Raw genomic sequence first — 57,671 nt, forward strand, 5'->3', positions numbered from 1 at the left:
GCTTCTGTTTTGTAGTCTTTTCCTACTTGATCCGTTGTACTTGTTCCTGGAACTAACTCGTTTCCTTCTTTATCCACGTACTTCGTTACGACATTTCCCTCTTTCTTTGGTTCAACTTCAATGGATACTTTTGCTTTATGTGGATTCTCCAAATCTGTTGAATCAGTTACAATTGCCATATTTTCAATTTTTCCCGCATCTTCTTTCAATACTTTTGCTGTAAAGGTTACTTTTGCTTCTCCTACACCCCTAATTTTTGGCACTGCTACCTTTAAGCTGTTTCCATTTACTTCAGCTTCTACTTTCTTTCCATTCAACTGAATACTTGATGCATCTAATTCTAAACCTGCTGGTAATGTATCTTCAATCACAACATCTTTAACAGTTGTTTTATCTAATACATTCTTTGCAATAATTGTATATGTTATTTTATCTCCTGCTCGTACTAGATTCTTATCTACTAACTTTTCAGCTTCCATTTTTCCTGGCACACATTGTATTGCATCTGGATTAGGTGCTACTTTTATAGTAGGAATTTCAAACTTTTTATCACTAGAAATAAGAAATCCTCCAGTAACATCTGATCCATTGACATTAGGTTTCGTTTCCTTACTCTTATAAATAAGAGTATATTCACCTTCTGGTTGACCCTCTAAGTCCCAAATTAATTGATTATTTTTTACAATCGGTTTTGTGCTAATACCATGCGGTCCTTCGACACGAATATCCATAACATCTAAATCACCATTAAAATTTAAAACCATTTTATCTTTTTCAATTTTAGTAACCGAACTTACTGTTTGAATTAAACTTTTAGAAAATTCATCAATGTTATTTGATAGAACAAACCAATCTGGCTTCGTAGCCATACTTTGAAGTGCTTGTCGCGATACTGGTCCGACTTCACTTTCATACTTATCATAATAATTATTTGGTGCTGATAATGCTTCTTTATTTTCCCAAAACGCTGTTACTAGTTTATAACCCTTGCCTTTTATGTCATTAGCTATACTCGTAACCTCATTCATTGCTCCCTTATAATCCTGATGATACTCTCCTGAATAAGCTTTTCCTGTCCAATCACTTACCCTATTAGATGTCTTATAAATGTATCCATCTAATTGAACGTTAGCTACCCCATCCGTTACAAGCAAGAAAATTGTTTCTCTATCAGGGTCGTTTGCTCCTTTTTGCTGTTCATATTGTTGAAGTGCAAACTGAAGACCACTTGCAGTTGGCGTACCACTAAAAGGCTTAATATTATCAATTCCTTGCTTTGCTGATTCTAAACCACTATTCAAACCAGAGTGTAAATTTGTTTTCACACCAGGACCGTTATTATTTAAGATACTACCATTCATTGCTTTATATCCTTTATAATCTTGGTAGCTAGTAACCAATACCCGGTCATATTTGGGATTTAACTGTTCCACAGTTTGTTTTAATGCATTTTTCACACTACCTATCGAATCTTTAAAACTTCCACTCGCATCCTGCACAATTACGAAATCTATTTTCTTTTTATGTAATGGCCATTGAAACTTTAATTGTCCTTCATGCTCCCTATAACACATGTTCCCTGTTTCATTTGTTTTTAATGTATGATCTATTCTCTCTACAGGTTCAGCAAAAACTTTAAATCCTGGAAACGCTAACTGAACGAACAAACACAATGTCATAAATATTGATAGATATTTTTTCATACTTTACTCCCTTTCCTAAGATACATTCTAATATTCACATTAATCACTGTTAATACCATTAGAGTATCGAATTATAAACATCTTCTTTTATTAACAAAGTTTACTCCTTTCTAATTTTACAGAATAGAACCGGTCGGTCTGGTCCAATATTATCATACAATAACTCTCTCTATTTCTAAATACTTTTTAATAAAATTATAAAAATGATATAATTTTATTAAAAATGCTTAACATTAAAATTGTGTATTAATACTGAATGAACAACGAATATACTAACAATTTCAGCACTTGCTTTTAACAAGCACGTATATAATAATATGTAAGTGTCATTCAATTTTTGTAGCATGAGAACAACAATAAACTCATGATTTACTATGTATTTATCGTTTTAAAATAAATATATTTAGTAACAAATGATAAAAAAACTTCTATTAGAAAATATAATAAAAATTCCAGAGATTAAAACTTTACAATTCTGAATTTTCAATTCGAGAGGGATATAAATTATGACTAAAGTTGATAAGGTAAAAGAAAAAATAATTGAAACATCTTTATATTTATTTAATACACAAGGGATTTCCCGCACATCAATACAGGATATCATGGATGCCGCTTCTCTGCCTAAAGGCGCTATCTATCGTCGATTTAAAAGTAAAGAAGAAATTGCATTAGCTGCCTTTCGTAAAGGCGGGGAAATCATATGGAAACATTTTTATGAAGCTATAGAAAATAAAGAGAAAGTTATTGATAAAATCATCGCTATTTTTCTTGTATACCAAGATGCGGCCAACAACCCTCCAATAGCTGGTGGATGTCCTTTACTTAATGTTGCAATTGAAAGTACAAATGTCTTCCCTGAATTACATGCTGCAGCTGCAAAAGGATATGATAATACAGTAGTACTGATGGAGTCTCTTATTAGAGAAGGTATTGAAAAAAGAGAGTTTAAGGATGATATAGATATTATGTCACTTGCATCTTTTCTTGCTTCTTCTATGGAGGGAGCTATTATGGCCAGTCGAGTAGCTAATAACAATATACACCATCATTATTTTATAGAACAAATAAGACATCATCTTAATTCATATTCTGAATAATAATTTGAGTTAAAATCATTTAATCTCAAAAAAGAATGGTAAAGATCACAAAATAGAAACAAACCAAATTTTTTGAGTTTCAACAAATAACTAAGTGATGGTAGAAAAGGTCGGCTCTAAATATAGTGCTGACCTTTTCTATTGTTTTTTCGTTAATGATTACATCAGATATATTATTCATGATAAATGAGTAATTGTATGTGGAGACACCGGTGAAGAAATAATGTTGGGCACATATAAAGAAGCTGAGAAAATAACTTTTAGGTTATCGATTTTTTCTAATTCATTAATAAAAACATAGATCTGATTCAATAAGATTACGCCTTCTTTGAATCTAAATTATTAATAGATTTCTTTATTTATCAATGAAAACACGCCATCTCTCTTATATAATAGAATTTTAGATATTTATTTAACTCCCCCTCAGATTCTCTATATTAACTTTAGAAAACCACCTTTAACTTTTCTTTTAAAAGAGATATAATATTTTATTGATATAACTTTTTTGCGAGGTGAATGTAATGAATGGAAATAAGCTCTTATCTGCTTTTAGTTATTGGAGTGTTTTATTTGCACCAATCTTATTCCCTGTCATCGTTTGGTTATTAGGAGATGATGACACTAAGAAACATGCAAAGCGTGCTTTATGGACACATATTATACCTACAATCGCAGCTGTTATTGGTACAGGAATATTATTCCTTATAAATATGGGGTCTGTAGAACCAGATGGAACATTTTATATCGCAGCAATTATCGTAGCTATAATATGTTTCATCATTGATATTTATTACTTTATTTGGAATATAATAAAAGGAGTAAAAGTAATAAAATCATAGTAAGGTAACAAAATTTTAACATGTCGAAAGCCAACTTTCTGTTAAGAAGATTGGCTTTTTGATAAAATAGGGTTCACCATACCCATTAAAAAAAGAATAGAACGATTACTATCTAATGCTATTATTCTTTCTAGTTTTATTTAGAAGTACTTTACACATGACTTTCACTTTATCTTTTTAATTAGATAATTGCAAAAAGACGAGAATCACTAAGATCCTCGTCTTGACCACATTCTTTTCGTTTAATGAATACTTTACAAAATATAAAATTAAATTAGCCCAATTAAAAATAAAGGAAGCGTCAATCCACCCCAAGCAGGTTTATTAGCAACTACCGTTATTTTAATTTGTGCTAAAGACATTATAACAATGTCCGTTATTTATAAAATTGTAGGTAAATAAATCATTTATAATATTACCCCTCTTTAACACATTTGCTACTACGGTTGTCGCTCTTCATTACATATCCGACATTCATATTTCAATATTCTAAAGGCTGTCTATTACTTATTCTTCTTAAAAGTTATTATGTTATGAGTTTTACTCATCTTCTCATAAAACAAACGTTTGTCTCGTTTAAATACATGAAGTACAAAATGTAAACAAATTAACCCATTAAAAATAATAAAAATTAATATAATGATTATAGCTAATTGCTCATTTAAACTTACAGTAGCTAACAGAATATAATTTATACCACCAATACAATAGTACAGTAAACCATATCGTTTAAATAATTCTCTAAAACTAATGTGATTATTCGATCCTTTTATTTTAATGTGGAGCATCCATTTCCCAATAGTTCTTCCATTTGTAAAATAAGGAACAACAATGAAATATATAAAAATTAAAATCACTATACAGAACAGTTCATCTATATTTTCCACAGGATGGAATATAGATGTCATAGAAATTTTGACATCAAATAGAATAGAAGATATAATGCCCAGTACTATCCAATCAATCCAGAGTGCCAGAAAGCGACGTGTCATACGCACAGGTTTATTTTGTAGATTTATTTTTCCATCTATCTCTTTTAGATCTGGTAAGAAATACGTGAATATAGGTGCAATCTTATATCCCACAAGTCCTCCAAGTGTATTTAAAAATAAATCATCAACATCAAATAAACGGTATGGGCAATTATAAAGTCCATATAATCCCGTTAATTGTGTGACTTCAAAGAATAAAGAAACAAAAAATGTAACACTGACTGTTTGTACTAAATTACGACGGAAATAATAACGTAAATAAACACCTAACGGTAATAATAAAAGAAAATTAAATGCAACTTGTAAAAATGCCCTTTCTTTCAAAATCCAAATATAAGACATAGGATTCTTTATATTTATATTCGTCTCTCTTGCAATATCTAGAATTGATGTAAATGGCATTAATTGATAATGTTGTGTTCCTGGCCGCTGCAAGCTACATGTATCAAAGGTACTTGGAAAAGGTAAAATGATTAAATAATAGGCCGTCATTGCAAAAAGTAATAAAGAATATAAAACAACCATACGTAAATAGTTAATATATCCATACTTCCGATATTGCCAGATTAAAAATGGAATTAACAAAATAAATCCAGCGATTGGAAATGTAATTATCGCTGTTTTTATTGGGAATAAATAAGCCCCCATACTTATAACCTCCATAAAATAACTTTTATAAATTTATATTAAATATTCTAAAAGGTGATATTTCACCACCTTTTAGAATATTTTCACAGATGAATCTTTAACTTTCGTTTGGCAATACAATCCGTTTATACAATTGAACAGTAATGAAATAGTATCCTCCATAAATGATTATAAAAACAAAAATTGGAATCCAAATATTCAAATACGGGTTTACTAAGAAATCAGCAAAAATATTCATACCTACAAGTACATGAGCAATACCAACAATTGCTGGGAATAAGAAAACTAAAAATAATTCTTTATAAATAGACTTAGTTAATAACTCACGCCGAACTCCAATTTTACGAAGCATTTGATATCGTGTAATGTCACTCGAAGCACCCGATAATATTTTAAACATTAAACAACTTGCCATCATTGTAAGGAAAGCTATCCCTAAGAAAAATGCCATAAACAATATACCATTTACAAAGCCAGAGTATAGCGTGTAATAATAATGTTTAGTTGATTCCAACATTAACGATTTTCCATTACCAACTGTCTCTTCTAGTTCATTAACTAACTTCTCATATTTAATAAGTTGTAGTTCATTAAGCTGTTTCCATTCCTTTACGTATTTTAAGTATTTATCTGATTTTCCAACTAATGCTATATTTTCTTTCCCTGATATAGTATCATACGTCTTTTGGTCTACAATTTTAATAGGACGATTAAGATCTAAATACACATATTCAGGTACAATTATGCCTAGTACCGCTTTCCAATTTTGAGGCATTTTTATCATGTTTGGTTCCTGTTCTGTCTTCTCATCCAGAACAGAATTAAGTGGGAGTTCTTCCGAGGTACGTATCAATTTGTCTCCATCTTTTTGCTCATTCTCGATTAGTAAAGGATTTTTTTCTAAATCTTCTTTTACATAATATACAAATTGATTATCCACTTTATAACGGTATTCTTTTTTCTCAGTAAACGTAATGCTCTTCAATATATTTTTTTCTTCAACAGTTGGATTATGAATAGATAAATCATAATAGCTATATTTATCTAATTGGAATGGGATATTTTTCTTGAATGCCATTCCACCAGAAATTGCCCCAGCACCTAATGCAACTAACATTGTAATAGTAGCTAAAATTTTCGTTAAATTATTAATGCGGTAGTTCAATTGAGCAAACGTAAATGCATTAATCCCCTTCTCATTAAGCTTTTTATTATTCTTTATTCTTTTCATAATAAGAGGTAAAAAAGCGCTAAATAGCATGTACGTACCTAATGTCACGGTAATTAACGCTAGGATAATCCCAATAATTTTTAATTCACTCATATAAATCATAGAGGCATAGCCAATTGCTAAGAATACAATTGAAAATACTGCCATTAAAATTGTTTTTATACCACCTATATTGACTCGATCTATTTTAGAATTTCCATGTACAAGTTGTAATACAGAAATACTTGATAATTTAATTGTGTTAATAATCGCATTTAAGAAAAATACTATTAAAAAGAAAATGTAAGTTTCTTTTAAGGCTGGAAGATGAAATGCATGGTACCCAGCTGCGTCAAAATCAAGTTGTGTCATAAGCAACTGCCCCGTAGTTTGTGAAATTCCTATTCCGATTATGCTCCCAATAATAAGAGATATAACTCCCAACATAACCGTTTCCATAAACATAAGTGTTGCAATCTTGCTTTTTTTTGCCCCCAACATCATATACATTCCAAATTCTCTTTGACGTAAAGAGAATAAAAATGAATTGGCATATAAAATATAGAAAAAGGTCACAGTCCCAACTAAAAATGAACCAGCTTTAAAGATAAAAGTTATTGCACTAATTGCAGTATTTCCTTTCAAGAACTCCTCATTTGCTCCTAATGTCTGGAACATATAAAAAATTGAAATAGCTATAACTAACCCTGAAAGTAAAATAATATAATCTTTACTCTTACTTTTTAAAGCTGCGATAGACAATTTAAATAACATTACTAAACCTCCTCTCTTATACCTTTGGGTTATCTATGTTTGCCAAGACATCTAAAATCTCTTTATAGAACACTTCACGAGTACTTTTACATTTTATTTCTTTATACAACTCTCCATCTTTAATAAATAAAATACGCTCACAGTAACTCGCGCTATATGGATCATGAGTAACCATCATAATAGATACGCCTTGTTCTTCATTGAGATTTTTCATAGCTTCGAGTAAACTTTTTGCATTTTTTGAATCAAGTGCTCCAGTTGGCTCATCTCCTAAGATAATTGCTGGTTCATGTACAAGTGCACGTGCTGCTGCTGAACGTTGCTTTTGTCCACCAGATACTTCAAATGGATACTTTTGAAGTATTGCTGAAATCCCTAACATCCCTGCTACTTTTTCTACTTTTTGACCAATCTCACTTGATAATACACCTTGAAGAGAAAGAGGAAGTGCAATGTTTTCATAAATTGATAAGTTCTCTAGTAAATTAAAATCTTGAAAAATAAAACCTAATTTTTGAGAACGAAAATCTGAAAGTTCCCCTTGTTTCATTTTTGTAATATCTGTGCCTGCAATTTCAACTGTTCCATCTGTTGCCTTATCTAGTGTTGAAATTACATTTAATAATGTTGTTTTACCAGAACCAGATGGTCCCATAATCCCTATAAATTCGCCTTCTCTTATTGAAAATGATACACCTTTTAACGCATGGGATTGATTTTCTCCATTTTTACCATATATTTTTTTTACATTTTCTGCTTTTACAACTTCTTTATTCACTTTTCATCCTCTACTTTCATATTTTTAATAAAAAGAATTAAGGGCATTCAAAGCGAATCCCCTTACTTTTATGGACATTTTATGTTGCCAAGTGAAGTCATTTTTATCCTTGAATTTGTTTTGTTTTTCTCTTTCCATATGTCATAAAACGCCATAGCTTTTCTAACGGTCCCATTTTAAAGAATTTGAACCAAATTGAAGTATAAATAATTTGTAGCATAAATATAAGAATCGCTATCCAAACTGTTTGTGTAGGTGTTACAACTTCAATATTCATAAACGACATGATTACTGTAGCAATTAAGCTTTGTGCCACATAATTTGTAAGAGCCATTCTCCCTACAGAAGCAACAGGTGTAAATAAATTAACTGCTTGTTTATTTTCTAGTAATACAAACATTGTGCTTAAGTAAAAAATGACAGTTGGAATACTACTCAAGGAAATAATTAGTTCTAACTGTTCATTATTAGAATGAGAGGCAATCCAAATCCAAAACGAACCTCCAATAAATAAAGGTAGTGTTATCAGTTGTATCTGCTGAATTTGTTTTTTCATTTTCCCTACATTTTCAATCCATTTTGCTTTTGCAACTCCAAAACCAGCTAAAAACATAATAAAAATTAAAGTCGAATCTGCCGAAATTAAGCTCAGAATTGGTTGTTCAGGAATAAAAAATTCTACCAATATTGCTACTAAGTAAACAAATGAAATACCACTTAACCACTTACTGATTGTAGAAAGATTTGCGTTGTAAAATGGCAAAAGTAAAAATCCAATACATGCATAAGCTGGCAAGATGGTTCCCCAAAAAATAAAGACGTGAAAAATACCAATAAGTAATAGTGATAATAAACGACGTATAAACCTCTTTCTAGGATTATCACCACGCGCCTCTACACGTGAAGTGAAGATATAAAATCCTATTCCAAATAAAAATGAGAAAATAGAAAAGAATTTCTTAGTAATGAATATAGAAATTAAAATATTAACTACTTCATCTATACCACTATAATTTGTAGTGTTTGTTATTCCTTCCTCCATCACTTGATATCCTGGTATGTTAATAAATAAAATACCTAATAACGCAAAGCCACGAATAATATCTAATGATATAATTCGATTTCTTGAAGATAAAGTTGTATTCATATTAACCTCCTAATAAACTAGATTAAAACAGACCGAACTGTTCGGTCTGTTTTATTGTATAAAAATCCGCATTACTTTTCTACCATATCTTTTACTTATTTTTATAAACCTTTCTCTAAATACAAATATTAGTTCACCTATTTTAATTTTTTATAACTTGATATCTAATTTATCTGCTACAATCTTATCTATTTTAGTTTTATCAACTTTTTCTTTCTTAGACAGAATTCCACGTCTATCTTCCCAATGAATTATATAATATTGATTTTTCTTAAAAAAGTCCATTGAAGAAATGCGTAAGTCTCTTTCTTTTCCGTCTTTATCATACGCTTTTACATTATAGACATTATAAGTATGAATCTCTCCATTACTCAATTTTTCTTTTTCTATTTTTGGATCTGTTGTTACTTTTACATAATATTCTTTTGTTGAATAGTACCCATTACTCGAAGTAAGATAGTATATCCCTCCTCCTAAAACCACTACTAATAACAGAAGTAACTTCCATAACCATTTCATATGCTAATTCTTCTCCTTTCTACTTATTTATTACTAAGGTTAACCCTCAAATAAATTATGCATGACCTTGAAAAAGGGCACAATTAGATTTTCTTACATTAAAATTACACTTTTGTAATATTGTCATACTATAACTTTCCATCTCATTTATATTTTCTACTTATTTTTCCTCTTTTTACTTCAAATGAATATTATATCAGAATCTGTTGGCTTCGCCGGCACCATATCAATATGAAAATCATTCACATAATTGATATGAACACATCTATCTTTTTGCTTTACTTTATCCTTATATTGCGTATGTTCTTTGATCCTATCTGCTAACTATTTAATAACACCTTTAGGCTCTTCCTCTTTTTTTATCACCAGTACAAGTACAGTGTCTACATCCACTTCACTTTTATGTTGTGGTCGAATACATGTTGAAGTAGCCTATGATCCTTTTCCGTACATATCTAAAAATATCTCTTTTATGTCTTAATTATTTTTCAAATCATTGATTCACTTACTTAATACACTTTCAATTCTCTCTATCCTAGTAAGTTTTAAGGGAATCCCTCCTAAAAGTCGTTTAAATAAATCCGCAAATTTTTGGAACCATAAATTTGCCACAAAACAAAAAGAACCACAACCTCACCAACCTGGCAAGATTATGGTTCATATCATACAAAATAAAAAACCACCAAATATGTATTGGTGGAGACGGTGGGAGTCGAACCCACGTCCAAAAATATCGGCACTTAAGCTTCTACGAGTGTAGTCGATATATTAGCGTTTCGCGAACTCTTCGGCCTATCGACAGGCTTCCAAGTTGCTAGTCTGGTTATTCTCTTCCTTTGTCCTCAGACGGCGAACTCCGGCGTAGTCCACTTAGTTTGAGTCCCTTACCCTACCACATGGACGATGGAGGGAGGAACCTTTAGTGCAATTAAGCAGCTAAAGAAAGATTGTTTTGTTTGCCAATTATAGGCTTTGACGTTTTAACGAGGCCGATCCCCTCGACTCGCAACCTAAGCTCGAACTATCCCTGTCGAATCCGTAACGTCCCCATGATAAAAATGGAGCATACGAAGAAAATTTCGTGATAGCTACTAAGAGCTGTTTTTCAATGTGCAACAACCTTACATAAGTTATTATAACATACGCGCTCCATTTTACAAATGTAAATATCTGTATTACATCTTTTGGCGATCACGGAACGCGCGTGCAATTTCACGTTTAGCTTCTTTCTCTTTTAAATCGTGACGTTTATCGTATTGTTTCTTACCTTTTGCTAAACCAAGTGCCATTTTCGCAAATCCATTTTTCAAATAGATTCTAACTGGAACTAGTGCATATCCTGTTTCTTTTGAAGCACCCGCTAACTTCTCAATTTCTTTTTTATGAAGAAGTAACTTTCTCGTGCGAAGCGGATCGTGGTTGAAACGATTCCCTTGTTCGTACGTACTAATATGCATATTATGAACCCATACTTCACCATTATGTACACGTGCAAACGCATCTTTCAAGTTCACGCGTCCAGCGCGAATCGACTTAATTTCCGTTCCTTGAAGGACAAGCCCTGCTTCGTATGTTTCTTCGATGAAATAATCATGAAATGCTTTTTTATTTTGTGCAATAACCTTACCTGAGCCTTTTGGCATATAACGTCCCTCCTCTATTTTTACTATTGTAACAAATGTTAATAAAAAGCGAAAGTGGCTCGCTCAGAATGTGAGGTGGATGGAGCTTCTGACCTTGAGGCGTTATTTGCCTCTAGAGAAGAAGCGAAGCCGCCGAACATTCTAGCCACTGTAGCTGGATTCCATTAAAAGCGAAAGTGGCTCGCTCTCAAGCTACCAATAAAAAAGAAAAAGCCTCGCTTTTTATCAAAGCGAAGCCATCCTTTTCTTACTTACGCTTTTTCTTTTTCTTCTTGAATCCTGGTACGTTTTCGAAGAATGCTTTTTTCTTCTTGCCGTTACCCTCTTTTTTCCCTGGCTGGCTAGCTGATGCTGACGCGGAAGCAGACGCTGATCCTCTTCCTTTGCCTGTGCCTTTACCTTTGCCACCACGGTCAAATTTTCTCCCTGTGCCACGTTCTCCGCTGCGCTCACTACGTCCACCGCGTTTCTTTCTGCCTGTTCTTGGCTGTTCGATAACGACTGGGCGGTCTTTGAACTTACGACGAGGCGTACCTTTCATGCCAACGATTTCAAAGTCGATTGCACGCTCGTCTTTGTTTACGTTAATAACGCGAATTGTAATTTCGTCACCGATGCGGAATACGTTACCTGTACGTTCTCCGATCATTGCGAAATGCTGTTCATCATAACGGTAGTAATCATCCGTTAAGTAGCTAACATGCACAAGACCTTCAATTGTATTTGGTAGTTCTACGAATAAACCGAAGTTTGTTACAGAGCTAATCATACCGTCATACTCTTCGCCAATCTTATCAAGCATATATTCTGCTTTTTTCAGTTCGTCTGTTTCACGTTCTGCTTCAACAGCACGACGTTCCATATTAGAAGAGTGCTCTGCAATCTCAGGTAATTTTTCACGCCATTTTGCTTGCGTTTCATTATCGACTTTACCGTTAATGATGTATTCACGAATTAGTCTATGAACAATCGTATCTGGGTAACGACGAATTGGCGATGTGAAATGTGTGTAGAACTCAGTTGATAAACCAAAGTGACCTAAACTTTCTGCATCGTAACGTGCTTGCTTCATAGAACGAAGCATTACTGTTGAAATAACTACTTCTTCAGGCTGCCCTTGAACCATTTCAAGAATTTGTTGCAGTGCACGAGGATGCACTTCATTCGCACGTCCTTTTACCGCATATCCGAAGTTCGTTACAAACTCGAAGAAACGCTCTAACTTATCTTCTTTCGGATCTTCATGGACACGATACATGAATGGTACGTTCATCCAGTGGAAGTGCTCTGCTACTGTTTCGTTCGCAACAAGCATAAATTCTTCAATTAACTTCTCTGATACAGAACGATCACGCATGACAACATCTGTCGGTTTTCCTTCTTCATCCACTAATACTTTCGCTTCTTTAAAGTCAAAGTCGATTGCACCGCGGCGCATACGTTTTTCACGTAAAATTTGTGCTAATTGCCCCATCTCTTTAAACATCGGCACTAACGGTTCATAACGCTTAATTAGCTCTTCGTCCTCATCTTCTAAAATGCTTCTTACGTCAGCATACGTCATACGCTCTGTCGTTTTAATTACACTTTGGAAAATCTCGTGTTTGACAACGTCACCTAAGTTGTTGATTTCCATTTCACAAGATAACGTCAGACGGTCTACTTTCGGGTTTAATGAACAAATACCGTTAGATAGACGATGTGGAATCATCGGAATTACACGGTCAACAAGATACACACTCGTCGCTCTTTCCGCTGCTTCTACATCAATTGGAGAACCTTCTTGAACGTAATGGCTTACATCCGCAATGTGAACGCCAAGCTTATAGTTGCCGTTCTCGAGCTTCGTTACTGTAACAGCATCATCTAAATCTTTCGCGTCTGCACCGTCAATTGTTACGATCATTTGGTCACGTAGGTCACGGCGATCTTTTAAATCTTCTTCTGAAATCGTTTCTGGTACACTGTTTGCATGTTCCATCACTTCTTCAGGGAACGCTAAAGGCAAGTGATGTTTATGAATGACAGATAAAATATCTACTCCTGGATCATTTTTATGACCTAGAATTTGAATAACTTCACCTTCTGCACTTAAACGATTCTCTGGATAGCTCGTAATTTTCACAACTACTTTATGACCTTCTACAGCGCCCATTGATGCGCTTTTCAATACGAAAATGTCACTTGTCCAACGTTTATTGTCAGGTATAACAAATCCAAAGTTTTTCGATTCTGTATATGTACCAACTAACTCTTTCGTGCCACGTTCTAAAATGCGTACAATGGAACCTTCTTGACGCGAACCGCTCGATTGGGAACTAAGGCGTGCTAATACTGTATCGCCATGAAGTGCACCATTTAACTCTGTAGGCGGGATGAAAAGATCATCGTCTCCTGTTTTCTTCTCGTCTGGTACAACGAATGCAAAACCACGTGCATGTCCAATTAACTTACCACGTACTAAATTCATCTTTTCAGGAAGACCGTAACGGTTGCTACGAGTACGAATAACAAGTCCCTTTTCTTCCATCGTTACAAGTGCCTTTACGAAATCTTTAAAGCCCTCAGAACCTTCAATCCCAAATGCCTCTTCTAACTCTTGTATCGTTAGCGGTTTATACGCTTCTTCTCTCATAAATAATAACAACTTATCAATATGTTCTTGTATGATTTCTTCCAAGCAAAAATACCTCCTTTAAAACCTTATATTATTTAGTGTATCCGAAAGATAGGGGATGTATAAAGCGAAACTTCAATACTCCCCTTATGATTTTTACAGTTTTCACAAAAAATTCCTTATGAAAAAAAGAGGCAACTAGATCTTACCAATCTAGTTGCTCCAAGAAGTTATATACATCCTCATGTAGCTCGTCACGCTCTTTATCAAGTGTAATGACATGCGTAGAGTCTTCATACCATTTAATGTCTTTTAACGTAGATTCTACACCGTTATAAATAATGTTCGCACTATCTGTATTAATCATTTCATCATGACGTGCTTGTACAACAAATGTTGGCGCATAAATCATGTCCACATTGTTACGTACGTCAGCAATTAATTGTTGTAATGCTTTTAATGTATTCATCGGTGTCTTTTGGAATTCCAACATTTCTTGTTCAATTTGCTCTGGTGATTTTTGCTCACGCTTTTTATATTCGCGGGCATATGCCAATATACCTTGGTACATCGTTTCTTCACTCTTAATATACATCGGTGCACACATTGGTACTACACCTAAAACCGGTACTGTATAACCTAATTTTAAAGAAAATACTCCACCAAGTGACAATCCAACGACAGCAATTTTCTCAAAACCTTTATCTTTTAAAAGCTGATATGCCTCCGTTACATCTTGCCACCAATCTTCAGGACCTGTATGAACAAGCTCTTCTGGTGGTACACCGTGCCCTTTATAAATTGGTGCATGACAAGTGTAGCCTTTCTTTTCTAAGAAACGCCCTAACATACGTACATCAGCTGAGTTTCCTGTGAATCCATGTAGTAATAAAACAGCGCGGTCTCCACCCTCAAATGTAAATGGTTTCGGAGATGCTAATTTCATCATGTACTTCTCCTCTTTCTCTTCTGTAATCTAGTCGTATTCTTTCTATATCTAGTGTACCATATTTGTATTTCTATAATCTAATTAGAAACATCTTTCAAATGGCAAAACAAAAAAAGAAGAACCATTAGTACATCTTACTAACGCTTCTTCTTTCAATTCTATAAGTTTAAGTACGTAACACCAATTGTTAATGCGAAGAACAATACAGCTAAAACAATTGTAATACGGTTTAATACCGCTTCAATTCCACGTGCTTTTTGCTTACCAAATAATTGCTCTGCACCGCCTGAAATTGCACCTGAAAGGCCTGAGCTATTACTAGACTGCATAAGTACCATAACAATCATTAAAATCGATACAATAATAAGTAAAACAGATAATAACGTATGCACTTGGCGTACCTCCTACAAAGATTCAGTTATTGTAACTGTAGCATAAATTCTATAGAAAAGCGAGAGCTATAAGGTTGCTCTCGCTTTTCTTCCATTACATGAACATCATTGCAAATAGCGGCCCGAGCAAACATGTCAAAATCGCTGTTAATGTCATTGTTACCGATCCAATAACACCTTCATGTTCATTATTTTTCATCGCTCTCATCACGCCCATAATATGAGAAGCACATCCAAATCCGATACCTTTACCAACTGAGTTTGTAACGCGGCTCCATTTTAATAAAAGCGGGCCGGTAATCGTTCCAGTAATACCTGCAATAACAACGAAAGCTGCTGTTAATGACGGTACACCACCTACTTGCTCTGAAACACTCATCGCAACCGGCATTGTCACCGACTTTGGTAAAGAAGATAAAATTAAACTTTTATCTGTTCCCATAAGTGACGCAATAGCAAAGTCACTTGCAATGGCAACTGTTGTACCTACTAGTACCCCGCCGGCAATCGGTACAACATATTTTTGAAGAACGTGACGTTGTTTATAAAGAGGAATTGCAAATGCTACAACACCGGGTCCGAGCAGCTTTGCAATCCAGCCACCACCACTTTCCATATAATGTTGATACGGTATATCAAGCACGATAAATAGGAAAGCCATTAATCCTGTTGCTACAAGCATTGGAATGGTGAATGGTGTTGGAAATACTTTATAGATTTTTTTAGATAATTGATATAATAGCACCGTAAAAAGAACCCAACCGATTCCGATTAATATTTTGCTCATCGCGACTCTCTTTCCTTTCTATTCGCAAGATATTGTCCTGTATGTCCTGCGACAATAATAATTAAAAATGTACTCGCTACAACTGTAATGAAAAGAGAAATTCCTTTACTCATAAAAAAAGCACCGTAATTCATTAGGCCAAGCGTTGGCGGAATTAATAAAAACGGCATAATAGCAACGAGTGTTTCTGCTCCTAAATCGAACCATTTCACTGGAAGAACTTTTAGGCTAAGTAAAACAAGTAAGAGGAACATTCCAATCAAACTTCCTGGGATCGGAATATTTAACATTTCTTGTACCCAAGTTCCAACCATATAAAAAACGTAAAGAGCAGCAATTTGGACAAGAATCTTTGTAAATTTCATGTTCATCATCCCTCTTGTTTATACGATCTTCTGTTAATATCTTTATCATAGTATAAATTGTAAAAAGCTGCAATTTATCAACTTGACAGCAAAAAACGCCTATGTTATACGCTTACAACCTTGATATGACTACATTTTCAAGAGGGAATTAAGTCAAAAACCTTGACCTAATATAAGAAGTTTTTATTTTCTGAATTTTAAAGGTTATTATTTCAATAAAATAATCTTTTTACCTTTAAGCTTACATATATATAAACAAGATAGGTGGTGAACATATGCCCAAAAAAGTTCTTATTTTTTGTGATCCTGGCATTGATGATACGATGGCTCTCCTATTAGCGTTCTTTATCGATGAAATAGAAATCATCGGCATTGTTGCAGATTACGGCAATGTTCCAAAAGAGATGGCCGTACAAAATGCTCATTTTCTTAAGAATGAAACAAGGAATAGAAATATTAAGATATTCGGTGGTTCAGAACGCCCTCTTACTGGTGCCCCGCCTGCTTTTTTTACAGAAGTACACGGGAAACAAGGGCTTGGGCCAATTATTCCAAACGGGAATGTGACTAACGGAGAAATGGAGAATTTCTTTGAAGTGATTCCTCTTATTGAACAGTATAAAGATGAATTAATCATTGTAAGTTTAGGAAGACTTACCTCTCTAGCAATTTTATTTATCCTGTGCAAACAGTTAATGAAACAAATTAAATCTTACTACGTAATGGGCGGTGCCTTTTTACATCCTGGTAATGTCACCCCTATTTCTGAAGCAAACTTTTATGGCGATCCTACTGCCGCTAATATAGTCCTTCAATCCTCACCTAACATGTACATCTATCCATTAAACGTCACCCAATATTCCATCATTACACCAGAAATGGCTGAATATATTGAAGCAAAAGGAAAAGCCCCACTCGTCAAACCGTTATTCGATCATTATTACTACGGCTATTATAAAAATGCTCTACCACATTTAAAGGGTAGCCCCTTCCATGACACAATGCCAATACTCGCTTTACTTGATAACTCTATGTTTACGTATCACAAATCCCCTATCGTTGTCATGACAGGATCCTCTGCACAAGGAGCAAGCATAGGGGAATTTCGTTCTTTAGTGAACCAAAAGCCATTTATTGATTGGCCGGGTCATCAAATTGCAATTGATTTCGATTATAACCGTTTCTTTAAACATTTCATGTCACTTATGACGGGGGAACAATTTTAGCATAAAAAAAACAGACCGTGATTTCTCACGGTCTGTCGTTATTTTCTACAATTATCGTTTGATGTTATAGAAAGATTTGATACCATCGTAAACAGCGATTTCGCCTAGTTCGTCTTCGATGCGTAATAATTGGTTGTACTTAGCAATACGGTCAGTACGGCTCATAGAACCAGTTTTGATTTGGCCAGCGTTAGTTGCAACTGCGATGTCAGCGATTGTAGCATCTTCAGTTTCACCAGAACGGTGAGATACAACTGCTGTGTAACCAGCACGTTTAGCCATTTCGATAGCTTCGAAAGTCTCAGTTAAAGTACCGATTTGGTTAACTTTAATTAAGATTGAGTTAGAGATACCTTTTTCGATACCTTCAGCAAGTTTTTGAGTGTTAGTTACGAATAAATCGTCACCAACTAATTGTACTTTGCTTCCAAGACGCTCAGTTAATAATTTGTGACCATCCCAGTCGTTTTCGTCTAAACCATCTTCGATAGAGATGATTGGGAAGTCTTTGCAAAGCTCTTCGTAGAAATCAACCATTTCTGCAGAAGTTAAGCCAGTACGGCCTTCGCCTGCAAGGTCATATTTACCAGTTTCTTTGTTGTAGAATTCAGAAGAAGCAACGTCCATTCCTAAGAATACGTTCTCGCCAGCTTTGTAACCAGCTTTTTCGATAGCTTCGATGATTACTTCTAATGCTTCACGGTTAGAACCAAGGTTTGGAGCGAATCCACCTTCGTCACCTACTGCAGTGTTAAGACCTTTGTCATGTAATACAGCTTTAAGTGCATGGAATACTTCAGCACCCATACGGATTGATTCTTTGAATGTTGGAGCACCAACTGGTAAGATCATGAACTCTTGGAAGTCTACGTTGTTATCAGCGTGAGAACCACCGTTGATGATGTTCATCATTGGAGTTGGTAATTGTTTTGCATTGAATCCACCAAGATAACGGTATAATGGAAGACCTACGAAGTCAGCTGCTGCGTGAGCTACTGCCATAGATACACCAAGGATAGCGTTAGCGCCTAGTTTACCTTTGTTTGGAGTGCCATCTAATTCGATCATAGCACGGTCGATACCAGCTTGGTCAGTTACGTCGAAACCAACGATTTCTGGAGCGATAATTTCGTTAACGTTGTTTACTGCGTTAACAACACCTTTACCAAGGTAACGAGACTTGTCACCGTCACGTAATTCTACTGCTTCGTGTTCACCAGTAGATGCACCACTTGGTACGATAGCGCGTCCGAAAGCGCCGCTTTCTGTGTAAACTTCTACTTCTACAGTTGGGTTACCACGAGAGTCAAGGACTTCGCGAGCATAAACATCAATAATTGTTGACATAATAAATTCTCTCCTTTTTATATAAGCAAATTATTTAATAATTGTTTTACCTGTCATTTCTTTCGGTTGCTCAACACCAAGAAGTGTAAGCATAGTTGGAGCGATATCACCTAAGATACCACCTTCACGTAATTCTACGTCGTTCTTAGTAACAATGAAAGGAACCGGGTTAGTTGTATGAGCTGTCATTGGCTCTCCGTCAGAAGTTAATTCTTCGTCAGCATTACCATGGTCAGCAGTAATAAGTGCCACACCATCTTTTGCAAGAATCGCTTCTACAACTTTTCCTAAACATTCGTCAGTTGCTTCTACTGCTTTAATCGTTGGTTCCATCATCCCAGAATGGCCAACCATATCACAGTTCGCAAAGTTAAGAATGATAACATCATGTTTATCATTTTCGATTTCATTTACTAAAGCGTCCGTTACTTCGTAAATGCTCATTTCAGGTTTCAAGTCATACGTTGCAACCTTCGGTGAGTTAATTAAGATACGCTCTTCTCCTGGGAATTCAGCCTCACGACCACCGCTAAAGAAGAATGTAACGTGCGGATACTTTTCAGTTTCCGCGATGCGAAGTTGCTTTAATCCCGCTTGCGCAACAACTTCACCTAAAGTGTTATCAAGGTTCATTGGCTTGAATGCCACGTAACCATCTACTGTTTCACTAAAGTGTGTCATACATACGAATTCTGGAATGTGAGGTACTTTTTCACCACGATCGAACTCACGGAAGTCTTCGTTTGTAAATACACGAGCAATTTGAATTGCACGGTCTGGACGGAAGTTATAGAAGATAACTGCATCATCATCATTGATTGTTGCAACTGGCGTGTTATCTTCGTTAACAATTACAGACGGCAATACGAATTCATCGTAGATACCATTTGCATAAGAGTCTTCTACACACTCTTCTGCTGATTTATAAGTAGGTCCTTCACCATTCACCATAGCACGGTAACATTTTTCTACGCGATCCCAACGCTTGTCACGGTCCATGGAGTAATAACGACCAGAGATAGTCGCGAATTGTCCTACTCCTGTTTCTTTAATTACTTCATTTGTTGCATCAATATAGCTTTGTGCTGTTTTTGGTCCAACATCGCGGCCATCTAAGAATGCATGAATGTATACTTTCTCAACGCCTTCTTTAGCTGCTAAGCGAAGAAGAGCAAACATGTGGTTCATGTGACTGTGCACACCACCGTCAGAAAGTAAACCGAATAAATGAAGTGCAGTACCTTTTTCTTTTACGCTTTTAATTGCACTTTGGAACGTTTCGTTCTTATCGAACTCACCTTCACGGATTGCAACGTTTACGCGTGTTAAGCTTTGATATACAATGCGGCCAGCACCGATATTTAAGTGACCAACCTCAGAGTTACCCATTTGACCTTCTGGAAGACCTACTGCCTCGCCACAAGCTGTAAGCGTTGTGTGAGGGAATTTGTTCCAGTAACCATCAAAATTAGGTTTCTTAGCTTGTGCTACAGCATTCCCGTAAGTTTCTTCACGAAGTCCGAAACCGTCAAGAATAATTAGAGCTGTTGGCTTTCTCATTTTACCGCCTCCAGAAGACCTAAGAACGAAGCAGGCTCTAAGCTAGCACCGCCAACTAAAGCGCCGTCGATGTCAGATTGTGCCATGTACTCTTTAATGTTTTCTGGTTTTACGCTACCGCCGTATTGAATACGAACAGCTTCTGCAGCAGCTGGAGAAACAGCTTCTGCAACAACTTTACGGATGTGCGCACATACTTCGTTTGCATCTGCAGAAGAAGAAGATTTACCTGTACCGATAGCCCAGATTGGCTCATAAGCGATAACAGTTGCTTTAACTTGCTCTTCAGTTAAACCTGCAAGTGCTTTTGTCACTTGACCTGCTACTAGATCAAATGTTTTTCCGCTTTCGCGCTCTTCTAAAGTCTCACCACAACATACGATTGGTGTTAAACCATGTTCAAATGCTGCGATAGTCTTTTTGTTTACTGACTCATCTGTTTCAGCAAACATTTCACGACGCTCAGAGTGGCCAAGTACTACGTAGCCTACTTTTAAGTCGCTAAGTGCTACTGGGCTAATTTCGCCAGTGAATGCACCATTTTTTTCGAAGTGCATGTTTTGTGCACCTACTTGTAAATCAGTTCCTTCAGTCGCTGCTACAAGGCGCTCTAAGAATAGAGCTGGAGAGCAAACTACTGCATCAACAGCTGAAGCTGCTGGGATTTGACCTTTAACTTCCTCTACGAAGCTAACTGCTTCAGATAGAGTTTTATTCATTTTCCAGTTACCTGCGATAATTGGTTTACGCATGCTTTGCACCGTCCTTTTTCTTTGGCTGCTACTTATTTGTCGTTAAGACAAACTACACCTGGAAGCTCTTTACCTTCCATGAATTCTAATGACGCACCGCCGCCAGTAGAAATGTGGCTCATTTTATCAGCCATACCGAATTTTTCAACAGCTGCTGCAGAGTCACCACCGCCGATAACAGAGTATGTACCTTCTGCATCTGCTAATGCTTGTCCTACTGCTTTTGTACCTTGTGAGAATGGAGTCATTTCGAATACACCCATTGGTCCATTCCATACAACAAGCTTAGAGTTTTTAATTACATCTGCATAAATTTCACGTGTTTTAGGACCGATGTCCACGCCTTCCCAGTTAGAAGGGATAGAGTCGATACCAACGATTTTAGTTGTTGCAGTTTCAGAGAATTCCTCAGTGATTACAACATCAACTGGCATGTAGAAGTTTACGCCTTTTTCTTTTGCAAGTTGCATAAATTCTTTTGCTAGTTCAATCTTGTCGTCTTCACATAGAGATAGACCAATTTCATGACCTAAAGCTTTAACGAATGTGTAAGCAAGTCCGCCACCGATGATTAAGTTATCTACTTTGTCTAATAGATGACGAATTACACCGATTTTATCTTTTACTTTCGCACCACCGATGATAGCTGTGAATGGACGATCTGGGTTAGAAAGTGCTTTTCCAAGAACATCTAACTCTTTTTCCATTAGTAAACCAGATACTGCTGGTAGGTAGTCCGCGATACCTGCTGTAGAAGCATGAGCACGGTGAGCTGCACCGAATGCATCGTTTACGAAGATATCAGCAAGAGCTGCAAATTCTTTCGCAAGTTCTGCATCGTTCTTTTCTTCGCCCGCATAGAAACGTACGTTTTCAAGAACTAATACGTCACCTTCGTTCATTGCTGCAACCATTTCTTGTGCAACTGGTCCGAATGCTTCGTCTGCTTTTTTAACATCTTTACCAAGAAGCTCGCCTAAACGTGCTGCTACTGGAGTAAGACGTAATTCTTCTACTACTTGACCTTTTGGACGGCCTAAGTGGCTTGCTAAAATAACTTTCGCACCTTGCTCTACTAAATATTGAATTGTAGGAAGAGCTGCACGGATACGAGTTTCATCTGTAATTTTGCCTTCTTTCATAGGTACGTTGAAGTCAACGCGGCAAAATACACGCTTACCTTTTAAATCTACGTCACGAATTGATTTTTTGTTCATTGGATTTCCCTCCGACTACTAGTTAGGATTGACAAAACCCACTCAAAAGCTTAACACATTTGCTTTTAAAACGAAAGAAGAGAGAGAGGGAACAAACCCTCTCCCTCGTTTTGTCATTGATAACTTATATAATTAAGAATTAAAGACCTTTTGAAGTCATGTAAGCTGCTAGGTCTACTACGCGGTTAGAGTAACCAGTTTCGTTATCGTACCAAGAAAGTACTTTAACCATGTTACCTTCCATTACCATTGTAGATAATGCATCGATTGTAGAAGAAGCTGTACATCCGTTATAGTCGATAGATACTAATGGCTCTTCGCTGTATCCAAGGATACCTTTTAATTCGCCTTCAGCTGCTGCTTTGAATGCTGCATTTACTTCTTCAACTGTTACTTCTTTATCAAGTTCAACAACTAGGTCAACTAGAGAAACGTTAGCAGTTGGAACACGTACAGCGCCACCGTTTAATTTACCTTTAAGTTCTGGTAATACTAATGCTACTGCTTTAGCTGCACCAGTAGATGTTGGGATCATGTTTTCAGCTGCTGCACGAGCACGACGTAAATCTTTGTGTGGTAAGTCTAAGATTTGTTGGTCGTTAGTGTAAGAGTGAATTGTTGTCATCATTCCACGTTTTACGCCGAATTTTTCGTTTAATACTTTAGCGAATGGAGCTAAGCAGTTTGTAGTACAAGAAGCGTTAGATACTACGTTGTGGCTAGCTGCATCGTATTGTTCGTGGTTAACACCCATAACTACAGTGATATCTTCGTCAGAAGCTGGAGCTGAGATGATAACTTTTTTAACTGATCCACCTAAGTGTTTTTCAGCGTCTGCTTTTTTAGTGAAACGGCCAGTAGATTCTACTACGATTTCTACTCCGTAGTCGCTCCATGGTAATTGTGCTGGGTCACGCTCAGCGATAACTTTAATTTCTTTACCGTTAACAACGATGCTGCTTTCGTTAGCAGATACTTCTGCGTTTAAAGTTCCGTGAACTGTGTCATATTTTAAAAGGTGAGCTAAAGTTTTAGCATCTGTTAAGTCGTTGATTGCTACTACTTCTACCTCTGGGTTGTTAAGAGCTGCGCGGAATACGTTACGTCCGATACGTCCAAATCCATTAATACCAATTTTAGTCATTTGAATTTCCTCCTTGGGGGATTATATTAAAGGGTAATACCCTTTGTTAACTGTTTTGCTGCACCTTCATCTGTAATTAGAATTGAAGTGTGCCCTTGTTTAATTACAGCCTGTATTGCCTTTGCCTTTGAAGAACCTCCAGCGACTGCAACAACGTGAGATACATTTTGTAAATCCTCTAGTTGCATACCAACTGTTCTTACTTTATGAACAACATTTCCTTGTTCATTAAAGTAGTAACCGAAAGCTTCGCCAACTGCTTCGCTTGCCTGAATCTTTAACCAATCTGCTTCTGAAGTATTTCTGCGACGTGCCATTGTTAACGCATCACCTATTCCATGAATGACGATATTGGAAGATCGAATCAACTCAAGAACTTCTTTCACGGAAGGCTCTGTCACAATAGACGCATATGCTTCGCTGCTAACATGGTCTGGAACATACAATAAGCGATAATTACTCATCGTATTTTGCGCCATCTTGGCACAAATAGTATTGGCTTCTAACTCGACGCCTTCTCCAATTCCACCACGTGCTGGGACAAATAGCATATGTAAATCTTTGCAATCAAGCTGCATCATGTCCGCAACAGCAGCTAGCGTAGTTCCTCCAGCCACAGCAACGATATTATTCGCTGTCAGACGGTCTTTTATACAAGTCACACAAGCACGGCCCATCTCCAGTTTGACCCAAGGCGATTCATCACTATCACCAGGGACAACGAAAACTTCATCCAAGTCTAATGTTTCCTTAAGTTGCTTTTCTAAAACCTTTAACCCGGAAATTTCTTTCATAAAGTCTTCCAAAGCAAGAACTAAAGCTGTTCCTTCTTCTGTCAAAGTCATTCCAGAAGAAGCGACGTGAACTAAGTTTTGTTCTTTCAAAACTTGAACTTCACTTCGCAATACTCGTTCTGTCATACCGAGACTTGCTGATAAATTTCTTCTTCCAATCGGCTGCATAAGCCTAATGTATTGAAGAATTTGCATTCTCGTTTGCATAACAGGTAGCAGATCAGGTAATAATTTTTTTGTGTTCTGAATCCATGAGCGCATATCTTTTCTCCTCACTACATCGGTTCATTTTCCCTCATGGTCACTTTACGTCCCGTAGTGACATTTTGTGTCCCACATAGGTTAAAAAAATAATCCCTGCTACGTGTATTATTGTAACAGGAGATAGAAACTTATTCAACTCTTAACTGCATTCTTTATATAGTTTATTATGACACCTTTGTGAATGTTACCATATTCTACTTGTTTTCCGTCTATTTCTACAACCGGAATCATTAGATGATATTTTTCTAAAAGGTCATTATCTTCATATATATCTATTTCCTCAATTTGAAAAGAATATTCACATTGTACTTCCTGTAAAACTTGTTTCGCCTTCACACAAAGGCCACAATCATTTTTTGTATACAGTACAACTTTCATCTTCTTCACCTATCCGATTGTTTTTCGTAATGACGACGCTGGGATGTGCATTTGCTCTCTATACTTCGCCACTGTTCTTCGAGAAATAACGATTTCATGCTCTTCTTCTAATAATTTTGAAATCTTTTGATCTGAAAGTGGCTTTTTCTTATTCTCTGCCTCAACAAGCGTTTGAATAAATTGTTTTACACGCTTTGTAGAAACCGCTTCATCTTCAGTCGTCGAAACGGCATTACTAAAGAACGATTTCATCTCAAATAAACCGTGTGGTGTTTGCACATATTTATTTCGCGTTGCACGACTAATTGTCGATTCATGCACGCTTAACTCTTCTGCTACTTCTTTTAAAGCAAGTGGCTTTAAATACTCCGGACCTTTCCAGAAGAAATCACGTTGTTTTTCCATAATAATGGTCATCACTTGCAAAAGCGTTTGTTTTCTCTGTTTCAAACTACGCATAATCCACTGTACATGCTGATACTTTTCTGAAACGTAAGATGCTACTTCACTTTCACTATTATTAAGAAGCGCACTATATTCAGAATGAATTTCAATTCTCGGCATATTTCTCTCATTCATTTGTAAAACGAGACGATCGCCATCTTTTTTCACTGCCATATCAGGCACAATATAAAGTGGTTTATCAGAAGAAAACGCAAGACCTGGTTTTGGTTGTAATGACGTTATACAATTTACTGCATCCTGTAATTCTTCATTACTACACTTCAATACTTGAACGAGCTTTCTCCAATCTTTCTTCACGAAATAAGCGAAATAATCTTCTACAACCTCTTCTGCCAATCCATTCCGTCTTTGTAAGCGCTTCAATTGCAAGGTTAGACATTCCTGAATATTACGCGCTCCTACCCCTGCTGGCTCAAGTGATTGGACAAGCTCTACAGAACGGTCGACTACATGAAGCGGTGCGGAAAGGAGATTTGCTAACTCTTCATTCGTTTCTTGCAAATACCCATTTCCATCCATGTTCATAATAATGAAAGAAGCTACTTTTCGCTCTTCTTCCTCTATTTTATAATACTGTATTTGATTTAATAAATGTTGCTGAATCGTTATAGAATCCACACTGTAGATTTCCATCTGATTCTCGACTTGTTTGCTGGTACTTTTACTGTTGTTAGAGCTCTTTTTCTTCTCCCTCTCAAAACCACCTAACTCAATAAGGGGATTCTCTAACGATTGCTCATACAAAAACTCCGATAATTCTTGTACATTATACTGGAGCATTGTAATCGCTTGCCTTAACTCTTGTGTCATTGCCAAACGTAAGCTTTGTTCTTGTAAAAGACTTGCCTTCAAACTAATCTCCCCCTTGTTTCTATTGTACAATAAGTTTGGTAAAAGGAGAATGCTATCACAGACACCCATTCCAAAATATTATTAATTTATATGTATTAATGAGATTTACAACTTAAAACCGAAATTTGAATAATATTGAAAGAAAATAATAACGGAATTAAATTATAATCAAGTACTAATAGTAAATCTTATTATCAGATATAACAAGAGGGAAATAAAAAAGTCCTAACCTACAAAACGTAAGTTAGGACTTTTTGACGCGCCCAGAGGGATTCGAACCCCCGGCAGACGTGGTACCGGAAACCACCGCTCTATCCGACTGAGCTATGGGCGCATGATAATAGAAAACACTTCATTTTCTTCTCATAATAATAGCAATAAAATCCATCTAAATCAATAAAAATATCCCCGTAATCCTTTATGCCGCTTAGTTATGAGTATATTAACAAAGCACCCACCCCTAAATTTTCCAATCATAAATTCAACCCAACTCACAAATTATAATCTTTGAATTGATATTCCAAAGGGGGCTTCATTCAATGACTGTAATTACAAAATTAAAGCAAACTGTTTCTGGATTAAAAAGTGCACAAGCTAGCTTAGAGGGTTTCGCTCTTGATACGGATAACCAACAAGCTAAGCAACTTTTCCAAACAGCTGCACAGCAAACACAAACGATTATCGATTCTTTAAACCCACGCGTTGAAGAAGTCCAACAAGAAGAACCACAATACTCACAGCAATAACGGATTCGTCATGCTGTGAAATAGAAAAAGGATGATATGCAGTCATCCTTTTTCTATCACATTACATATTGCAATAGAAATGGAATGATAATTATGCGAAAACTCGGCCTCATAACCGCATTATTTGCCCTTCTATTTAGCTCTTTTACTGGATGTGATAATAGTCCTTTAGATAAAAAAGTGAAAGAAGAAGCGAAACGAACGGAGAAAGAAAAAGGCCCAAAGTTAACAAAGACGAGTACGGAATCCTTTAATCAATCTATATCACAAGGAGCGAAGAAAAGAGCTCTCGCTATGGATGAAATTATAAAAAGCACAGCAGTGAATTCAAACTTAGATCTCTACATAGCAGTTCTACCGGAGCATCACGAAAGGTTTGGATTAAAACCGCTGCGTAAAAAGCTTCAAAAGCAACTAAGTGATGAACACCCTACTTTCGATGTTCGTGTCAGTACAGATAAAAAAATCTTTATGTTACTCGAAAAACTCGAAAGAAAAATTAAGGAAAAAGAAGTATCTAAAGATGAAATTAATAAACAATTAAAATTCATTGGTAAAAAAATGGAGTCTAACACTTAACGCTTTTTAAAAGAAAAGGAAGGATTGCAATGTCTAGTAAAGATAAAAACTTAACCCCTGTACAACAGGAGTATAAAAAATTCGAACAAGAACGCGAACCGAAGCGTCCTGTCTTAAAAAACTGTATAAAAGCCTTTTTCGTTGGTGGTTTCATTTGCCTAATTGGGCAACTCATTTCTACTTTTTATATTACGTATTTCGATTTCACTGAGCGCTCAGCAGGGAATCCAACAGTAGCAACTCTTATTTTCATCTCGATGTTACTAACTGGGTTCGGCGTATATGATCGTCTCGGTCAATTTGCAGGTGCTGGGACAGCTGTACCTGTCACTGGATTTGGTAACTCTGTTGTCGCCGCATGTATCGAACACCGGACGGAAGGGTTTGTCCTTGGCGTTGGCGGTAACATGTTCAAATTAGCCGGCTCCGTTATTTTATTTGGTGTATTTTCAGCTTTCGTCATCGCACTTATTAAAACGATTCTCGTTCAATGGGGAGGGCTATAAATGTTACAAGGACACCGAACGTGGGTATTTGAAAACAAACCAGTTATCATTTCAACTGGAGTCGTTGGCGGACCGTTTGAAGCAAAAGGGAAAATCCCAGAAGACTTCGATATCCTTCATGAAGATTTATGGCTCGGACAAGATTCCTATGAAAAAGCACATAAAATTTTGTTCGAAGAAGCTTGTAGCCGCGCCACTGAAAAAGCAGAACTTCGTAAAGATGATATTCAATTTGTACTCGCAGGAGATTTAATTAATCAAATTACCCCTACAAGCTTTGCTTGCCGTACACTGGGCACTCCTTATCTCGGACTATTCGGTGCTTGTTCTACTTCTATGGAAGGTTTAGCACTTGGAGCAAGTATCGTAAATGCAAAAGGCGCAAAATATTTATTAACCGGGGCATCAAGTCATAACACCGCTGTAGAAAAACAGTTCCGCTACCCTACCGAATATGGTGGACAAAAGCCACCTACCGCGCAGTGGACAGTAACTGGAGCAGGGGCCGCTATTTTAAGTGATACTGGACACGGTCCTAGGGTAACGTCCGCAACAATCGGAAAAGTAGTTGATATGGGATTAACGGATCCGTTTAATATGGGAGGCGCAATGGCTCCAGCTGCCGTCGATACAATTGAGGCCCACCTACGCGAACGCCAAATTGACGCCTCTTACTACGATTTAATCGTAACAGGCGATCTTGGCCATGTAGGACGCGAAATTGCTTATGACTTACTACATAAACATGGAACGAAAGTAACGAGCGAACAGTTTCAAGATTGCGGGCTACTCATTTATAGAGAAGGGCAACCTGTCATAGCTGGTGCTAGTGGACCAGGATGTTCCGCAACAGTCGTGTACGGTCATTTATTAAACAGAATGAAAAGAGGAGAGTTCAAAAAAATACTTGTCGTTGCGACAGGCGCTTTACTATCTCCACTTACATTCCAACAAGAAGAAACGATTCCGTGCATCGCTCACGCCGTTTCAATTGAATTCGGAGGTGCAACGCAATGATTTTTTTCTGGGCTTTCGTCATTGGCGGACTCATATGTGTAATCGGCCAACTTATGTTTGATGTCGGCAAACTAACACCCGCTCATACAATGGCAACACTCGTTGTTGCTGGAGCTATATTAGATGGATTCAATTTGTATGAACCATTAATTGACTTCGCTGGAGCTGGGGCAACCGTACCTATTACAAGCTTTGGTAATGCCCTCGTTCACGGTGCAATGGAAGAAGCCGCAAAACATGGCATCGTTGGCGTTATTACCGGCATGTTTAAAGTAACAAGCGCCGGTGTATCCGCAGCTATTATTTTCGGCTTCATCGGAGCATTGCTATTCAAACCGAAAGGATAAGGTGTTCGTATGACAGTTATCGCTAGCGTCAAAACCTGCCTTGCTAGTGTAAGAGGCGCTCAAGCAAGTTTAAGCTCCCTTTCACTACATTCACAGGACGCAGAATCAAAACGTGTATTTCATGAATGTATGTTAGAAATGGACAGCATCATCGCTGATTTACAAAATAGAGTTTCAGTATTAGAACGTGAAGAACCTCAATATAAAGGGTTTTAAGTAGACTGGAGGAAATGACTATGTCTCACCTGCCGGAATGGACACTTGTCATTCTTCGCTCTGTATTCATATTAATTATTTTATTCGCTATTACGAAATGGTTAGGGAAAAGACAAATCTCTCAGCTCTCCTTTTTTGAATACATAGCCGGAATGACAATCGGTGACATCGCTGCCCAAGTATCTACAGGGCTCGATTCAAAATTTTTTCACGGCGTCTTTGCTATACTTATTTTCGCCTCGGTACCTTTTTTTGTTGGTATTCTTTCCTTAAAAAACAAAGCCGCTAGAGATTTCTTTGAAGGAAAATCAACCGTGTTAATAAAAGATGGGAAAGTACTCGAAGATAATTTAAAGAAAGAGAAATATACAAGTGATGAGTTACTTGAGCTTCTTAGAGGAAATGGTGCATTTAGTATAGCTGAAGTTGAATTTGCTGTCTTAGAGCCGAGCGGAGAATTAAATGTATTATTAAAGAAAGATTTTCAGCCACTTACTGCAAAAGATCTCGGTTTAAAAGTGCCCAATGAAAAAGAACCTCAAACTGTTATTATGGATGGAAATGTACTAGATGAACCACTTTCCGCAAGTGGACATAACCGAGCTTGGCTACATGCTGAACTAGAAAAACTCGGTGTTGTCATTGAAAACGTCTTTCTCGGTCAAGTGGATTCATATGGACAACTTACTATCGACATTTATAATGACAAACTACAAATGCCTTCTCCTCAAAACAAACCTTTATTATTGGCATCTTTAAAAAAATGTCATGCTGATCTTGAACTATTTTCCTTAGAAACAAAGTCGAAATCAGCAAGCGAAATGTATAGTAAAAACGCGAAACAAATCGAAAAGATTTTAAATAAAGTAACCTATCTTTTAAAAGAATAGATATCGAAAGAACGCTTCAGTCAAAAGGCGTTCTTTTCTTTTTTTCTACAGTTTTTATAACGTTTAAATTTATGTAATTCGGTTATGATGTTGAAGATACATAAGCAGGGAATTTCAAAAACATAGCGAATATTTCATGGTACAACTACATATTTTTTTGATTTAAAGTGGTTTTGTTTGACCTTTATTGACCATAATTGTATTATAAGACTAAGAAAGCTTTATAAGGAGGAAATAACAGATGAATTTAATTCCTACAGTAATTGAACAAACAAATCGTGGAGAACGCGCTTACGATATTTACTCTCGACTATTAAAAGACCGCATCATTATGCTTGGTAGCGCAATTGATGACAACGTAGCTAACTCAATCGTTTCCCAGCTTTTATTCTTGGAATCTCAAGATCCAGAAAAAGATATTCACATCTACATCAACAGCCCTGGTGGTTCTATCACAGCAGGTATGGCAATTTACGATACAATGCAGTTTATTAAACCGCAAGTATCAACAATCTGTATCGGTATGGCTGCATCTATGGGTGCATTCTTACTTGCAGCAGGTGAAAAAGGAAAACGTTATGCACTTCCAAACAGTGAAGTAATGATTCACCAACCACTTGGTGGTGCACAAGGTCAAGCGACTGAAATCGAAATCGCTGCTAAACGTATCCTATTCTTACGTGAAAAACTAAACCAAATTCTTGCTGACCGCACAGGTCAACCACTTGAAGTACTACAACGCGACACAGACCGCGACAACTTCATGACAGCAGAAAAAGCTTTAGAATACGGTTTAATCGATAAGATCTTTACAAATCGTTAATTAATTAAAAGCGGAAGCGGCTCGTTCAGAATGGGAGGAGGATGGAGCTTCTGACAAAGAGGTGCTTTTTACCTCGACGGAAGAAGCGAAGCCACCGACCATTCTAGCCGCTGGAGCTGGATATAATTAAAAGCGGAAGCGGCTCGTTCAGAATCGCAGGGCGATGGAGCCCCTGATTCCGAGGCGATTTTTGCCTCGAATGTAAAAGCGAAACAACCGCTGGAGCTGGATAGATTAAAAGCGAAAGCGCCCTATAACAGGGCGCTTTTTTTATATGCTGTTCTCCGCCCGCATACCCCACCTAGTATCAACCGAAATATATCGGCGATTTTTCAAATATATCGACCGTAACTCCAATTATATCGGCGATTATTTTAATATATCGACTTTTCGACACAACTTATCGACTTACCGACAATTCTCGACAAGAACGTACATCCCACATACCCCCACCAACAAGCCCCAAACAACAAAAAAGCTATCGCACATACGCGATAGCTTCTTATTGTACATATGCAGCTAATGCTTCTAAAGCCTCTTCTGCATCTGAACCTTCTGTTGTAATTGTTATCATGCTACCAGTTCCAATTGCTAAGCTCATAATCCCCATTATGCTCTTTGCATTTACTGTCTTCCCATCTTTTTCGATGAAAATATCTGCATGAAAGCGATTGGCCTCTTGTACAAACAACGCAGCCGGACGTGCTTGTAAACCGTTTTTTAATGAAACCTTAACTCTTTTTTGAACCACAGCTCCATTTCCCCTTTAACCTCTTATTTTTTTGCTACCGTTTCCCCCGCGCGTAATTTCTCTGCAATATCATCGATTTTACGCAAACGATGATTAATACCCGATTTACTAATTTTCCCCCCGGATACCATCTCACCTAACTCTTTCAATGTTACATCTTGATAATCTCTTCTTAATTGCGCAATTTCTCGTAGTTTATCCGGCAATATATCAAGACCAACCGTCTCATCAATATAACGGATATTTTCAATCTGTCTTAGCGCTGCACCAATTGTTTTATTTAAATTAGCTGTTTCGCAGTTCACTAAGCGATTTACAGAATTACGCATATCACGTACGATTCGAATGTCTTCAAATCTTAAAAGTGCATTATGAGCACCTATAATATTTAAAAACTCTGTAATCTTTTCTGCTTCTTTCAAATACGTAATGTACCCTTTTCTTCTTTCCAACGTCTTACTATTTAAATCAAATCCGTTCATCAGTTCACATATAGCATCATTATGTTCCTTATATAACGAAAAGATCTCTAAATGATAAGATGATGTTTCTGGGTTATTTACTGAACCACCTGCTAAAAATGCACCGCGTAAATACGATCGTTTACAACATTTCTTCTCAATTAATTCTTGTGATATATTTCGAATAAATGAAAAGTCGTCTCGAACGATATGAAGATCAGCTAATATTTCGCGTGACTTCTCAACAAGCCTTACGATATATACATTGTTTTTCTTCAATCGCATTTTTTTACGAACAAGTAATTCTACCGTCACGTCATATCCTTTTTTCAAAAGCGTATAAATCCTTCTTGCAATTGCCGCATTTTCCGTTTGAATATCGATTGATAGACGACGATTTGAAAAAGAAAGCGATCCGTTCATACGAAGTAACGCTGATAATTCTGCTTTCTCACAGCATTCCTTCATCTCTAGATTCGTCAACTCTTTCTTTGTTTCTGATGCAAATGACACAGCCAACACCTCCTTATACGATTATTGTGGAACAAAAATCTTGTCCTATATGAAATGAGGAGCGTTACCTCAAACGAGGCAACGCACATCTACAACAGTGAATATAAAATAGAAGCTAGTTTTAATGTATCGTGTCTTACAACACGGTCATCATACTTCGCTAATTGATCTTGAATCACATTAATATTGTTTTCAGTAAAACGCTCTTCATCTACTACAACTGGCGCCGACATTTCTTCCTCATATAACTGACGTAATTCACAAGGAATATCACGGTTATTTACAATTGCAGTATCGATAAATGGTTCACCTAAATGATCATGTAACGCCTGCACATGGTCAAACGCAGTATATCCCATCGTTTCACCAGCTTGCGTCATAACATTACACACATATACCTTCTTTGCTTTTGCAGCAAGAACAGCGTCCCCAATTTTGTTAACAACTAAATTCGGTAATATACTCGTATACAAACTTCCTGGACCGAAAACAAGTAAATCAGCTCGTTTAATTTCAGTCAACGTTTCATGTAACGGCTCTACATCTTCTGGAGTTAAAAAGACACGGTTAATTTTCTTTCCGAAATAAGGAATCTTTGATTCACCTGTTACAATTTCTCCGTCTTCTAGTTCCGCATGTAGTACTGCACTTTGATTCGCTGCTGGCAATACACGTCCTCTAACATTTAAAACTTTACTCGTTTCTGTAATAGCATGGAAGAAGTCTCCTGTAATCGAGGTCATACCTGCCAATAATAAATTTCCTAACGCATGACCTTTCAGCCCATCTCCCGTTGTGAAACGATGCTGAAATAAAGCTTCCACCAGTGGCTCTACATCTGATAACGCAACAAGTACGTTACGAATGTCACCTGGAGGTGGAATTTCTAGCTCATCACGTAATCTACCTGAACTGCCACCATCATCAGCGATTGTAACAACTGCTGTAATATCAACAGGATATTGCTTTAATCCTCTTAATAAAACAGAGAGTCCAGTTCCGCCTCCCATAATGACAATTTTAGGCTTTCTCTCTTTTTTCATCCCTTAATGGCCCTTTCTCTTCTCCACATCACGATGAGATACATGAACACTATACTCTGGTTTCAAATGTTTCCCAAGGTATTCTGTAAGCGTAACAGAACGATGCTGTCCACCTGTACATCCAATTGCAATTACAAGTTGACTTTTGCCTTCTCTTTTATAATGAGGCAGCATGAAAGTAATCAGATCCGTCAACTTTTCTAAAAACTTATGCGTCTCATTAAATTTCAGCACATACGATGAAACTTCTTCATCTAGTCCTGTTAATGGCTTCATATGTGGAATGTAATATGGATTTGGTAAAAAACGAACATCAAATACTAAATCTGCATCAATTGGAATACCGTACTTAAATCCAAATGACATAACATTTACACGAAATGCTTGCTCAGTTTCAGTTGAAAATAGGTGAACAATTTTTTCACGTAATTCTTTCGGTTTTAAATCAGATGTATCAAGCACAATATTCGCGCGTGCCTTCATATCTGTTAATAAATTACGCTCTGCTTCGATTCCCTTTAACGGCAGACCAGTTGGTGCAAGTGGATGCGAGCGTCTCGTTTCTTTATAACGAGTTACAAGTGTGCTATCTTTCGCATCTAAGAATAAAATATGAGGAATAATCCATGTACGTTCTGATAAATCATCAAGCGCTTCCCATAAATGTTCGAAAAACTCTCGGCCACGTAAATCAATACCAAGTGCTACTTTATTCATTTTTCCTTTTGAATCCGCCATAAGCTCAATAAACTTTGGCAATAACATCGGTGGTAAATTATCCACACAGAAATATCCTAAATCTTCAAAACTTTGTAAAGCTACTGTCTTTCCAGCTCCAGACATTCCTGTAATAATTACCATTTTTATATCATTATTCTCTGTCATCGTATCCTCTCCTTGACGGTTTAACTCGGATCTAATCGATATGAAAGCAACTCAAAATCTGGGGTATATACAAATGTACCGTAGATTATGCCATTTCCTTTAATTAAATAATCAATAATGTGATAATCTCCTGGTGCCATTGCTAAATCATCAATTTTATCAAATGTATGCCAACCAATGATGCCTTCTTCGCTCTCTAGTTTGTTTTCTCCTGCAAAATCTGTCGCTAAAAAGGAGAACATCATCCATTCAGAAACAACTTTATCACCTTCTTGGATGACAAAGGTGAAGACCCCCTTTAACGCTGGGTTCTTTAAATAAATACCTGTTTCTTCACGATACTCGCGAACAACGGAATCCCTTACAGTCTCACCACGCTCCATTTTCCCGCCTGGTGCAACCCACCAATTCCGGCGAGGTTTTTGGAGTAAGAGTACTTCATTATCTCTAATTAACACACAGTTTGTCACTCTTTGCATGTTTCTTCACCTCAGCTACTTGCAGCAAATTTCTCACTGCATACTCATTTCATTATACTATCAAAAACAGTTTGCTACAACGAAGGAGCCAGTCCCCCTTTCGCTAAGCACTGCTACTCAACAATTTTAAAAAAGCTTTTTATAACAAGCAATGTAAATGCCTGGACTTTCCGTGAATAGCATGAAAAATCCCCTTAACGACTTTTATCGCCAAGGGGACTCCAGCCCTTACTTCTTACCGAAATAAGTAACAATCGCAAATCCTAAAATAAAGGTAATAATTGAACTTATAATTGAAAATCCTCCAGTTGGAATACCAGGGAACACAATTACAATCGAACCGATAACTAGTCCAATAATTGCCGCAAATGTCATACTTTTATAACGATCTAATAAGAAACTAATTCCTTTACTACTTACAACAAACCCTACCATAACACCAGCACCAATAACTGCGATTAAAGGTAAGTTGAGTGTAGTTAAAGCATTAATTGCTGTTGGATAAACACCAATAATTAATAAAATAAATGATCCGCTAATTCCAGGAAGTAACATAGCCATACTAGCCATCCATCCTGCGAAAAATAAACCAATTGCATTTAAAATTGTTAACGTCGTAATTGGATCTGCTGTCTTATCTGGTTTAAAGAAAGCTGTGATCGCAACAAGAATTGCTGCAACGATTAATAAAACAATGTGCTTACCTTTAAACGACGACTTTGCATCAGCTTCTCTCATTAACATCGGTAATATGCTAATAATTAAACCGAGAAAGAAAAATTGAGTCGGTTCATAATGATTTGCAAGTAAATATTTAATAACATGACTTAACGTTAAAAACGCTGCTGCCACACCAGCTGCAAGTGGAATTAAAAACCCTAAATGTTTTTTCCATTCACGACTAAAGAATCCACTAATTGCCGCAAGCAATTGTTCATAAATCCCTAACACAACAGCGATTGTACCGCCGCTCACACCAGGAATTAAATCACTAACGCCCATACAAAATCCACGATATATATTACGCCATTCCATACTGAATAAATTCCTCATTTCTTATAGTGATTTTTTCCGTAAAGTCCAGTATATCAATAAGAAAGCTTATAATCCCAATATTTTTTGACAAAACTTTGACATTTTCACACAAAAAAAGAAGAAAGCTCCTATCGGTAGCTTTCTTCTCAAAAGGTATATTATCCCTTATTTTTCTGATACAGTTTTTAGTTCTTCTAATAATTCTTCTACGTAATGTTGTGCACTTTGTGCTGCAATACTACCGTCACCTGTTGCAGTTACAATTTGACGTAGCATTTTTTCACGAACATCACCTGCTGCGAAAATACCAGGAACTTTCGTTTCCATACGCTCGTTTGTTTCAAGGTAACCATTTTCATTTGTAATACCTAGCTCAACAAATGGTTTTGATAGTGGTAACATACCAATGTATACGAATACGCCGTCAGTTTTGACTTCTTTCTCTTCTCCACTGTTTACATCTACAAGTGTTACACTTCCTACTTTACCATTTGCTTCATTAATTTCTTTTATTGTGTGGTTCCAAATGAAGTCTACTTTTTCGTTTTGGAAAGCACGATCTTGTAAAATTTTCTGTGCACGAAGCGTGTCACGACGGTGAACGATCGTTACTTTTGATGCGAAGCGTGTTAAGAACACACCCTCTTCAACAGCAGAATCTCCGCCGCCGATAACTACAAGTTCTTTACCTTTAAAGAATGCGCCATCACATACCGCACAATATGATACACCGCGGCCGCCAAGTTCTGTTTCACCTGGTACACCAATTTTTTTATACTCTGCACCACTTGCAACGATAATTGCACGTGCTTTATATTCTTTTTTACCAGCAATAATTGTTTTGTATTCTTTACCATCGATGACTTCTTTCACATCACCGTATGCATATTCAGCACCAAATTTCTTCGCATGCTCGAACATTTTATTTGATAAGTCTGGTCCTAAAATAGACTCATAACCTGGGTAGTTTTCTACATCTTCTGTATTTGCCATTTGTCCGCCTGGAATACCACGCTCAAGCATTAATGTGCTTAAATTCGCACGAGATGTATATACTGCAGCTGTCATACCAGCTGGTCCTGCACCAATAATAATGACATCATAAATTTTTTCTTCTGACACACTATTCACTCCTATTCATTCCTACACAATTAAGTTACCCTCATTATACTGTTCGCATCATTTTTTTCCCAATGATTTGCTTACTTATGTGTGCGTACGCTTAACAGCTTGCACATACTTTCGAACAGTCGCTACAGATACATTATATACATCTCCGAGCTCCGACTGTGTCATCTTATTTCCTTGTTCGCTACGTACGATATATTCAACCGCAGCTGACCAGCCGTATACATTTGTAAAAACTGCCCCAGATGTATATAAACGTATGAACGTACAAAACCAAAATTGTAAACACTCTTCGATTAATTCATCATCTTTTTTCGTATAATTGTATAAAGCATCCGCGATTCGCGCGCACTGTTCAAATTGCTGTAAATCAGCTGGAATACTCTTATGGCTACTCAGTAAAAAGAAATACTTTGCAAGTTGCGATACGATCGGAACACCATTCTTCGCCTGCGTTACATCAAAGAAGAATCCAACCTTCTCCGGCGTTGATAATTCATTCATTAAATATAAAGCTAGCATTTGTTCCTCTAGCGTCGCACTTTGCTGGAATGATTTTCGTAATTCTTCAAATAACACATTTTGTCCTTCATCCGCTAAATTCAATGCATTCCACGGTTCTTTTCCCTTTTTATCAGGGTGCAATTCTACAACATGTTGCCACATTTTTTCAGCTACTTGCTGATCTTTTACCATATACGCAGAATATGCAAACCAATAATAAAAACTAACGTCCCCCTCGTATCCTTGACGCTTTAATAATTTGAACCATTTATATGCAGGCTCGAAATGACCAATTGTTGCAAGTGTCGTCCCAAGTTTCAAACGATGTTCAAACGAAATCGGATATACCGAAACTAACTGAGCAGCTAACGCCTCTACTTGTTTATGCTCTCCAATTGAATATAGAAAAATAAGCGTATTACAAAGCGCATGTATATTACCAGGATTTTTCTCTAAAATCATTTCCGTTAATTTCAGCGCCTTATCTACATTACCAGATTGAAAATGCGCAATGGCTAAATTATTATGCCCCGACCAAAATTCCGGATAGTCTTTCGTAACAATTTCTAATGTAGCAATTGCTTCTTCCAATTGTCCGTTACGAATATAACGATTGGCTTCTTCCTGCATAACAATTAAATCATCTTCATCCTCAATCTCTTCCGCACCCATCGCTTCTTCTTCCATAATTTCAAGTAATTCTAATGTATCTTCAACAAATTCCTTCTCTTCTGCAACTTCTAAATAGCGATCCGCATACTTCTTCGCCTGCTGAAATAGACCCATATACGCATAATTATTTGCAATAAAATAATAACATTGTTCAAGTTCTGGATTAGATCTAACAAGCTTAAAGAAGGTTTGATTCGACTCTTGATATTCACCAGCCTCAGATAATACTGTTGCTAATTGACATAAAATAAACGGCTCCTTCTCGCTTTGTGCCGCTCTTCGAAAATATTTAATTGCATCTTGCAATTTTTGTCCTTTGTAAGCCCTCATCCCTTTTTTATAAAAGAAGCCCGCTAATTGATTAAAAGAGATAACTTGTCCGTTCTCCTTATATATTCTTTGATTTTTCCCCATATATCCTCCAGTTTTTTGTTTTCTTCGTTCACACATTCTTCTATCTATAAGTATAAACGATTCCGTAAAAAACAAAACAGTATATTATACTCAATTATTTCCTTTTTATTCATTAAAAAAGAAGAGAAATGTTACATTTTTAGCATCAACCTTCTCTAGCATCTATTTCTTCTTTTGTATAAATAACACGCATTGGATTTCCACCTACGAAAGCACCGCTCGGTACATCTTTATGAACGAGTGTGCCAGCTGAAACAATCGCACCATCTCCAATTTTCACACCTGGTAATATAGTCGTATTTGCTCCAATCATCACTTCATTTCCTATAACGATCTCTCCAAGTCGATATTCTCGAATTAAATATTCATGTGCTAAAAGCGTTGTATTATAGCCTATAATCGAATTTTCTCCTACAGTTATCTTTTCCGGGAACATAATGTCTGGCATTACCATAAGCGCAAACGATGTTTTCTTTCCTACTTTCATCCGCAAAAATGTGCGGTATAACCAATTCTTGACCGATAAAAAAGGTGTATAACGTGCAATTTGGATAATAATAAAATTCTTCATTACCTTCCAAAAAGACACTGTTTTATACACGTTCCATAATGAATTTTCTCCTGAAACAGGATAGCGCGTTGTCCGTCGCACTTGACTCGCTCCTCTACTTATCTTTACGAACGATTCATGTCGGACAAAATCGGCAATAAATCACTCATTTTATCTAGCATAAAGTCTGGCTTGTAAGCCTCTAAATACGCTCTACCTTTCAATGTCCATGAAACCGCAGCTGTTTTCGTACCCGCATTTTGTCCGCCAACAATATCATGATGATTATCCCCAACCATCAATGCTTCTTCCGGTTTCGCATCTAATAACTGAAGCGCTTTTTGAAGTGGCTCTGGATGTGGTTTCACATGCTCGACATCATCAATCGTCACAACAACATCAAAAAACTCATCAAGCTTTGAAAACTTTAATCCCATTTCAACGGTTTGTCTCGCTTTCGTTGTAACAATACCAACTTTATAACCTTGCTTCTTCAACTCTTGAACTGTTTCATATACAGTTTCATATTCTTCTACTAATTCATCATGATGATCATGGTTAAATTGACGATAGCTTGTAATTAACTCTTCAACCTTACTTTCATCAATCTTGCTGAAAGTATCATGTAAAGATGGACCGATAAATGGCAATACATCCTCACGCTTATATTGATTTGGATAATATGTATGTAAAGTATGTAAAAAAGAAGAAATAATAAGTTCATTTGTATTAATTAACGTTCCATCTAAATCAAATAACACTGTATTTATTTTCATTGCCTTAGTCCTTTCTCTTTCCTGAATATGAAAGAAGCAGCATCTTATAATAAGATGCTACTTTTCTCTAATTTTCTAAATATCTTTTATCAGCTTGCCCCATTTTTCGTCTCACAATAATGAAAATAATAGAAATAACAACAAGTCCAATTGACATTACTTGTGCAATACGAAGTGGCCCTAGCATTAAACTATCTGTACGTAACCCTTCTACGAAGAAGCGTCCTACTGAATACCAAATTAAATATGTGAAGAATAATTCCCCGCGGCGTAAATTTACTTTTCTTAATGCAAGTAATAGAATTACTCCCGCAAAATTCCATAACGATTCATATAAAAACGTCGGGTGGTAGTACACACCATCAATGTACATTTGATTAATAATGAAATCCGGTAAATGAAGGCCTTCTAAAAACTGTCTCGTTACTTCATCACCATGCGCCTCTTGGTTCATAAAGTTTCCCCATCGGCCAATTGCTTGTCCTAGTAAAATACTCGGTGCAGCAATATCAGCCAACTTCCAGAATGAAACCCCGCGGCGTTTCGCAAAAAGAATCCCTGTAATAACAGCCCCGATTAAACCACCATGAATCGCCAAGCCACCTTGACGAATATTAATAATTTGACTCGGATTTTGCGCGTAATATTCCCATTCAAAAATAACATAGTACATTCTCGCAAATAGAATAGCGATCGGTACTGCAATTAATACAAGGTCAACAAATGTATCTTTTGGAATACCTAGCCTTTCTCCCTCGCGAGTTGCTAGCCAAAGACCTAATAGCACACCTGTACCGATAATAATCCCGTACCAATAAACAGGAAACGGTCCAAGTTGGATCGCTACGCGGTCAAGCTGTGGTACAGAACCTAACAGCATATGTATGACCTCCCTCTCCAATGTTTACTCCTGATTTCCTAACTCAATCGCACTCATTAATCGTTCTGAGAACTGCTGTGCCGCATTGACTCCCATACGTTTTAAACGGAAGTTCATCGCTGCCACTTCAATAATAACAGCTAAGTTTCGACCAGGACGAACTGGAAGTGTAATCTTCGTAAGTTCTGTATCAATAATCTTCATCTTCTCTTCATCAAGACCTAAGCGATCATAATTTTTCTTTTGATCCCATATTTCAAGATTAATAACAAGTGTAATACGCTTATAATTTCGCACTGCCCCTGCACCGAATAACGTCATAACGTTAATAATGCCTAGACCACGAATTTCTAATAAATGCTCAATTAAATCTGGTGAGCTTCCGACTAACATGTCTTCATCTTCTTGGCGAATTTCTACACTATCATCCGCAACAAGACGGTGACCACGTTTTACAAGCTCAAGAGCTGTCTCACTTTTACCGACACCACTTTGTCCTGTAATTAAAACACCAACGCCGTAAATATCTACTAACACACCATGAACAGCTGTTGTTGGTGCTAACTTACCTTCTAAATAATTTGTTAAACGACTTGATAATCTCGTTGTCGTTTGAGAAGAGCGTAATAAAGGCATGCCCGATTCACGCGATGCTTGTAGCAACTCATCTGGTACATCTTGATTACGAGTTACAATAATACATGGCGTCTCCTCAGTACAAAGCGCTTTCATTCTCTCTTGTTTTTGCTCTGACGTTAACGTGTCAAAGAACGTTAGCTCCGTCTTCCCAAGAAGCTGCACGCGATCAGCTGGATAATATGTAAAAAATCCTGCCATTTCAATTCCAGGTCGTGATAAATCACTTGTATCAATCGGACGATGAATTCCTTCTTCACCACTTATTAACTCCAATTGAAATTGTTCAATTAAATCTTTTGTCCTTACTTTCGGCATATGTATAAACCTCCACTCCGCTGCGGGTTCAGTCTCATTTGATGTAAAATTCCATTCTACCGGATATTGTACCATTTTTTTCTGGAAACAAGAAATACGGTTTCTAATAAATAGAAAAAAACATTTCATACATATCATGAAATGTTTTTCTTTTTGTCATTTTCTCTTTTTTTCATATAAAGGTTCCACAATTGCCTTTTCAATAATCATATTAAAAATTGAAATACAAATTGCCGCAACGATCGCTACACCGAAACCTGATATATTAAATGCGTCTCCTAATAATGAATCTGCTATTTTTAACGTAATCGCATTAATAACAATTAAGAAGAAACCGAAAGTTACAACAGTAATTGGTAGCGTAATTAAAATTAAAAACGGTTTTACAAACACATTTAAAACAGCCAAAATAATACTCGCAATAATTGCAGTTTGTATATTTGCTACGTAAAACGCGTCTGGTGCAATCCCTTTTAAAAGTCCCGATACAGCGATTAACACAACGCTATTTACAAGAAGTGATACAATCCATCTCATTTTCTTACACATCCTTTTAAACATATATCTTTCATCATACGCTAATAGACAATAAACGCAAGTATGATACGGACACTTATATCAACTTATTCTACTCTTCATGCTTGTATACCTACTAACAATTCTTTGCGAAATAAGGCCCACACCATCTATGCTCATGCGTTTTCACAAAGGTCCAATTGAAATCTTTATCTACAATATAGATATCCCCTTTATACATATTATCCGTCTCACACAATATATCATCCATATGTAATAAACTCGCATCCTTTATTAACAGTACCTCATCACAGTGTTGATAGAAGATGTAGCACTCCTTTTTCACTTCATTATGAAACGCGTTTTCCGCTTCTTCTCCCTCTAAACACTTCTTTTTCTTCATCATTTAAATGATTTGCCAAATAATCCTCACAACGCTTCCGAAAATATACACCCCAATTTTGAAACTCTCTTACCTTCATATTTTTCTTTCTTAAAACATCTATAAACTCCATGTTCTCCCCCTATGCACAAAAAACCGAGTGTCATTGCCACTCGGTTTTTCGTAATCCCCTTATTGTGATAACTCTACTTCTTTTATTCTCTCTTTCATTCTTGCTTTATCACGATTTAAAATCTCTTTTAAATACTTACCTGTATATGAGCGCTCTTCTTTCACTACTTGCTCTGGCGTTCCAGAAGCAACAATTTGTCCACCTTTGTCTCCGCCCTCTGGTCCAAGGTCAACGATATAATCCGCTGTTTTAATTACATCTAAATTATGTTCAATTACAAGTACTGTCTCACCGCTCTCAACAAGACGTTGCAGCACTTCTAGAAGACGTGCGATATCATGCGCATGTAAACCAGTCGTTGGCTCATCTAAAATATATAGTGTACGTCCTGTAGAACGACGGTGTAATTCAGAAGCTAGCTTCACGCGCTGTGCTTCACCACCAGATAACGTCGTTGCTGGCTGGCCTAATTTCATATAACCAAGTCCAACATCTACAAGAGTTTGAAGTTTACGCTTAATTTTTGGGATGTTAGCGAAGAACTCTACCCCATCTTCAATTGTCATTCCTAATACTTCAGAAATGTTCTTATCTTTATATTTCACTTCTAACGTTTCACGGTTGTAACGTTTACCGTGACAAACTTCACATGGAACGTATACGTCTGGTAAGAAGTGCATTTCGATTTTTATAATTCCATCACCACGGCACGCTTCACAACGTCCACCTTTTACGTTAAAGCTGAAACGCCCTTTTTGATATCCGCGCACTTTCGCTTCATTCGTTTGTGCAAACACATCACGAATATCATCGAATACACCTGTATAAGTCGCAGGATTAGAACGTGGTGTACGACCGATTGGCGATTGATCAATATCGATTACTTTATCTAAATGCTCAAGACCTTTAATTTCTTTATGAGTACCTGGCTTCGCTTTCGCTTTATATAACTTTTGCGCTAACGATTTATATAGTACTTCATTAATCATCGTACTTTTACCTGATCCAGATACACCCGTTACCGCTACAAACGTACCAAGCGGGAATGACATTTTCGCGTTCTTTAAATTATTCTCTTTTGCACCAACAATCTCCACTTTACGTCCATCACCTTTACGTCTTTCAAGTGGAACTGGAATAAACTCTTTACCGCTTAAATACTTCCCTGTTAGTGAATTCTCATCTTGCATCACTTCAGCTGGTGTACCCGCTGATACGACTTGTCCACCGTGAATACCTGCGCCAGGCCCGATATCAAGTAAATAATCAGCAGCCATCATCGTATCTTCATCATGTTCAACAACGATTAACGTATTACCTAAATCACGCATTTCTTGCAATGTACGAATAAGACGATCGTTATCGCGCTGATGCAAACCGATAGAAGGCTCATCAAGAATGTAAAGCACCCCAGTAAGACGAGAACCAATTTGCGTTGCTAAACGAATACGTTGCGCCTCACCACCTGATAAAGTTCCTGCGGCACGACTTAACGTTAAATAATCTAAACCAACGTTCACTAAGAACCCAACGCGCTCCTGAATTTCTCTTAAAATTAAATGAGCAATTTTTTGTTGTTTCTCTGTTAGCTCCACACTTGAGAAGAATTCCTGTACTTCTTGAACAGAATATTTCGTTACATCAGCAATCGTTTTTCCGCCAACGAAAACAGCTAAACTCTCAGGCTTTAAACGTCCACCTTTACACTTCGGACAAGCTTGCTCTGCCATATACTTTTCCATTTGCTCACGAACATAATCAGAACTCGTTTCACGATAACGACGTTCAATATTTGGAATAACACCTTCAAATAAAATCTCATTTTCCTTTACTTGACCAAATTCATTTACATAGCGGAAATAAACTTTCTCTTCACCGCTCCCGTACAATACTTTATCAAATAAATCTTTCGGTATATCTTTCACAGGCACATCCATATCAACGCCGTAATGATTACATACAGATTGTAAAAGCTGTGGGTAATATTGTGAGCTTGTCGGTTCCCAAGGCGCAATCGCATGTTCCTTTAACGATAAATCCCAGTTCGGGATAACAAGCTCTAAATCTACCTCTAGCTTTGAACCAAGTCCATCACAAGAAGGACATGCTCCGAACGGACTATTGAATGAGAACATACGCGGCTCTAATTCTCCAATTGAAAAACCACAATGCGGGCAAGCATGATGTTCACTAAATAGAAGTTCCTCTTCTCCCATTACATCGATTAACACACGGCCTCCGCCAAGCTTCAATGCACTTTCAAGTGAATCCGCAAGGCGGCTTGCCATCCCTTCTTTTACAACAATACGGTCAATGACAACTTCAATGGAATGCTTCTTATTTTTATCTAACGCAATATCTTCAGATACATCAAGCATTTCACCATCAACACGTACACGAACATATCCTTGCTTCTTAATATCTTCAAGTACTTTCACATGTGCACCTTTACGCCCAGAAACGATAGGAGCTAACACTTGTAATTTCGTACGTTCAGGATATTCAAGAACACGGTCTACCATCTGCTCTACTGTTTGTGATGTAATTTCAATTCCATGATTCGGACAAATTGGCGTACCAATTCGCGCAAATAATAAACGTAAATAATCATAAATCTCCGTTACCGTTCCAACAGTTGAACGTGGATTACGACTCGTCGTTTTTTGATCGATTGAAATCGCTGGTGACAATCCTTCAATCGTGTCCACATCCGGTTTATCCATTTGTCCTAAAAACTGGCGCGCATACGCAGATAACGATTCTACGTATCTGCGCTGCCCTTCTGCATAAATCGTATCAAATGCTAATGATGATTTCCCCGAACCAGACAATCCCGTTACAACGACAAGCTGATTTCTCGGAATGGTTACATCAATATTTTTTAAGTTATGTGCTCTAGCACCTTTTACAACGATAAAATCCTTGCTCTTACTCACTTTTTTCACCCTTCCGCTTTTAATTCTAATAGTAAATCTCTTAGTTCAGCTGCACGCTCGAAGTCTAACGCTTTTGCTGCTTCTTTCATCTCTGCTTCCATCTTCGCAATTGTCTTTTCACGCTCTTTTTTCGTCATCTTCTTAGCTGGCGTTGCTTCATACGTTTCCGTTTCTTCAGCAGCTGTCGTTGCACGAATTACATCACGCACACCTTTTTGAATCGTTTTCGGCGTAATACCATGCTCTTCATTGTAAGCTTCTTGTATACTACGACGACGCTTCGTTTCTTCAATCGCAATTCCCATCGATCTCGTTATACGATCTGCGTACATAATAACGCGGCCGTTTTCATTACGTGCTGCACGGCCAATTGTTTGAATTAATGAACGTTCTGAACGTAAGAACCCTTCCTTATCCGCATCTAATATCGCTACAAGCGATACTTCTGGAATATCTAATCCTTCTCGCAATAAGTTAATACCAACAAGAACATCAAACTTACCAAGGCGAAGATCTCGTATAATTTCAATACGTTCTAACGTTTTCACTTCAGAATGCAGGTAATTCACCTTAATTCCTACATCTTTTAAGTAGTCTGTTAAATCCTCTGACATCTTCTTCGTTAAAGTTGTAATTAATACACGTTCATTTTTTGCAATGCGATCTTGAATCTCTCCTAATAGATCGTCAATCTGCCCTTCAATTGGTCGTATATCAATTGGCGGATCTAAAAGCCCTGTTGGGCGAATAATTTGTTCTATTACTTCTGGCGACTGCTCTAATTCATACGGCCCTGGTGTTGCTGAAACGTAAATAACTTGATTCGTTTTCTCTTCAAACTCATCAAATGTGAGCGGTCTATTATCTAAAGCTGATGGCAGACGGAATCCATGATCCACAAGCACTTGCTTACGCGCTTGGTCCCCGTTATACATCGCTCTTACTTGCGGCACTGATACGTGCGACTCATCCATAACGATTAAGAAATCTTCCGGGAAATAGTCTAATAGCGTATACGGCGTTGCACCCGCCGGACGAAGTGTTAAATGGCGGGAATAGTTTTCAATTCCTGAACAAAAGCCCATCTCGCGCATCATTTCTAAATCATAACGTGTACGCTGTTCTATACGCTGCGCTTCTAACAACTTACCGTTATCATTTAATTCCTTTAAACGCTCTTCTAATTCTTTTTCGATATTTTCAATAGCGACCTTCATCTTTTCTTCACGTGTAACGAAGTGAGATGCTGGGAAAATTGCTACATGATCACGTTCTGCTAATACTTCTCCCGTTAACGCATTTACTTCGCGAATACGATCAATTTCATCGCCGAAAAACTCAATTCGAATACAATGCTCGTCAAGTGATGCCGGGAAGATTTCAACTACATCTCCGCGCACACGGAATGTACCACGCTTGAAATCAATATCATTACGTCCATACTGCACATCAACAAGTTCACGAAGCAATTGATTGCGGTCCTTTTCCATACCAACTCGAAGTGAAACAACTAACTCGCGGTATTCTTCTGGAGAACCTAAACCATATATACACGAAACACTCGCAACGATAATTACATCATCCCGTTCAAATAATGCAGACGTTGCCGAGTGACGCAATTTATCAATTTCATCATTAATCTGCGCATCTTTTTCAATAAACGTATCTGTTTGTGGTACATACGCTTCTGGCTGATAATAATCGTAGTAACTAACAAAATATTCAACTGCATTATTCGGGAAAAAGTCTTTCAACTCACTATATAACTGCCCTGCTAACGTTTTATTATGAGCCATGACAAGCGTTGGCTTTTGCACTTCTTTAATGACATTTGAAATCGTAAATGTCTTACCCGTTCCTGTTGCTCCAAGCAACACTTGCTTTTTCTTTCCACTATTAATTCCCTCTACAAGCTTCTCTATAGCTACCGGCTGATCACCTTGCGGGGAATACGCTGAGACAATTTCAAATTGACGTTCCAAGAAAATCCGACCTCCTCATAAAAATCTGTATTATTATTTTACCACGAATGCCTATAAAAAACCTAAAAAAACGAACAGATATTCGGTAAAGTTTTCGACAATATATAGAAAAAGGAAGGAGAGTACACTTCCTTCCTTATCAAATCTTCTTCCGCATGAACAAACAGTAAGCACCACACTGATTAAGATTCCACTTCATTTAAAATCAGCTCTTTTTCCTACTGTCATCCTCTCCTATACAAAACTATTGGCATACTAAAAAAGCTACTTTCCCCTAAGAAAGTAGCTTCTTGTTCCCTTTCTCCTTCTTCGGAAAAAGAACATATGAAAATGAAATAACTGCATCCACTAAAAGTATAATCGCCCAAACTTGGCTAACCCGACTCGCTGCTTTATTTAAAACAATTCCCGTTTCTAACCAATTACGCCATTGTTCAACCGGGGCAAGACCGTACAGAAAGAAAAAGAAAATATGCACAACAACAAACAAACTAAGGTGCAATACCCAATTTTTTATTTCCTGCTTCGCATAAGCCATACCTGTTAATTCTACCTGTTCTTCTATAATAGGCGCCGGCTCATCCCTCCATTTCGCAACTAGCTTTTGCGCAAATATATCAAGCTTCTTCAAATCCTTTTTCCCGTAAAAGACTGCATACAATAAAATGATTACAGTAATGATTTGAAAGTTAGAGAACTTTCCTGTTTGATAGTAATCCACTACTCCTAAAGTTAAAATAAACACTTCATTTATGAGTAGTACAATCCCCATAATAAAACTCGCCTTTTTCAAACGGAATCCGTAACGGAGTAAAAAGAAACCGATAGCCGATAACCAAAATACAATCTCTGCCCCAATTAAAAAATACCAACGATATTCTGCAAGTATACTCATTTATCCTTCTCCTTTTCATCATATATACGAAAAGCTTCATCCATATATAATAAAAGTTCTTCTTCAATTGGATACATGCTCATTTTCTGTGAATCTTCCTTCGATTTTCTAACTTCCCATAACTTATCTAAAAATGCTTCATCACCATTGGCCATTTCTAAACACTTCTGCATTAATCTCTTCGTTACCCCTTGTACCTCATCATTTGCAGCTTCTTTACCATCTTTCATAAAAGTACGAAATTGCTTTAATAAATCTACCCACTCTAAAACATTCGGATCTTCTTCACTCATATTTGGCAAATTATGAAGCAATTTTTGTTCTTCCTTTGAAAACACTTCATTTTGAAATATTTCACGTATACGAGAAGACTGCTTCGAAAGCTGAATCAGTTCAAACATAACTTTCCAATCGAGTTCTCCTTCCACATCTACCGAATAAACAACTGCTTGTAAAACACGCTCCATTCGATTAAATTTCTTTTGTTCCTCCTGTACAAACCGAAGTTGTTTTTCAAGCGAATTTTTTAAATCTAGCTCACCTTTTACTAACATATTCGCAGTTTCTTTTAATGAAAATCCCATTTCCTTTAAAAACAAAATTTGTTGCAAACGAATAACGTCCGCTTCACTATATAACCGATGTCCACCCTCTGTTTTACCACTCGGATTCAATAAATCTATTTGATCATAATAACGTAATGTACGTACCGTAACCCCTGTTTCTCTCGTCAATTGTTGTATTGAAATCACTACCATCACCTCTTCTCCTTCATTATAGAAGATTACGTTACGTAACTTTCAAGTGTTTTGTAAAAAAATACAAAAAGCTGTTTATACTCTTTGTATAAACAGCTTTTATGGAAATAACCCCTTGTGTACAGCACGCCCACAAAATAAAATAAGTGCTCCAACAACAACGCTCGTTGCTGTTTTATGATAATGAGCTAATAGTAATAAATAATAAGATAAACCTACAGTACCAATCATAATACAAATGCTTGGCACTGGATTACGAGAAAAATTTTGCATTCCCCAAAGAAGCGCAAATATGACTGTAGCGACACATAACACCGGTAATCCCATCCCAGTTCCCCTTTTTCTATCTATTCCTTGTTGCGAAAATACTCGTCGATGCCATACTTATTAATAAACCAAAAATAGCAATATATAATAACTCATTTACATGTACTACTGGCCTGTCTAAATACTTATTTACACAAAGATACATAATGAACAAGAAAACGAAGCTTGTCATACTAATCGTAAAATATGACTTCATCTTGTTCACAACTCGCTCATCAATCGACGGTATTCCCTCTTCTTTCAAACGCTTCTGTTCTCTATATTCCGCAATGCCATATAAAATGACTAGTGCTACATTCGATATGAAAATAGTTCTCCACGAAATACTTAACATCATTAAGCTCACGTTTAAAACAAGCCCCGCTAAAAACAAACTTCCTATGAATCGTATAACCTCTTGCTTACTCATACACGATCAGCCTCTTTACTATTTCTATATCTCCATTTCGGCCAATAGTTCACAAAGAAATAAACAAACTGCCCTAGTACAAATAACACAAACGGCATACCAGCACTTCCATAAACGATTAAATTGTACAAACTCCATATGGCTAAACTAGTCGCTAAAAACAACCCTAAATATTTAAACGCTTTATCCGACTGAAATCTCTCAAACTCATCTTGCATTTTTCATTCCTCCTATCGCTATGCTCGTTTTCCTATCATCACTCCTATGATGAGACTACCTGCAAATAAGGAACTACATATTATAAATATCTCTTGCACAGGTATAACAGCCCTGCCTATTGCTTTACTCGCAGCAATATAAACAATAAGCAAAAGAAATGCGAATACAAATGAGACGTTTACATGCTTCTTTATATTTTCATTTACTCGCTCATCTATATCGGGAAGTTCCTCTTCTTTGTACTTACGCTTTTTGTAATTTGTATAAAACACTAAAAATACAATCGCTAAAATGTTACTAACTACGAGCGGTAAAATTGGTATAGCCGGATTCATAATATGAACTATAATGTCTCCCAAAAACAATCCAAAAGTCGCACCGATCAATAACTTTTTCGTATCGTTCATTTTTCCTCCCCTTACTCTAGCGTAAATATTTCTTCCACCTTCACTCCAAAATATTTGGCGATTTTTAAGGATAACTCTAGACTCGGATTGTAATGATGGTTTTCAATCGCCACAATTGTCTGCCGCGTCACCTGCATCGCTTTTGCCATTTCAACTTGCGTTATATGATGCTGCTTTCTTAATTCTTTAATTTTATTTTTTACACCCATAGGCTCCACCTTCAAAAGTAAAGATATCTTTACTTGAATTATAAATATTTTCCAGTTGCAAGTAAAGATATCTTTACAAATTTTAGAAAAACATTTCACTGAACATCTTTTCTAACAAAGTACAGGGGGAATTAAATTTATATCAGCGATTTCCTAAATATATCAGCGCAACTGAAATTATATCGGCGCAACTCCATTTATATCAGCGATTTTCCAAATATATCGACTTACCGACAAATACCGACATCCGTAGCACTATAAACATAAGAAAGAAGCTGTTCCAAAATATCTTTTGGAACAGCTTCTTCATGCTACTACATAAATCCTAACGCATATACAAGAACATATCCAAGCACCGATAAGCAAACCGAGCCGATCAGCCCCGCCACGAATGCTTTGCTTCCTAACTTACGGAACGTTTTAAACTCTACATTTAAACCAAGTCCCGCCATCGCCATTGCGATAAGCATGTAAGCAAGAACAACGATGTAGCCAGCAACAACTTCTGGAATAATCCCGAGCGAATGCACTGCACTCATTGCTAAAAATCCGAAGATGAACCATGGAATTGGAAGGTCACGCCACGATCTTTTTTCCTTGCTACCTTCACTCTTTCCAAACCATAGGCCAATTAAAATCGCTACTGGTACAAGCATTGCAACGCGCGTTAACTTCACGATAACTGCAATGTCTACAGCCGTACTTCCTCCTGGCGCCGCAGCTGCGATGACATGAGCGATTTCGTGCAGCGTCGCACCCGAGAATACACCGTAGCCGTACGGAGAAAAGCCAAGCACTGGATATAATAACGTATAAATAAGTGTAAATATCGTACCTAAAATAGCAATAATTGCAGCTCCAACTGCCGTTTCATCGTCCTTCGCTTTCACTTGCGGTGCAATTGCCACGACCGCGGCCGCCCCACAAATCGCTGTCCCACATGCTGTTAAAATCCCAAGTTTCTTTTCTACCTTAAATACTTTCGTTAGTCCATATACAACGAAAATCGTAAATGTAATAACAACCGCAGCGATAACCAATACTTTCGGTCCCGCCTTCGCAATATCAACAAGATTTAATCGCATTCCAAGTAAGATGATCCCAAAGCGCAGCAACTTCTTACTCGCAAAGTTCGTCCCTGCAATCGCATCATGAGGAACTCCAATTGCCGCACGCCAAACCATCCCAATTAGAATAGCAATTACTAATTGTCCCATAATATTTAAAAATGGAAGCTCCGCTAAATATTTCGCCACAATTGCGATTAATAATGTAATCCCAATCCCTTGCGAAAATCCAAACCGCTTCTTCTTTTGTATAACAAGTGTTTGCTCCACTTTGAACCACTCCAATAATCGTATTGGAACATGCATGTTCTATCTACTTACATTATAAGAGAGTTTCTATAATAAGTTTAATACCAATATCAAATCTCTATCATCAGAAATACTTATGATAAGATGAAAGAAAAACGAAAGGAGCTCATTACATGAACGTAGACATTTTAAAAATTTTTGTTACGGTTGTTGAACAGAAACACTTCTCTCGTGCAGCGGAATTATTAAACCTTTCACAGCCTGGCGTAAGTATGCACATTCGCAACTTAGAAAACGAATTTGGAACTACACTCATTCAACGATCCCCGAAGCACGTTCAAGTGACCGAGGCCGGAAACATATTATATATACACGCAAAGCAAATGCTCTCTCTTTACGAAGATGCCAAACAAGAAATTAACGAACTACATAACGTTGTAACAGGAACGCTTCGCATCGGTGCTAGTTTTACAATCGGCGAATACTTACTTCCAAAAATACTAGCTAACTATGCGAATGAAAATCCGCACGTCGAAGTCCATACTTTTATCTCAAATACAGAAGACGTCTTGCAAAGTCTTCGCTCTAATCAAATTGATATCGGCTTAGTGGAAGGGCAAGTCGTCTACGCCGACGTTGATGTTGAAACGTTTATGCAAGATGAAATGAAACTCGTCGTCCCGCCAAACCATCCACTACTCCGCACAAATGAAATAAATGAAAGCACACTTCAAGATCAAGTGTGGGTATTAAGAGAAAGCGGTTCTGGAACACGTGCTTATAGCGACCGCTTTATTCATCAACACCATTTAAAAATGAAACGATTCTTTACATTCAGTAGTATCCAAAGCGTGAAGGAAGCAGTTAGTGCCGGTCTTGGCATCGCTATCCTTTCTGATTGGACTGTACGGAAAGAGCTACTTGCAAAAGAACTATTTCACGTCAAAGTTCCAAATGAACAACTCATCCGTCCATTCTCCATCGTCCGTGGCAAATATTTTATTCCGTCTAAAGCTATTCAAGTATTTTTAAATCATGTAAATTCCTTTGCGAAAAAACAGCATTGACCTTCACATTAGTGTTAAGGTTTACAATACATGTAAAAGGAGTGAAACACATTGCGAATCGGGGAATTATCAAAAGAAACTGGCGTTAGTGAAAGATCGCTAAGACATTATGAAGAAAAGGGATTACTCCCTTCGAAGCGCCTCGCAAATGGCTATCGTGATTTCGATGAAAGTGCTATCGAAAAAGTGGAGCTTATTCAAATGTACTTACAAATCGGCTTAAATTTAGAAGAGACGGCAAGGATGCTACGCTGCCTTGAAATAGAGCCGCACCTATATGACAATCCATGCAGCAGCATCCTTACACTTTACGAAGATAAACTCAATGAAGTAACAAAGCAAATCTCATTGCTTTCCAACATTCAAACGAATTTGCAAAAACATGTTTCACTCCTAAAACAAGCAAAAGAAAAGGAATGATAACATGTTTGTTATACATGGCAGTTCAAGACAAAATGGAAATACAGAAGCTTTAACACATATGATGATAGAGGGCATTGAAACAGAACAAATTTACTTACGAGACCATACAGTCCATCCTATTACAGACCGACGTCATGATGCAGAAGGATTCCAACCTGTAGATGATGACTACGAGCAGTTAACGAAACGCATGTTAGAGCACGACACGATTATCTTTGCAACACCATTATATTGGTACGGAATGAGTGGACATATGAAAAACTTTGTTGATCGCTGGTCACAAAGCTTACGCGATACATCACTTCATTTCAAAGAGAAAATGAAAGGTAAAAAAATGTATGTTGTCATCGTTGGCGGAGATAACCCAAAGCTAAAAGCATTACCGCTTATTGCTCAATTCCAATATATCTTTGATTTTGTTGGTTCTTCATTTGAAGGTTATGTTATTGGGGATGCGAATGGGTTAGATGAAATTCAAAATGATGCTGAGGCGCTGGCGAAGGCACAAATTTATAATACAAAATTCAAAAATCACAAGCTGAAATAAGTTTGACAAACTATTTAGACTTAGCGACGCAAGAAGAATTAGAACGCATGTTACAAGAATATCCTGGCACTATACTTTTCATTAGCCATGACCGTGCCTTCATTCGTTCTGTCGCAGACCATATTCTACAAGTCGATGAGAGTGAACCAAGAGTGTTCCGCGGTAATTATGAGCAATACACAAACAGAACAGCCGATGCCTCTGTAAACGTTACTGCACAAGAATTATTACGATTACAAACAAAATTAACAGAAATCATCGGCCGAATTTCCATACCAAATCATCACGATGACATCACATCTCTCGAACAAGAATACAAAACATTATTAGTTAAAATCCGGAAATGTAAAGAAGCGCTCTAATGTCTTCCCTATATATCGACAAGGCCTTCCACATTTCCCAAGAAATATAGAAGCTTCGACATGATAACAAAACAGCCGTGCATCAGCACGGCTTTTCATTTTAGATACGGACAGCAGTCCCGCTCACTGCAACCATTAGCATCCCTTCGCGAACTACTTCGTAATCCACGTCGATACCAACAATTGCATTCGCATTTTTTTGTCTTGCGAAAGTTTTCATTTCTTCCATTGCGATGTCGCGTGCTTCTTTTAATTTACTTTCATAAGCGCCAGCACGACCGCCGACAACGTCACGAACAGAGGCAAAAAGGTCACGAACGATATTCGCGCCCATAATCGCTTCTCCATTGACGATATCGATGTACTCAATAATTTCTTTTCCTTGAATTGTAGACGTTGTAGTTACAATCATACTTTATTACCTCCCATATGAGATTTTTTACCTACTTATGGTGCACTAATTCCGTACAAATTATATTTACGAACTAAACTGAGCTTCGTATAACCTACTGTATCCTCCGCCTTGTTCAATTAATTCATCATGTGAACCTTGTTCTGCAATACCATCTTTATTTACAACGACGATGCGATCTGCATTTTTAATCGTTGCCAGTCTATGAGCGATAACTAACGTCGTACGGCCGACAGATAGTTCAGCAAGTGATTTTTGAATCGCAAGTTCCGTCTCTGTATCTAGTGCAGAAGTTGCTTCATCTAATATTAAAATCGGCGGATTTTTCAAGAACATACGAGCAATCGCTAAACGTTGCTTCTGTCCTCCTGAAAGTTTCACGCCGCGCTCACCGATAACAGTATCTAAACCGTCTGGTTGTGAGTAAATTAAATCTTCTAATTGAGCTCTCTTTACCGCCTGCCAAATTTCAGCTTCTGACGCCTTTAAATTTCCGTAAGCAATATTTTCACGAATCGTTCCTGAGAATAAGAACACATCTTGCTGCACAATTCCGATTTGCTTACGAAGTGAAGATAACGTCATATCTTTCGTATCAATACCATCAATTTGAATCGATCCAGATGATTGCTCATAAAAACGTGGTAATAGGCTACATAACGTCGTTTTCCCAGCTCCAGATGGTCCAACGAATGCAACTGTTTCACCTGCATGTATTTTCAAGCTAATGTCATTTAAAATCGGTTCTTTATTTTCATAACCGAACGTAATGTTGTTATATTGAATATCACCGTGTACATGCTTCACTTCCATCGCATCTTTAGAGTCCACAATATCTGGCTCTGTTTCAAGAAGCTCTACATATCTCTTAAAACCAGCGATTCCTTTCGGATAACTTTCGATTACCGCATTAATTTTTTCAATTGGGCGGAAGAAAATATTCGTTAATAGAACGAATCCGATAAATCCACCGTACGTTAATTCTCCTTGCAGAACAAACCACGTACCGCATATTAAGACGAAGAGCGTTACGAGACGCATAAGCATATAACTAATTGACGAATTTAGCGCCATAATTTTATACGCCATTAATTTCGTTGTACGGAAACGAGCGTTGTTCACAGCAAATTGCTCTTTCTCAAACTTTTCATTTCCGAATGCTTGTACAACGCGAATACCACCAACGTTGTTCTCAATACATGCATTGAAATCAGCAACATCTGAGAATAAACGTCTAAATGTACCTGTCATTTTTTTATTGAAGTAAAGTGCCAACCATAATAAGAATGGAATAACGAAGAACGTTAATAGCGCTAACTTCCAGTTGATCATCATCATAAATGAAAATGCCCCAACTAAAGTCATAACGGCAATAAATAAATCTTCTGGCCCGTGGTGAGCAATTTCCCCAATTTCCATTAAATCGTTTGTAAGGCGTGAAATTAAATGACCTGTTTTATTATTATCAAAAAATCTGAATGATAGCTTTTGAATATGATCAAATAATTTCTGTCTCATATCTGTTTCAATGTTAACACCAAGCATATGTCCCCAATATGTAACGACATATTGTAAGCCTGCATTTAACATATAAACTGCGAGTAAACCGAAACAAGCCCATAAAATAAGCGTCCAGTTTTGCCCTGGCAATAACTTATCAATAAATTGATTTACGATAAGCGGAAAGCCGAGTTCTAATAATCCTGCGACGACCGCACAAGAAAAGTCGAGTATAAATAAACC

The 57,671-nt window shown here is 37.1% G+C and carries 60 protein-coding genes, 1 tRNA gene, 1 other RNA gene and 1 pseudogene (1 of these 63 running past the window's edge); 15 read left to right on the forward strand and 48 right to left on the reverse strand.

What is annotated here, in order from left to right; all coding sequences use genetic code 11:
* On the reverse strand, positions 1 to 1,703 hold a 1,703-nt coding region (locus tag MR070_RS15385), incomplete at its 3' end, for an isopeptide-forming domain-containing fimbrial protein (protein WP_242261577.1).
* Between the two features lie 506 nt (positions 1,704 to 2,209).
* On the opposite strand from MR070_RS15385, the gene MR070_RS15390 reads away from it, so the two are divergent.
* Positions 2,210 to 2,800: a TetR/AcrR family transcriptional regulator gene (locus MR070_RS15390; RefSeq protein ID WP_242261578.1), complete on the forward strand. Its 591-nt coding sequence runs from the start codon at positions 2,210 to 2,212 to the stop codon at positions 2,798 to 2,800.
* Between the two features lie 521 nt (positions 2,801 to 3,321).
* A complete protein-coding gene (locus MR070_RS15395) occupies positions 3,322 to 3,639 on the forward strand; it encodes a magnetosome magnetite crystal formation protein family (RefSeq protein WP_242261579.1) in 318 nt (105 codons plus the stop codon).
* 503 nt (positions 3,640 to 4,142) lie between these two features.
* Here the strand turns inward: MR070_RS15395 and MR070_RS15400 are convergent.
* The 12 genes from MR070_RS15400 to MR070_RS15455 all read right to left on the reverse strand — a co-directional run bounded on the left by MR070_RS15400 (position 4,143) and on the right by MR070_RS15455 (position 16,460).
* On the reverse strand, positions 4,143 to 5,279 hold the full coding sequence (locus MR070_RS15400; RefSeq protein ID WP_242261580.1) for a VanZ family protein: 1,137 nt from the start codon (positions 5,277 to 5,279) through the stop codon (positions 4,143 to 4,145).
* 97 nt (positions 5,280 to 5,376) lie between these two features.
* Positions 5,377 to 7,263, reverse strand: a complete 1,887-nt coding sequence (locus tag MR070_RS15405; RefSeq protein ID WP_242261581.1) for an FtsX-like permease family protein — start codon at positions 7,261 to 7,263, stop codon at positions 5,377 to 5,379.
* A 16-nt stretch (positions 7,264 to 7,279) separates the two neighbouring features.
* A complete protein-coding gene (locus MR070_RS15410; RefSeq protein ID WP_242261582.1) occupies positions 7,280 to 8,041 on the reverse strand; it encodes an ABC transporter ATP-binding protein in 762 nt (253 codons plus the stop codon).
* 103 nt (positions 8,042 to 8,144) lie between these two features.
* Positions 8,145 to 9,188 carry a DUF418 domain-containing protein gene (locus MR070_RS15415; protein WP_242261583.1) on the reverse strand — a complete coding sequence of 348 codons (1,044 nt, stop codon included), beginning with the start codon at positions 9,186 to 9,188 and terminating at the stop codon, positions 8,145 to 8,147.
* A gap of 150 nt (positions 9,189 to 9,338) precedes the next feature.
* The gene (locus MR070_RS15420) at positions 9,339 to 9,707 is read right to left on the reverse strand and encodes a YxeA family protein (protein WP_242261584.1); all 369 of its coding nucleotides are present in this window, start codon (positions 9,705 to 9,707) and stop codon (positions 9,339 to 9,341) included.
* A 694-nt stretch (positions 9,708 to 10,401) separates the two neighbouring features.
* Positions 10,402 to 10,756: a transfer-messenger RNA gene (ssrA, locus tag MR070_RS15425) on the reverse strand.
* Between the two features lie 126 nt (positions 10,757 to 10,882).
* Positions 10,883 to 11,350, reverse strand: a complete 468-nt coding sequence (gene smpB / locus MR070_RS15430; protein WP_001123905.1) for an SsrA-binding protein — start codon at positions 11,348 to 11,350, stop codon at positions 10,883 to 10,885.
* 247 nt (positions 11,351 to 11,597) lie between these two features.
* Positions 11,598 to 14,030, reverse strand: a complete 2,433-nt coding sequence (gene rnr, locus MR070_RS15435; protein WP_242261585.1) for a ribonuclease R — start codon at positions 14,028 to 14,030, stop codon at positions 11,598 to 11,600.
* A gap of 142 nt (positions 14,031 to 14,172) precedes the next feature.
* Entirely contained in the window at positions 14,173 to 14,913 is a 741-nt protein-coding gene (gene estA, locus MR070_RS15440) for a carboxylesterase (RefSeq protein WP_161988815.1), read from the reverse strand.
* A gap of 161 nt (positions 14,914 to 15,074) precedes the next feature.
* Positions 15,075 to 15,308, reverse strand: a complete 234-nt coding sequence (secG, locus tag MR070_RS15445) for a preprotein translocase subunit SecG (RefSeq protein ID WP_000557262.1) — start codon at positions 15,306 to 15,308, stop codon at positions 15,075 to 15,077.
* A 94-nt stretch (positions 15,309 to 15,402) separates the two neighbouring features.
* On the reverse strand, positions 15,403 to 16,095 hold the full coding sequence (locus MR070_RS15450) for an LrgB family protein (protein WP_000034948.1): 693 nt from the start codon (positions 16,093 to 16,095) through the stop codon (positions 15,403 to 15,405).
* The gene (locus MR070_RS15455) at positions 16,092 to 16,460 is read right to left on the reverse strand and encodes a CidA/LrgA family holin-like protein (RefSeq protein ID WP_000673222.1); all 369 of its coding nucleotides are present in this window, start codon (positions 16,458 to 16,460) and stop codon (positions 16,092 to 16,094) included. Before MR070_RS15455 ends, MR070_RS15450 begins: the two co-directional genes overlap by 4 nt.
* Before the next feature lie 275 nt (positions 16,461 to 16,735).
* On the opposite strand from MR070_RS15455, the gene MR070_RS15460 reads away from it, so the two are divergent.
* On the forward strand, positions 16,736 to 17,686 hold the full coding sequence (locus tag MR070_RS15460; protein WP_242261586.1) for a nucleoside hydrolase: 951 nt from the start codon (positions 16,736 to 16,738) through the stop codon (positions 17,684 to 17,686).
* 51 nt (positions 17,687 to 17,737) lie between these two features.
* Here the strand turns inward: MR070_RS15460 and eno are convergent, their stop codons facing one another.
* From eno to MR070_RS15505, 9 genes are all read right to left on the reverse strand, one after another.
* Positions 17,738 to 19,033 carry a phosphopyruvate hydratase gene (gene eno / locus MR070_RS15465; RefSeq protein WP_000103957.1) on the reverse strand — a complete coding sequence of 432 codons (1,296 nt, stop codon included), beginning with the start codon at positions 19,031 to 19,033 and terminating at the stop codon, positions 17,738 to 17,740.
* 30 nt (positions 19,034 to 19,063) lie between these two features.
* Positions 19,064 to 20,593, reverse strand: coding sequence for a 2,3-bisphosphoglycerate-independent phosphoglycerate mutase (gpmI, locus tag MR070_RS15470; protein WP_001231150.1), 1,530 nt, complete (start codon positions 20,591 to 20,593; stop codon positions 19,064 to 19,066).
* Positions 20,590 to 21,345, reverse strand: coding sequence for a triose-phosphate isomerase (gene tpiA, locus MR070_RS15475; RefSeq protein ID WP_001231036.1), 756 nt, complete (start codon positions 21,343 to 21,345; stop codon positions 20,590 to 20,592). The genes gpmI and tpiA overlap by 4 nt, the downstream gene beginning before the upstream one ends.
* Positions 21,346 to 21,377: 32 nt before the next feature.
* A complete protein-coding gene (locus MR070_RS15480) occupies positions 21,378 to 22,562 on the reverse strand; it encodes a phosphoglycerate kinase (protein WP_001036342.1) in 1,185 nt (394 codons plus the stop codon).
* 139 nt (positions 22,563 to 22,701) lie between these two features.
* Entirely contained in the window at positions 22,702 to 23,706 is a 1,005-nt protein-coding gene (gene gap / locus MR070_RS15485; RefSeq protein ID WP_000161231.1) for a type I glyceraldehyde-3-phosphate dehydrogenase, read from the reverse strand.
* Between the two features lie 26 nt (positions 23,707 to 23,732).
* Positions 23,733 to 24,761 carry a gapA transcriptional regulator CggR gene (cggR, locus tag MR070_RS15490; protein ID WP_001258187.1) on the reverse strand — a complete coding sequence of 343 codons (1,029 nt, stop codon included), beginning with the start codon at positions 24,759 to 24,761 and terminating at the stop codon, positions 23,733 to 23,735.
* 135 nt (positions 24,762 to 24,896) lie between these two features.
* Positions 24,897 to 25,142, reverse strand: a complete 246-nt coding sequence (locus tag MR070_RS15495; RefSeq protein ID WP_000869738.1) for a glutaredoxin family protein — start codon at positions 25,140 to 25,142, stop codon at positions 24,897 to 24,899.
* A gap of 9 nt (positions 25,143 to 25,151) precedes the next feature.
* Positions 25,152 to 26,459, reverse strand: coding sequence for an RNA polymerase factor sigma-54 (gene rpoN, locus MR070_RS15500; protein WP_242261587.1), 1,308 nt, complete (start codon positions 26,457 to 26,459; stop codon positions 25,152 to 25,154).
* 258 nt (positions 26,460 to 26,717) lie between these two features.
* Positions 26,718 to 26,793, reverse strand: a tRNA-Arg gene (locus MR070_RS15505).
* Positions 26,794 to 26,998: 205 nt separating this feature from the next.
* On the opposite strand from MR070_RS15505, the gene MR070_RS15510 reads away from it, so the two are divergent.
* The 8 genes from MR070_RS15510 (at position 26,999) to clpP (ending at position 31,583) form a co-directional block, all read left to right on the forward strand.
* On the forward strand, positions 26,999 to 27,205 hold the full coding sequence (locus MR070_RS15510) for a DUF1657 domain-containing protein (RefSeq protein ID WP_000216166.1): 207 nt from the start codon (positions 26,999 to 27,001) through the stop codon (positions 27,203 to 27,205).
* Positions 27,206 to 27,298: 93 nt separating this feature from the next.
* Entirely contained in the window at positions 27,299 to 27,784 is a 486-nt protein-coding gene (locus MR070_RS15515; RefSeq protein ID WP_001228544.1) for a YhcN/YlaJ family sporulation lipoprotein, read from the forward strand.
* Between the two features lie 29 nt (positions 27,785 to 27,813).
* Positions 27,814 to 28,290, forward strand: coding sequence for a stage V sporulation protein AC (gene spoVAC / locus MR070_RS15520; protein ID WP_000095407.1), 477 nt, complete (start codon positions 27,814 to 27,816; stop codon positions 28,288 to 28,290).
* Positions 28,291 to 29,307 (forward strand): stage V sporulation protein AD, encoded by a 1,017-nt coding sequence (gene spoVAD, locus MR070_RS15525; RefSeq protein WP_000938952.1) that lies wholly within the window; start codon positions 28,291 to 28,293, stop codon positions 29,305 to 29,307.
* Positions 29,304 to 29,654: a stage V sporulation protein AE gene (spoVAE, locus tag MR070_RS15530; protein ID WP_000575919.1), complete on the forward strand. Its 351-nt coding sequence runs from the start codon at positions 29,304 to 29,306 to the stop codon at positions 29,652 to 29,654. Before spoVAD ends, spoVAE begins: the two co-directional genes overlap by 4 nt.
* Positions 29,655 to 29,663: 9 nt before the next feature.
* A complete protein-coding gene (locus MR070_RS15535; protein WP_000215900.1) occupies positions 29,664 to 29,870 on the forward strand; it encodes a DUF1657 domain-containing protein in 207 nt (68 codons plus the stop codon).
* A gap of 20 nt (positions 29,871 to 29,890) precedes the next feature.
* Positions 29,891 to 30,760, forward strand: coding sequence for a DUF421 domain-containing protein (locus MR070_RS15540; RefSeq protein WP_044790919.1), 870 nt, complete (start codon positions 29,891 to 29,893; stop codon positions 30,758 to 30,760).
* A 241-nt stretch (positions 30,761 to 31,001) separates the two neighbouring features.
* The gene (clpP, locus tag MR070_RS15545) at positions 31,002 to 31,583 is read left to right on the forward strand and encodes an ATP-dependent Clp endopeptidase proteolytic subunit ClpP (protein WP_001049162.1); all 582 of its coding nucleotides are present in this window, start codon (positions 31,002 to 31,004) and stop codon (positions 31,581 to 31,583) included.
* 502 nt (positions 31,584 to 32,085) lie between these two features.
* Here clpP and MR070_RS15550 read toward each other — a convergent pair.
* The 24 genes and pseudogenes from MR070_RS15550 to MR070_RS15665 all read right to left on the reverse strand — a co-directional run bounded on the left by MR070_RS15550 (position 32,086) and on the right by MR070_RS15665 (position 53,138).
* The gene (locus MR070_RS15550) at positions 32,086 to 32,334 is read right to left on the reverse strand and encodes an HPr family phosphocarrier protein (protein ID WP_000250306.1); all 249 of its coding nucleotides are present in this window, start codon (positions 32,332 to 32,334) and stop codon (positions 32,086 to 32,088) included.
* Between the two features lie 23 nt (positions 32,335 to 32,357).
* Positions 32,358 to 33,308, reverse strand: coding sequence for a DNA-binding protein WhiA (gene whiA / locus MR070_RS15555; protein WP_000006561.1), 951 nt, complete (start codon positions 33,306 to 33,308; stop codon positions 32,358 to 32,360).
* A gap of 89 nt (positions 33,309 to 33,397) precedes the next feature.
* Positions 33,398 to 34,351: a gluconeogenesis factor YvcK family protein gene (locus MR070_RS15560; protein ID WP_000712175.1), complete on the reverse strand. Its 954-nt coding sequence runs from the start codon at positions 34,349 to 34,351 to the stop codon at positions 33,398 to 33,400.
* 3 nt (positions 34,352 to 34,354) lie between these two features.
* The gene (gene rapZ, locus MR070_RS15565) at positions 34,355 to 35,236 is read right to left on the reverse strand and encodes an RNase adapter RapZ (RefSeq protein WP_000138457.1); all 882 of its coding nucleotides are present in this window, start codon (positions 35,234 to 35,236) and stop codon (positions 34,355 to 34,357) included.
* Positions 35,237 to 35,256: 20 nt separating this feature from the next.
* Complete coding sequence (locus MR070_RS15570; protein WP_001190080.1) at positions 35,257 to 35,715, reverse strand: NUDIX hydrolase; 459 nt, start codon at positions 35,713 to 35,715, stop codon at positions 35,257 to 35,259.
* Between the two features lie 228 nt (positions 35,716 to 35,943).
* Positions 35,944 to 36,750 carry a DUF368 domain-containing protein gene (locus tag MR070_RS15575; RefSeq protein ID WP_000455203.1) on the reverse strand — a complete coding sequence of 269 codons (807 nt, stop codon included), beginning with the start codon at positions 36,748 to 36,750 and terminating at the stop codon, positions 35,944 to 35,946.
* Between the two features lie 165 nt (positions 36,751 to 36,915).
* Complete coding sequence (gene trxB / locus MR070_RS15580) at positions 36,916 to 37,872, reverse strand: thioredoxin-disulfide reductase (protein WP_001288072.1); 957 nt, start codon at positions 37,870 to 37,872, stop codon at positions 36,916 to 36,918.
* 84 nt (positions 37,873 to 37,956) lie between these two features.
* A complete protein-coding gene (locus MR070_RS15585; protein WP_242261588.1) occupies positions 37,957 to 39,468 on the reverse strand; it encodes a tetratricopeptide repeat protein in 1,512 nt (503 codons plus the stop codon).
* Between the two features lie 145 nt (positions 39,469 to 39,613).
* The gene (locus tag MR070_RS15590; protein WP_070807161.1) at positions 39,614 to 40,120 is read right to left on the reverse strand and encodes an acyltransferase; all 507 of its coding nucleotides are present in this window, start codon (positions 40,118 to 40,120) and stop codon (positions 39,614 to 39,616) included.
* 23 nt (positions 40,121 to 40,143) lie between these two features.
* Positions 40,144 to 40,794 (reverse strand): pyrophosphatase PpaX, encoded by a 651-nt coding sequence (ppaX, locus tag MR070_RS15595; RefSeq protein ID WP_000700954.1) that lies wholly within the window; start codon positions 40,792 to 40,794, stop codon positions 40,144 to 40,146.
* A 67-nt stretch (positions 40,795 to 40,861) separates the two neighbouring features.
* Positions 40,862 to 41,674, reverse strand: a complete 813-nt coding sequence (gene lgt, locus MR070_RS15600) for a prolipoprotein diacylglyceryl transferase (protein WP_000924232.1) — start codon at positions 41,672 to 41,674, stop codon at positions 40,862 to 40,864.
* 24 nt (positions 41,675 to 41,698) lie between these two features.
* Entirely contained in the window at positions 41,699 to 42,628 is a 930-nt protein-coding gene (hprK, locus tag MR070_RS15605) for an HPr(Ser) kinase/phosphatase (RefSeq protein WP_001127250.1), read from the reverse strand.
* A gap of 156 nt (positions 42,629 to 42,784) precedes the next feature.
* Positions 42,785 to 43,165, reverse strand: a complete 381-nt coding sequence (locus MR070_RS15610) for a phage holin family protein (RefSeq protein ID WP_001267308.1) — start codon at positions 43,163 to 43,165, stop codon at positions 42,785 to 42,787.
* Positions 43,166 to 43,280: 115 nt separating this feature from the next.
* A pseudogene (locus MR070_RS15615) lies at positions 43,281 to 43,659 on the reverse strand (DUF4275 family protein).
* Positions 43,660 to 43,718: 59 nt separating this feature from the next.
* Positions 43,719 to 46,595: an excinuclease ABC subunit UvrA gene (gene uvrA / locus MR070_RS15620; RefSeq protein WP_070807163.1), complete on the reverse strand. Its 2,877-nt coding sequence runs from the start codon at positions 46,593 to 46,595 to the stop codon at positions 43,719 to 43,721.
* 5 nt (positions 46,596 to 46,600) lie between these two features.
* A complete protein-coding gene (gene uvrB, locus MR070_RS15625) occupies positions 46,601 to 48,577 on the reverse strand; it encodes an excinuclease ABC subunit B (protein ID WP_000441048.1) in 1,977 nt (658 codons plus the stop codon).
* 274 nt (positions 48,578 to 48,851) lie between these two features.
* Positions 48,852 to 49,472 (reverse strand): hypothetical protein, encoded by a 621-nt coding sequence (locus MR070_RS15630; protein WP_242261589.1) that lies wholly within the window; start codon positions 49,470 to 49,472, stop codon positions 48,852 to 48,854.
* Positions 49,469 to 50,230, reverse strand: a complete 762-nt coding sequence (locus tag MR070_RS15635) for a MerR family transcriptional regulator (protein ID WP_242261590.1) — start codon at positions 50,228 to 50,230, stop codon at positions 49,469 to 49,471. Before MR070_RS15635 ends, MR070_RS15630 begins: the two co-directional genes overlap by 4 nt.
* A 99-nt stretch (positions 50,231 to 50,329) precedes the next feature.
* A complete protein-coding gene (locus MR070_RS15640; RefSeq protein WP_000524144.1) occupies positions 50,330 to 50,557 on the reverse strand; it encodes a hypothetical protein in 228 nt (75 codons plus the stop codon).
* A 16-nt stretch (positions 50,558 to 50,573) separates the two neighbouring features.
* Positions 50,574 to 50,966: an ATPase gene (locus MR070_RS15645; RefSeq protein ID WP_242261591.1), complete on the reverse strand. Its 393-nt coding sequence runs from the start codon at positions 50,964 to 50,966 to the stop codon at positions 50,574 to 50,576.
* Entirely contained in the window at positions 50,963 to 51,184 is a 222-nt protein-coding gene (locus tag MR070_RS15650; RefSeq protein ID WP_242261592.1) for a hypothetical protein, read from the reverse strand. The genes MR070_RS15645 and MR070_RS15650 overlap by 4 nt, the downstream gene beginning before the upstream one ends.
* An 18-nt stretch (positions 51,185 to 51,202) precedes the next feature.
* Entirely contained in the window at positions 51,203 to 51,592 is a 390-nt protein-coding gene (locus MR070_RS15655) for a hypothetical protein (RefSeq protein ID WP_044790924.1), read from the reverse strand.
* A gap of 11 nt (positions 51,593 to 51,603) precedes the next feature.
* The gene (locus MR070_RS15660) at positions 51,604 to 51,801 is read right to left on the reverse strand and encodes a helix-turn-helix transcriptional regulator (RefSeq protein ID WP_000538359.1); all 198 of its coding nucleotides are present in this window, start codon (positions 51,799 to 51,801) and stop codon (positions 51,604 to 51,606) included.
* Positions 51,802 to 52,115: 314 nt separating this feature from the next.
* Positions 52,116 to 53,138: a YeiH family protein gene (locus MR070_RS15665; protein WP_044790925.1), complete on the reverse strand. Its 1,023-nt coding sequence runs from the start codon at positions 53,136 to 53,138 to the stop codon at positions 52,116 to 52,118.
* Positions 53,139 to 53,290: 152 nt separating this feature from the next.
* On the opposite strand from MR070_RS15665, the gene MR070_RS15670 reads away from it, so the two are divergent.
* Genes MR070_RS15670 through MR070_RS15685 form a run of 4 tightly spaced genes read left to right on the forward strand, consistent with a single transcriptional unit; the run spans position 53,291 to position 55,516 of the window.
* Entirely contained in the window at positions 53,291 to 54,184 is an 894-nt protein-coding gene (locus tag MR070_RS15670; RefSeq protein ID WP_242261593.1) for a LysR family transcriptional regulator, read from the forward strand.
* Positions 54,185 to 54,235: 51 nt separating this feature from the next.
* Complete coding sequence (locus MR070_RS15675) at positions 54,236 to 54,604, forward strand: MerR family transcriptional regulator (protein WP_001219201.1); 369 nt, start codon at positions 54,236 to 54,238, stop codon at positions 54,602 to 54,604.
* Between the two features lie 4 nt (positions 54,605 to 54,608).
* The gene (locus MR070_RS15680) at positions 54,609 to 55,154 is read left to right on the forward strand and encodes a flavodoxin family protein (protein ID WP_242261594.1); all 546 of its coding nucleotides are present in this window, start codon (positions 54,609 to 54,611) and stop codon (positions 55,152 to 55,154) included.
* Between the two features lie 2 nt (positions 55,155 to 55,156).
* Positions 55,157 to 55,516 carry a macrolide transporter gene (locus tag MR070_RS15685; RefSeq protein WP_242261595.1) on the forward strand — a complete coding sequence of 120 codons (360 nt, stop codon included), beginning with the start codon at positions 55,157 to 55,159 and terminating at the stop codon, positions 55,514 to 55,516.
* Between the two features lie 100 nt (positions 55,517 to 55,616).
* Here MR070_RS15685 and MR070_RS15690 read toward each other — a convergent pair whose 3' ends face one another.
* Positions 55,617 to 55,928: a heavy metal-binding domain-containing protein gene (locus MR070_RS15690; RefSeq protein WP_000637523.1), complete on the reverse strand. Its 312-nt coding sequence runs from the start codon at positions 55,926 to 55,928 to the stop codon at positions 55,617 to 55,619.
* A gap of 66 nt (positions 55,929 to 55,994) precedes the next feature.
* Positions 55,995 to 57,671, reverse strand: partial view of an ABC transporter ATP-binding protein gene (locus MR070_RS15695; protein WP_000944619.1) — the 3' portion only. The gene runs 39 nt beyond the window's last position; only the last 1,677 of its 1,716 coding nucleotides appear in the window; its start codon lies beyond the right edge, outside the window — the gene reads right to left on this strand; the stop codon is at positions 55,995 to 55,997.

Source organism: Bacillus cereus group sp. BfR-BA-01453 (assembly GCF_022662915.1).
GTDB classification, from domain to species: domain Bacteria; phylum Bacillota; class Bacilli; order Bacillales; family Bacillaceae_G; genus Bacillus_A; species Bacillus_A paranthracis.

Excerpts from the sequence above, each read along its gene's own strand:
- MR070_RS15390 (WP_242261578.1), top strand. The coding sequence starts at position 2,210 with ATGACTAAAGTTGATAAGGTAAAAGAAAAAATAATTGAAACATCTTTA.
- MR070_RS15395 (WP_242261579.1), top strand. The coding sequence starts at position 3,322 with ATGAATGGAAATAAGCTCTTATCTGCTTTTAGTTATTGGAGTGTTTTA.
- MR070_RS15400 (WP_242261580.1), bottom strand. The coding sequence starts at position 5,279 with ATGGGGGCTTATTTATTCCCAATAAAAACAGCGATAATTACATTTCCA.
- MR070_RS15405 (WP_242261581.1), bottom strand. The coding sequence starts at position 7,263 with ATGTTATTTAAATTGTCTATCGCAGCTTTAAAAAGTAAGAGTAAAGAT.
- MR070_RS15415 (WP_242261583.1), bottom strand. The coding sequence starts at position 9,188 with ATGAATACAACTTTATCTTCAAGAAATCGAATTATATCATTAGATATT.
- MR070_RS15420 (WP_242261584.1), bottom strand. The coding sequence starts at position 9,707 with ATGAAATGGTTATGGAAGTTACTTCTGTTATTAGTAGTGGTTTTAGGA.
- smpB (WP_001123905.1), bottom strand. The coding sequence starts at position 11,350 with ATGCCAAAAGGCTCAGGTAAGGTTATTGCACAAAATAAAAAAGCATTT.
- estA (WP_161988815.1), bottom strand. The coding sequence starts at position 14,913 with ATGAAATTAGCATCTCCGAAACCATTTACATTTGAGGGTGGAGACCGC.
- MR070_RS15450 (WP_000034948.1), bottom strand. The coding sequence starts at position 16,095 with ATGAGCAAAATATTAATCGGAATCGGTTGGGTTCTTTTTACGGTGCTA.
- MR070_RS15455 (WP_000673222.1), bottom strand. The coding sequence starts at position 16,460 with ATGAAATTTACAAAGATTCTTGTCCAAATTGCTGCTCTTTACGTTTTT.
- MR070_RS15460 (WP_242261586.1), top strand. The coding sequence starts at position 16,736 with ATGCCCAAAAAAGTTCTTATTTTTTGTGATCCTGGCATTGATGATACG.
- eno (WP_000103957.1), bottom strand. The coding sequence starts at position 19,033 with ATGTCAACAATTATTGATGTTTATGCTCGCGAAGTCCTTGACTCTCGT.
- gpmI (WP_001231150.1), bottom strand. The coding sequence starts at position 20,593 with ATGAGAAAGCCAACAGCTCTAATTATTCTTGACGGTTTCGGACTTCGT.
- tpiA (WP_001231036.1), bottom strand. The coding sequence starts at position 21,345 with ATGCGTAAACCAATTATCGCAGGTAACTGGAAAATGAATAAAACTCTA.
- MR070_RS15480 (WP_001036342.1), bottom strand. The coding sequence starts at position 22,562 with ATGAACAAAAAATCAATTCGTGACGTAGATTTAAAAGGTAAGCGTGTA.
- gap (WP_000161231.1), bottom strand. The coding sequence starts at position 23,706 with ATGACTAAAATTGGTATTAATGGATTTGGACGTATCGGACGTAACGTA.
- cggR (WP_001258187.1), bottom strand. The coding sequence starts at position 24,761 with ATGCGCTCATGGATTCAGAACACAAAAAAATTATTACCTGATCTGCTA.
- MR070_RS15495 (WP_000869738.1), bottom strand. The coding sequence starts at position 25,142 with ATGAAAGTTGTACTGTATACAAAAAATGATTGTGGCCTTTGTGTGAAG.
- MR070_RS15510 (WP_000216166.1), top strand. The coding sequence starts at position 26,999 with ATGACTGTAATTACAAAATTAAAGCAAACTGTTTCTGGATTAAAAAGT.
- MR070_RS15515 (WP_001228544.1), top strand. The coding sequence starts at position 27,299 with ATGCGAAAACTCGGCCTCATAACCGCATTATTTGCCCTTCTATTTAGC.
- spoVAC (WP_000095407.1), top strand. The coding sequence starts at position 27,814 with ATGTCTAGTAAAGATAAAAACTTAACCCCTGTACAACAGGAGTATAAA.
- spoVAD (WP_000938952.1), top strand. The coding sequence starts at position 28,291 with ATGTTACAAGGACACCGAACGTGGGTATTTGAAAACAAACCAGTTATC.
- spoVAE (WP_000575919.1), top strand. The coding sequence starts at position 29,304 with ATGATTTTTTTCTGGGCTTTCGTCATTGGCGGACTCATATGTGTAATC.
- MR070_RS15535 (WP_000215900.1), top strand. The coding sequence starts at position 29,664 with ATGACAGTTATCGCTAGCGTCAAAACCTGCCTTGCTAGTGTAAGAGGC.
- MR070_RS15540 (WP_044790919.1), top strand. The coding sequence starts at position 29,891 with ATGTCTCACCTGCCGGAATGGACACTTGTCATTCTTCGCTCTGTATTC.
- clpP (WP_001049162.1), top strand. The coding sequence starts at position 31,002 with ATGAATTTAATTCCTACAGTAATTGAACAAACAAATCGTGGAGAACGC.
- MR070_RS15560 (WP_000712175.1), bottom strand. The coding sequence starts at position 34,351 with ATGAAAAAAGAGAGAAAGCCTAAAATTGTCATTATGGGAGGCGGAACT.
- rapZ (WP_000138457.1), bottom strand. The coding sequence starts at position 35,236 with ATGACAGAGAATAATGATATAAAAATGGTAATTATTACAGGAATGTCT.
- MR070_RS15570 (WP_001190080.1), bottom strand. The coding sequence starts at position 35,715 with ATGCAAAGAGTGACAAACTGTGTGTTAATTAGAGATAATGAAGTACTC.
- MR070_RS15575 (WP_000455203.1), bottom strand. The coding sequence starts at position 36,750 with ATGGAATGGCGTAATATATATCGTGGATTTTGTATGGGCGTTAGTGAT.
- MR070_RS15585 (WP_242261588.1), bottom strand. The coding sequence starts at position 39,468 with ATGGGGAAAAATCAAAGAATATATAAGGAGAACGGACAAGTTATCTCT.
- ppaX (WP_000700954.1), bottom strand. The coding sequence starts at position 40,794 with ATGAAAATAAATACAGTGTTATTTGATTTAGATGGAACGTTAATTAAT.
- lgt (WP_000924232.1), bottom strand. The coding sequence starts at position 41,674 with ATGCTGTTAGGTTCTGTACCACAGCTTGACCGCGTAGCGATCCAACTT.
- hprK (WP_001127250.1), bottom strand. The coding sequence starts at position 42,628 with ATGCCGAAAGTAAGGACAAAAGATTTAATTGAACAATTTCAATTGGAG.
- MR070_RS15610 (WP_001267308.1), bottom strand. The coding sequence starts at position 43,165 with ATGAGATGGATTGTATCACTTCTTGTAAATAGCGTTGTGTTAATCGCT.
- MR070_RS15630 (WP_242261589.1), bottom strand. The coding sequence starts at position 49,472 with ATGAGTATACTTGCAGAATATCGTTGGTATTTTTTAATTGGGGCAGAG.
- MR070_RS15635 (WP_242261590.1), bottom strand. The coding sequence starts at position 50,230 with ATGGTAGTGATTTCAATACAACAATTGACGAGAGAAACAGGGGTTACG.
- MR070_RS15640 (WP_000524144.1), bottom strand. The coding sequence starts at position 50,557 with ATGGGATTACCGGTGTTATGTGTCGCTACAGTCATATTTGCGCTTCTT.
- MR070_RS15645 (WP_242261591.1), bottom strand. The coding sequence starts at position 50,966 with ATGAGTAAGCAAGAGGTTATACGATTCATAGGAAGTTTGTTTTTAGCG.
- MR070_RS15650 (WP_242261592.1), bottom strand. The coding sequence starts at position 51,184 with ATGCAAGATGAGTTTGAGAGATTTCAGTCGGATAAAGCGTTTAAATAT.
- MR070_RS15655 (WP_044790924.1), bottom strand. The coding sequence starts at position 51,592 with ATGAACGATACGAAAAAGTTATTGATCGGTGCGACTTTTGGATTGTTT.
- MR070_RS15660 (WP_000538359.1), bottom strand. The coding sequence starts at position 51,801 with ATGGGTGTAAAAAATAAAATTAAAGAATTAAGAAAGCAGCATCATATA.
- MR070_RS15670 (WP_242261593.1), top strand. The coding sequence starts at position 53,291 with ATGAACGTAGACATTTTAAAAATTTTTGTTACGGTTGTTGAACAGAAA.
- MR070_RS15680 (WP_242261594.1), top strand. The coding sequence starts at position 54,609 with ATGTTTGTTATACATGGCAGTTCAAGACAAAATGGAAATACAGAAGCT.
- MR070_RS15690 (WP_000637523.1), bottom strand. The coding sequence starts at position 55,928 with ATGATTGTAACTACAACGTCTACAATTCAAGGAAAAGAAATTATTGAG.